Below are 57671 nucleotides of genomic sequence, written 5' to 3' on the forward strand. Positions count from 1 at the left end.
CTGAATCGGTTATTTTTTACTGATAAAGATCAGGGCAGAATCGGAATTCTCAGCCAGCTCCATAGCTATCTTGCCAAACGCCTTTTCTTTGGCGGTTGGTTTACCCAGCCCCATAATAACCAGATCGTGTTGGTTAGATTGAGATACCAGCTCGTTAATAACATCGTTATTGGGTATCACTTCAACCTCAACTTTACCCGGTATAATTCGACTTGCAAAACGTGTCAGGCGCTGATGATTTTTCTTTATGATCTCTTCAGCAGTATCGGACGGAAGGATTTGAATAAATTTCATCTCAGGCTGTGAACTTCGCCACAAGCTTGCGGCTATACGAGCTCTTAACGTATCGTGACTGCTAAAACCGGCAACGGGAATTAATACTTTTTTCGCTTCCGTGATTTTCCAGCCGCTGTAGGGCTGACGAAAAACTACAACATCAGATTTTACATGCTTAACCAGCTTTTCAAGGTTTTGACTGGTTTCATCATCATTCAAATCACTTAATCCCAAAAGCAAACTTCTGCAGTTGTGAACCTTAGCCACCCGCTCAATCTCCTCCCAGGGATGTTCAGCTATCGTGGTTAGTGTATCGGGTCGAAGTCCCGCCTCAAAAGAAGCCTTTAATGCATATTGAGTTACATCTCCGCTGCTGGACAGTCGCCTGTCGATATCATCTTTCTCAATGCTGGGTATTACAATAGACAGCAGCAAAACGCGGCCTACTACGGGAGGAGCCAGTGCATTGGCAACAAATACCATGGATTCGGCATTGGCAGGATTTGAGATCGGGAGCAGAACCAGCGGGCTTAATCCCCTGAGCCGAACCAGATCCGGGTCCAGAGCCTGCTCGGATGCTTCAATAGCTTCCGCTTTCTTCACAAAAAATGAAACGAACAGAACACCTCCGATTATCAGCCAGAATAGAGAAATCACTCCTGCGGCCGGTTCAACAATAGCCTGAAAGATGGCCAACGCAACGCAGGCAGTCATTCCAACGATCGGCAGAGCCGGGAAATAAGGTGCTTTAAAGGTCTCTGTCTCCTTGTAGCTGCGACTGCGCATCAGCATCATAATCACATGGCCGAGAGCAAACGTTATCAGAAAGATCAAACTGGAGGCAGCACCTGCGGCCGCTACATCGGGCAGTATCAAAACAAGCAGGCCTACAATTCCTGACGTAACCCATACAGAAGTAACGGGCGTGCCAAAGCGTTCATCAATATTTGCCATATGGTGAGACAACGTGCGATCGTTCGCCATTCTGAGTGAAATGCGTGAAGCCGCGAACAGATTAGCCTGAAGAGCCGAAAGCATCGAAAATATACCGGCTATCAGTACCAGCCAAAAGCCAAACGCGCCAAGATAGTTTTGAGCCGCAATAGCTAAAACCGTTTCAGGATTATCACGGCTCAATTCCACAATCGATTCGCCGGGCAAAACTCCAACGGTAGACATTACAAAAAGGAGAGGAAGGTAGATCGAAAGACCAATAACCAGCGTTCCGATCATCGCTTTTGGAATAGTTTTTTCGGGATTTTTAATTTCTCCAGCTGCCGATGCAATCAGGTCAAAACCCTGCATGGCTATAAACGTGTATCCCATTGCGGCCACCACCCCGCTGAATCCGCCTGAAAAAAACGGGTCCAGGCTCTGCTTGATATGCGAAAATGGAGTCTGAACAAATACCGCCAGACCTCCTGCTATCAGAATTGCAAAAACAACCAGCTTCCCGATATTGATAAATGCACCGCCGTCGCCCGAACTTCTGGTAAGTTTAAATGTGAAGTAGGCAATGGCTGCCAAAGCAAGCAGAACAGAGAAAAGTTTCAGGCCCACGATATCCTGAAAACCACTTATTGGAATCTGTTGGAGAGCGAACACAGCAAATGAACCAAAACCCAGGGCGTATAAAACCGCGGCAACAAGTGATGCAAACCAGACAATCCATCCAACACCAAAAGCAACCTGCAGTGAAAGAGCTTTTTTTGCATAGGTGTATGTTCCACCGGACTGAGGATTGGCGGATGCCATTTCTGCAAAACTGAGAGCCGTAATTATGGCTATTATTCCGTTAAGAATAAAAGCAACAATTGCAGACGGCCCACTAACTGCAAAAGCGACACCGGCAAGCGCAAGTATACCTCCCCCTACCATGGCCCCAACCCCAATGCCAAGGGCTCCAAAAAGTCCCATTGTACGATTTACCGATGCTGATTGTTGATCTGTTGCCAATCTCTTTCTATTTCAGATTTAGATTAAAGTCGAATGTAAGATGAAATTTTAAAGTACTTAACATCAATTCGATAAAAAATCGTTGAATTTGGAAACCGATAAGTATCCTCATTTTTCAGCTAATGATGGAATGAAACCGGATTCCAATATTACTTCATACTTTTTTTAAAATGAAAAAGAACCCACCGGCCTTGATTGGTGGAGAATTAGCATGGTTTGCATCAAAGCGCGGGAGAAATCGCAACATCTGCTCCCTTGGGAGCGATTGATGTTGTGTAACCGCGCGGGCAAACCAGGCCCGGAAGCAATCACAGTCGGGAGTTTTTGATTACTTTTGGCGGCCCAAAAGTAATACAGAGGGCATAATTGCCTAAGCATTCATTCTTTCAAAACATTTCCAAATAATAGAGACTCATATTTCAAATCCTTATCTCAAATACACATTATTTACAAGTCACCAAAATAATCTCTTAGCATAGAATTCCACTCTTCACTATTGATATAATCCAGCAAAACCTGATTTATTTCATTCCGGTACTCGCTGTTTAGCGGTAATACAATCCCATAGTACTGATCATTGAACGTGTTGGGCAGCAACCTTACCTGATTTCTGTAATCCTGCTGTATCATATATCCAATAATTGGTGCATCGTGTACAAAAGCATCAATATCTTCTTCGTTAACGGCTTCCAGTCCCTCATCTATTGAATCAAAAGTTTGCACCCTTATATTTTCCTGATTCATATACTCTTGAGTTGCAGAGTTCACCAAAACCCCAACCCGGGCATTTGGAAGATCTCCCGGTCCGGTTACCCTACTGTCTAACTGAGTTACCGTTAAACTGGAAGCGATGGAAGCAGTAAAAAATGAGATCACAATAATGGCGGTAAACATCCATATAAACCCTACTACTCGTCCGCCCAATGTTCGGGGTGACTTATCTCCGTAACCGACCGTAGTCATGGTTACGGCCGCCCACCAGAATCCATTACCGATTCCTTCTGCTGCACTGCCGCCAAACTCTTCCTGGTTTTCCTGCCTTTCAAAAATCCAGACCAAAACACCCCAAAATAGCAGCAAGCCAATCAATAGAAGCACAACCCACCAGAAGTCCACAGTGAAAAGAGATTGAATGGATCCTAATAAACCTGTCGATTTATACGGCACGGCAATTCCCAAACCGGTCACATAAAATGGATGGGTAAAATCTACGCTCTCTTCCCGTTCCGATGTGATTGTGAGTGCGGAAACGGCGGCAAAATAGTCTCCTCCGGAAATACCGTCCAGCATTCCCTGGATATCATCCTCCTTGTAAGTAAAGTCCAGTCCCAGCTCATTGCCAATATGTTCCCAAAGTTGGATGGATATTCCGCTGTATTCGCCATTCCCTTCAGCTATTACAAAAGGAGGAACAACCCTCGTGCCTATGACCAACTCCTCCTGATCATTTTCGAAATTCAGATTATTTGCTGCCAGGCTATTGAGTGGAAGAGCAGCAAAAATTATCAACAGAAAGCTCAACAAGTACTTAGAGAAAGTTGGTTTAGCAGCACCAATCATATCAAACAATTTTTCGAGATTTGGTTTATTAAAGTGTCAATATATAAAAAAACAATCTGAAGGCTCATGTAAGACAAGATATGTTGATTGATAAACGTGAATTCGATGTATGAAAACCAATGACGAATCTGCCTAGGCACACCTTAAAGAGACTGTGAATTTATGCTGCCCTTCAACATCGTTGATCCATCCACTGTGCTTTATTGCCACGGAATCACGGAAAAGAACCTGGTTTTCTTTGAAATTCCGTGTTTCGCTTCGCGTCAAAAGATGAACCGTGGCATTTTTTCACAGATTCTAAAGAAGGGAGTTCATAGGATTTTCACTATTTTTGCTGACTTTTCTCTTTATAAGGGGACTTTTGGAGTAATTACATGGCAATTTACTATCGAACTCAGTCTAAAATTTATATCTGAATCTCATGGCAACTGCACTCACAAGGAAAATTAGCCCGAAGTTATCTGAATGTGAATTAACCCATTTGGACAGACAACCTATTAACATCAGTAAAGCCGGGGAGCAACATCATCAGTACGAAAACGCGCTTAAAAAGATGGGCTACTCCATTCGCCGGCTTCCTGAAACACCCGAACTGCCCGATGGAGTTTTTGTTGAAGATGCCGCCGTTGTTTTTGATGAGCTTGCCATCATTACAAGGCCGGGGGCTGAATCGAGAAGGCCTGAGACAGAAACTATGGCAGAAGTACTGAAGGAGTACCGTGAGCTCCATCACATAGAAGCTCCGGGAACCGTGGATGGCGGTGATGTGCTTGTGCTGGGTAAAAATGTCTATATCGGAATTTCGCAACGCACCAATCGGGAGGCGATTCGCCAATTTGGTCAAATTCTGAAACCGTTCGGATATAATGTGCATGGAATTGAGGTCACAGATTGCCTGCATTTAAAAACAGCCCTGACTCCGCTCGAAGATGATCTTTTATTGATCAATCCCGACTGGGTTGATGGAGATATTTTTGAAGATTACCACACCATCTCAGTTCATCCGGATGAGCCTTATGGAGCCAATGTGATGAGGCGGGACAATTGGGCTCTCTGTCCGGAAGCATTTCCCCGAACAGCCGAACTTCTTGCTGAAAGAGGGTATGATGTAATTACCGTTGATCAATCCGAGATGGCGAAAGCTGAAGCCGGGCTCACCTGCTGCAGCGTAATTGTGGAGTAAATCTCTGTTCCTGTTTTCTACCCATTTCTTTGGGGCTGAATGAACCTCAAGTTCATGCAGAATGTCTGCGATAATTAGCGAAATTACCTGCGCAGCTCTGCGAGAAAAAGAGCACCAGTTTTAATTTTCGTGAACTATCGCCAAAGAGCAGAAATAAAGAATTTAACTCATCTCCTCAGACGTAAAATTTTCAGCTTTCATTCACAACTGAACCCAGTCGCCACCATTCCTTGATGATTCCATGATTGCTTCAACAACGCGGATATCTGATAAACCGTCTTCGCCCGGCACAATTGGAGATCTGTTCTCTTTAATTGCCCGCGCCTCATTATCCATTTGACGAGCCTGCTGATGCCCCGGATCTGCCTCAAGAACTTTTCCGCTGCTTGTCTCTCCCTGTACGCCGCTATAACTTTGAAACGGCCGAAGTCTGTACCATCCATTTTCGGCATCAATGTCAAGATAGTTCATCGACTTGCCAAAACTCGTTTCGCAATGCGATCTCAAATCTCCGGGAAATTTCATTTCAAACTCGGTAAACTCATCCACATCACTGTACATCTCTTCGCGTTCCGACCACTGCCTGCCTCGCACAGCTACAGGTTCAAGGCCGGAAGAGTAGCGTGATGCATTGATCGGATACACTCCCATATCATAGAGTGCACCTCCGCCCATTTCAGATCTGACTCGCCAGTTGGTTGGGTCCGGATAAGATCCTCTATAGCCCGCTCCGCTTTTGATTTCCGTTACCGCGCCGTAGGTTTTTTCTTTTCCATACCTGATGATTGTCTGGGTATTAGGTTCATGCTGCATTCGATGACCAATCGATAAATGAACCCCGTTCCGGTTAGCTGCATCAATGATAGCCTGACACTCCTCAACATTTTTCGCCATCGGTTTCTCGCACCATACATGCTTACCGGCCTCAGCACCAACAATTGCATCCCGGGCATGAATAGATGGCGGTGTGACGATATACACGATATCAATATCGTCGTTATTGGCAATTTCAGGCAATGTTTCATAGCTGTACACATTCCGATCGGGAATACCATATTTCTCTTGCCAAACCGGAATCTTTTCAGGTGAGCCGGTTACAATTCCCCTCAATTCACAATGTTCTGTCAGCTGTAAACCCGGCGCCAACCTTCCGGTGCTATACCTTCCCAAGCCGACAAGTGCCACACCCAATTTTCTGTCACGCCGCGGTAAAATAATGGATGGAAATCCGACAGAAACCAGTGCCGCTGCTGTGCCGGCTCTCTTGATAAACTGTTTTCGTGAAATGTAGTCCTTCATAGAAATACCTGTTCGTTCAAAAATGACTGTATTCTCAGCGTGATTTCGCTTACATGTTATAACTAACTATACAAAACTTATTAAGAATCGGGTAAATAATTACCCAAATGAGTAATGAATGTGTTTTTGCAGCGGAGCTGCTTGCTTGCCGCCCCGGAGCAGAGCACCGTGACGAGGGATGTAAATATTACTTAAATGAATGTGATGAATAAACCACAATTTGTACAATAACTCACTTCTTGTATATTTCTGACCAACAGGATGTAACGGTGGCCTGATAACAACTAAATTCTTCCTTCATATGACAACTCTCATAATTTTATCCGTCCTTATAATTATTCTCATAGCCTGGTCTGTGAGTATCTACAATAAACTCGTCGCTCTCCGAAATCGGTTCAAAAATGCCTTTGCCCAGATTGACGTGCAGTTAAAAAGGCGTTATGACTTGATCCCGAATCTTGTTGAAATTGCCAAGTCTTACATGAAACATGAGCGGGAAACCCTGGAGGCCGTTATTCAGGCCAGAAACCAGGCACAGCAGGCAGAAGAGCAAGTTGCCAGTCAGCCTGATGATCCAAATGCCATGAAAAATTTAATGGGTGCTGAACAAACGCTCACCGGCTCGCTTGGCAGACTTTTTGCTCTTTCAGAAAACTACCCGGATTTAAAAGCCAATCAGAATATGATGCAGCTGTCTGAAGAGCTCTCCTCAACAGAGAACAAGATCGCATTTGCACGGCAGGCTTTCAATGATTCTGTAATGAACTACAACACCTACCGTGAACAGTTTCCAAACACGATTTTTGCCGGCATGTTTGGTTTTAATCAGGCTCAGGAGTTTATCATTGACAATGAAGCTGAAAGAGAAGCTCCAAAAGTATCATTCAATTAACCATTTTGGTTTTACAGATCTTTTTCTGTTTTCATATTGTCTAAATATTTCAATTGAATGGTAACCTTTAACGTACGCTGATGGATTTTTTTGAAGCCCAGGATCAGGCCAAGCGTAAGACCGGCAGGCTAATTTTCTACTACTTGCTGGCCGTGGTTGGAATTATCCTATCGATATACTTTGTGAGTGTTTTTCTTTATCGATGGCAGCTTGCCGGATTTTCAGATACAAGCTGGATCAATCCTGTCTGGCTCGTCATCGTCTCTATTATAGTACTGATTACCATCTCTATCGGGACATTATTCAGGGTTGCGCAACTTAGAAAGGGCGGATCCGCGGTAGCAGAGCTCTTAGGCGGCCGGCAGGTGGAATCCTCAACAAAAGACATTGATGAACGTCGCCTGATGAACGTCGTAGAGGAGATGTCAATCGCGTCCGGTCTGCCGGTTCCTGAAGTGTACGTACTCGACAATGAAGAGAACATCAATGCTTTTGCCGCAGGCTTTGGGACCAATGACGCTGCGGTGGGTGTAACCCGTGGGGCTCTCGAACAGCTTACCAGGGACGAGCTCCAGGGTGTAATCGCGCATGAATTCAGTCATATTTTCAATGGTGATATGCGCCTGAATATCAGGCTGATCGGTATTTTAAACGGTATATTAGTGATCCATATCATGGGCATGGTTCTCATGCGAAGTATGATGTTCTCAAGAGGCACAAGATCAAGAAGCAGCAACGATGGCAAGGGAAGCGGAAACATTACGATCGTGATTATAGTCATGGGCCTCTCATTAATTATCATAGGATATATCGGAATGATTTTTGGCAGAATGATCCAGTCAGCAATTTCGCGACAGCGGGAATACCTGGCCGATGCTGCAGCCGTTCAATATACCCGCAATCCTGACGGGCTTGCCGGCGCACTCAACAAAATTGGATTGAAAGCTAAAGGCGCGGAAATCAACGACGGGCACGCCATGGAGATGAGCCATCTTTTTTTCGCGAGCAGTTTCCACTCAGCTCTTGATAAGCTTTATTCAACACATCCTCCTATCGAAAAACGAATAAAAGCGATTAAACCTTCTCTCAATCCTGAAGATTTCAGGCGCCGGGAAAAAATGAAACAGAAGTTTCAGGAACAGCGTGTCTCAGGTGACAAAGGGCAACCCGAAAAAGGTGGTTTTGCGGGACACCCGGCGCTTACCCCTGAAGTGATTCTCGGGGCCATAGGAACACTTGATGGTAATCATATACAAAAAGCGGGCGAATTGTTAAATGACCTGCCTGAAAATCTCAAAAAGGCAACTCATGAGCCTCTGGAGGCCGAAGCGTTAATGTTTGCTTTACTTTTCGCAACGTCACGTGAAAAGCTTCCCGACTGGTTTAAAGAACGCGTTGATGAAAGCATCTCAGAGGCTACACAAAAACTGTTCACACAGCTTTCAGAAGCTTCGCGCGAATGGTTCCTGCCACTTGCTGAAATGTCACTGCCCACGCTTCGTCAATTGAGCAAAGAACAGTACCAATCTTTCCGATCTGTTTTAGAGAGTATTATTAAAAAATCTGACCGGGAAAACCTGTTCGCCTTCGCGATTGAAAAATTACTCCTTCGTCAGCTCGACACCGCATTTTCAAGTCGGAAGGAACCGGAAATTCGTCATCATCATTTTAAGACACTGGGTCACGAAATGTCGGTTGTGCTCTCCGCTCTCTCCTATTTATCAGATGAAAATCCTGAGGCAGCCTGGGAAGCCGGAGTAAAAACGATTAGGAAACTTCTTCCGTCAGACGCTTCTCTTTTAAGCAAAGATGAGTGTACAATCGAAAAAGTTGATCAGGCTCTTGATGAACTTGCGGCCTCTTCAAATCCGGTTAAAAAATATGTTTTGAGAGCAATCATTCACTGCATCTCTTCGGATAAGGTTCTATCTATTGAGGAAAAAGAACTTACACGAGCGATTTCAGAGGCATTGGACTGCCCTATTCCAATGGGTGCTTTGGGGTAAGTTCAGTTCCTTTTGATTACCTGACGTGAGTTCGACAAAAAAGTCTATTGGATGTGCCCGCTCAGCCGGCTTGCGGAGGAACAAAGTGGATGAAACTTTGTGAATAGAAGTTAAATCATGAGTATTTAAGCCTTATCTTAGCTCAGCGAGTCATCCCCCTCGGCTCTTACGAACCTCATACCCTTCGAAGGGGATATTTTGTGTTTTATTCCTTTTCTCCATTTACCCGAAAAGATTGACGATATCACGTTAAATATGTAATACTTGCCCAATCAATTAGTCGTGTAAAATTGCAGTACCCCGATATTCATCTTTCAGATGCAGCGGCCTGGGGAATGTGATAATAAATGCGTCAGAAAGCCTGCTTGAGGCAATGTCATGGGCTCTTTGAGCATCTTCGAGCTGTGAGAAGTTTCCGACCAAAACCTCGTAGAATCTGCCGCGTTCAATCACAAACACGATATCTTCAGGGTTCTCAAACTCATCACTTAAAAGTTCATGAAAGATCTCTTTCACCTTGTTTGCGGACTCATAGCTTGTGGCTGCAAAAACCTGGACGTAGTGTCCGGCAGGAACTTCACTCTTGAGAACCTGATCTCCCTCCTGAATCCTCTCTTCAACTGAAATCTCCAGATTGTCGAGTCTGTATTCGAGCGTATCAATTCTGGATTCCAGAACTTTTGTAAATGCATCCAGTCTTTCAATTTTTTCCCGGTAATTCTTTTCAGACTCATCGAATTTCTCTTCCATCTCAGTCAACTTGGTGCGCTGAGCCTCTATCTCCCGGCTTGCCGCTTTGAACTCCTCGGTGCTTTCGATAAAGTTATCATACTCGGCATCTGTTAACTTTTTAACTGCCGGAGAAAGGTTAAGCGGTTTAGAATCGCCCCGCCCAAAGTTGATACGAATCCCGCCGGTAGCCATTCCCACCTGATCGAAGGGAAATCCGCGTCTCGAATTATCCAGCCCGTTGGATGCCATTTTTATTTCAAACTGTGAAAAAACATCAACAGAATTTGTAATACTGACTGCTACTCCCAAACCACCGAGTATAGCTGATTCAAATCCGCTGGCATCCTCATCACCAAGCTCATATTTAAAGTAGTCCTGTTCAAATCCTAAAATCAGATAGGGGTTTACCCATTCAGAGATTTGGTTACGTCGATAGAGACGGTTGAAATTGAACGTATTTTTTAAAGAAGCAGAATGGATAACTGTTTCAAATCCTCCATCACCTACACCTTTAATGGTGTTGTATCGGTAACCCAGTTCAGCCGACCAGAATGGGGAAATCGCATACTGAACTCCTCCGCCAAAGTTGTATGTAGTCTCTGTAAATGTATTGTAGTTACTGCCAAAGATTTGATTGTCATCATCCGGATAACCTAATGTAGCTCCTCCGTAAAGGGACAGGCTCACCCTTCTGTAATCGTTGCTATTCTGCGCAAAACCATCTGCAGCAAATAGCAGAAACATTATAATAACACCCAAGCAGCGTCTCATCTCTGTACTAGTCATTTTAATCAAATACCAATTTTCACTATTCTTGATGTAACTATCTGAATCTCAGTAGTGTAGAGATTTGTACTCCAAATACAACCATTCATTTTTTATTAATAGTAAACTACGCTGCATCTTCATTTTTTCACATTTAGTTTTCTTAACAACACCTTTTTAAGCTTAAATTGTTTTAACTCATGGATAACATTCAAAAAAACATCAAAGCCCCTCACGGTACAAAACTGAGCTGCAAAGGCTGGCATCAGGAAGCAGCCATGCGAATGTTAATGAACAATCTTGATCCGGACGTTGCTGAAAGGCCGGATGAATTAATTGTATACGGCGGTGGCGGGAAGGCTGCGAGGAACTGGGAAAGCTATCATCGGATCATAAAAACCCTGAAGCGGCTGGAAAATGACGAAACAATGTTGATTCAGAGTGGAAAACCGGTCGGTGTCTTTCGTACGCATGAAGAAGCACCGCGAGTCTTGATTGCCAATTCACACCTGGTTCCACGCTGGGCCACATGGGAGGAATTCCGGAAGCTCGATAAAATGGGTTTGACCATGTATGGGCAGATGACCGCCGGATCGTGGATCTACATCGGTTCGCAGGGAATTGTACAGGGCACCTATGAGACGTTTGCCGAATGCGCCCGTCAGCATTTCGACGGTTCACTCAAGGGAAAACTTGTGGTTACAGCCGGACTCGGCGGAATGGGCGGAGCTCAGCCGCTTGCAGCCACCATGAACGGCGCCGCTTTTCTGGGTATAGAGGTAGATGAAAGCCGGATTGATATGCGTATCAAAACCGGATATTGTGATGTGAAGTGTACTGACCTGGATGATGCTCTCGACAAGGTAATGAATGCAAAAGCGGAGGGAGAAGCACTGTCCGTTGGCCTGCTTGGAAATGTTGCGGAAGTGCTCCCTGAACTGATGCATAAAGGCGTAATTCCCGATGTGCTGACCGATCAAACCTCTGCCCACGACTTGCGGGTTGGATACATACCCGCCGGTTACACGCTCGATCAAGCTGCTGAAAAACGCGATAGCGATCCTGAAGGATATGAGAACGATGTTCTGGATTCGATGGTAGCCCACGTCCAAACTATGCTCGATATGCAAAAACGGGGCGCCATTACTTTTGATTACGGTAACAACCTTCGCGGTCAGGTTGCGGATCATCGCGGCATGAAAGAGGCGTTCGATTTTCCGGGATTCGTACCGGCCTACATTCGTCCATTATTCTGCAAGGGTTCCGGACCGTTTCGCTGGGCGGCTCTCTCCGGCGATCCCAATGATATTGCAGTCACAGATAAAGCCATTCTCGAAACCTTCCCGGAAAAAGACGCACTTCGGAGATGGATTCATGAGGCTCAGGAGAAAATTCACTTCCAGGGACTGCCTTCCCGAATCTGCTGGCTGGAGTATGGCGAACGTGCCGAGATGGGAGAGAAATTTAATTGGCTTGTCAAAAAAGGAAAAGTAAAAGCCCCGATTGTAATTGGACGGGACCACCTGGACACAGGATCGGTCGCATCGCCCAACCGGGAAACCGAAGCGATGAAGGACGGATCAGACGCTATCGCTGACTGGCCGCTCCTGAATGCCATGCTCAATACGGCCAGCGGAGCAAGCTGGGTGAGCCTCCATCACGGGGGTGGAGTTGGGATCGGATATTCCATTCATGCCGGAATGGTTTGTGTAGCCGATGGAACAGAAATGGCCGATCGAAGATTGCGCAGGGTTCTCACCAACGATCCCGGAAGCGGAGTGATGCGCCACGCCGATGCCGGTTACGAATTAGCACAAGATGTAGCCAAAGAAAGAGGAGTGGATCTGCCGGGAATCACGGATTGATTATCCCAAACCCCGAGTCATCTGACTCGGAAATTCTGCCTCATTTCAACGCTGCAACATACTGATTCGTTGGTCATATTTTTATGAAATTATATTTCAACGGATCAGCGCCCCGTTGTACTTGGGACGAATCTTTTCCGGTTCGCTTTCGTAAATTGAATTGGCCATTTAGCTCAGGCCTTCAATAATAGCTGAAAAGTAAATCCCATGGAAACAATCCTCATTATACTCGGAATTCTCTTGATGATCACCGGACTCATCGGCGCCTTTCTCCCTATTCTTCCCGGGCTTCCATTTTCATATGTGGGACTGCTAGTGCTTCAACTCACCGAAAACCCGCCATTCAGCCTTCGTTTTTTGATTGTCTGGGCAGTGATCGTAGTGATGATTCAGTTTCTGGAGCAGATCGCTTCCGTCGCCGGAGCAAAAAAGATGGGTGCATCATCCTATGGAATCTGGGGTAGTATCATTGGGGCCATTGCCGGCTTTTTTATATTCCCTCCTCTTGGAATTGTTTTTGGGCCGATCATCGGAGCTTATGTCGGAGAACTCATCAATAAAAAGACTACACAAGAAGCCTTGCGTTCGGCAATGGGAGCTGTTCTTGGATTTTTTGTCAGTACATTCATCAAAGTAGTTGCCGCTCTTGTAATGACTTATCATTTTATCGTAAATGCATTTTGATGTCGCCATTTACTATGAGCAAAAATCTCCCCTCGAGGGGAGTACTCCGTTTACGGAGGGAGGGGTGTAAAAGTCTTGAAATAGCAGAGATTATCCACCACTGCTCGGCTTTCATTCTGAAGAGATCTTAAGTAATTTACAACCGCTGTTTCTTCATGATACACAATCAATTTGCCCGAAATATTCTATTATGAAAAATATCCGTATCAGCAAACTGTATGGTGATCTGGAAAGACGAATCAATCAGCTTAAAACGGACAAGAAAGCCCTGATTGATTCCCGGAAAGTGGTTGATAACGCCCTGAAAGACGGCAGCGCCTACTACGGCATAAATACCGGGTTTGGTGCTCTGGCCGGTAAGCGGGTGAATGACAGCGACCTGAAACAGCTCCAGCGAAATCTGATTCTGTCGCATTCCGTAGGAGTCGGGAACCTGATTCCAAAGGAGATCTCCCGCCTGATGCTACAGCTAAAAATTCACGCATTAGCTATCGGTTACTCCGGCATCTCTGAAGAAACGTTTGACCGATTAATGCTTTTTATCGAAAAGGACTGGATTCCGGCCATTCCCGAAAAGGGAAGTGTTGGTGCTTCGGGCGATCTGGCACCGCTGGCCCACATGTCGCTTCCCCTGCTTGGTTTTGGTGAGTTCTGGAATGAAGATGGCTCAGCAACCCTTCCCGCCGATCAGGTTCTGAAGAATAACGGCCTTGAACCAATCGACCTTCAGCCCAAAGACGGACTATCGCTCATTAACGGCACCCAGCTGATGAGTGGATATGGCGCCTTTATCCTGGAAAAATCTCTGCACCTTCTTAAAATGGCCGATGTAGTTTCTGCCATGAGCCTGGAGGCTCTGCAGGGGAGCATCAAACCGTTTGATGAGCGAATTCACAACATTCGTCCGCATCAGGGGCAGAAGAATGTGGCTGAAAATATTCGGAATTTGCTGGTTGAAAGTGAAATTCTGGAATCGCACCGCCACTGCGGGAAAGTGCAGGATCCCTACTGCCTGCGCTGTGTTCCACAGGTTCACGGTGCCAGCCGGGATGCGATCAATCATGCCGTTTCGGTGGTTGAAACAGAGATCAACTCGGTGACCGACAATCCGCTCGTTTTTCCGGATGGGGACATCATCAGCGGAGGAAATTTTCACGGTCAGCCGCTGGCGCTTGTTCTCGATTTTGCAAAAATAGCCCTGGCGGAAATTGCCAGCATCTCTGAGAGAAGAACCTATCTTCTGCTGGAAGGTCACGATGGATTGCCCAAACTCCTGATGCAGGAGACAGGTATCAACTCCGGGTTTATGATTCCGCAGTACACTTCGGCGGCGCTGGTATCAGAAAACAAAGTGCTTTGTCATCCCTCATCGGTCGACTCCATCCCGACCAGTCTGGGTCAGGAGGATCATGTGAGTATGGGCAGCATCAGCGCTCTGCATCTCCTGAAAGTATATGAAAATGTGGAACAGGTGCTTGGAATTGAGCTATTCACCGCAGCTCAGGCGCTCGACTTCCGCAAGCCGCTTCGGCCGGGTAAGGGTGTGGAAAAAGCGCATGAAGTCATCAGAAAAACCATTCCGCACGCAACTGAAGATCAATATTTTAAGGATGACATCCATCAAGCTGTAGATTTATTGAGAGGAGCGGAGATGCTTGAGAAAGCTGAAGATGAAATATCAAAAAAATTGACTTAGATCCGTTATACTTCTGTTGAACATCAATAATATTGGGCAGCGACATGATTAAAGAGAAGATTCCCGAACTAAAAAAATTATCCGATGATGAAAAAATCATCCTGATTGGAGAGTTATGGGATGAAGTAATGACAGAAGAGTCATTTAGCCTTACGAAAGAGCAAAAAAAAGAATTGGACAAAAGAATTAACTATGCTGAAGAGAATCCAGATGAGTTGATTCCCTGGGACGAGGTAAAAGAAAAACTCTATGCCAAATACACTGTCTGACAATACATTTTAAATAGAGTGGCATAGATCATTTAATCCAAACTCATTCTGATCTTCATTACAAGCAGGATATTCAATCAATTATAGATAGCCGATATTTCATTTTTTATGCCAATTCTCCAAAACATCTCAATCCTCTACACCTGCCGGGACGAAGGCGGTCAGCCTGATATTCATCCTATAGAAAACGCGGCTATCGCCTGGGTTGATGATAAAATAGAGTGGGTCGGAAAAAAGTCCGAACTTCCGGAAAAGTATCAATCCGCAGAGACTTTTGATGCCGGTGGGAAAATCGTCATTCCGGGATTGGTGGACTGCCACACACATCTCTGCTTTGGCGGCTGGCGGGCTGATGAGTTTGAGATGCGCATTCAGGGCCGAAGCTATCTCGAGATCGCTAAAGCCGGCGGCGGAATTCTATCCACTGTAAAAGCCACTCGCAAAGCTTCAGAAGATGAACTGTTTGAAAAAGCGGCAGGATTATTAGATGAAATACACCGGCAGGGAGTCACGGCTATCGAGTGCAAGAGCGGATACGGTCTCTCACTTGACGATGAACTAAAACAGCTTCGGGTCTACAGACGGCTGAAAAAAGAATCTCCGGTTCACATCGCAACAACATTTCTGGGCGCGCACACTTTTCCACCCGAATACAAAGAAAATCGACAGGGCTACATCGACCTGATCATTAATGAAATGATCCCTGCCGTAGCTGAAGAGAACCTTGCCGAATTTTGTGACATCTTTGTGGAGGAGTCAGCATTTACCATTGATGAAGCCCGAACTATTTTCGAAGCCGGAAAAAAGCATGGTCTCACCCCTAAACTCCACGCTGATCAGCTCTCATCCGGTGGCGGTGCAGAACTTGCGGCTGAGGTTGGAGCAGTGAGCGCGGATCATCTGGAACAGATTTCCGATGAGGGAATCCGCCAAATGTCAGAGAAAGGCGTGATTGGCGTAACTTTGCCGCTCGCCTCACTCTACACTCAGCAGCCCTACCTCAACTGCAGAAAACTTGTGAACGGAGGAGTAGAAGTTGCCGTTGCAACAGACTTCAATCCCGGCTCAGCACCCACATTTGATCTTTCACTTGCCATGATGCTAACTTGCAATCACGGCAGACTCACTCCGGCCGAAGTACTGAAAGGGGCAACGATCTATGCCGCCAAAGCGATCAACCGGGACAAAACACTTGGTTCTATCGTGCCCGGTAAATCTGCTGATTTTCTGATTATTGATGCTGAGAATGTAAATGAATGGCTGTATCATTACAGGGGTTCTAGAATGACATTCGGATTTTTAAAGGGTAAACGGTTCAACTGATTTTATGCTATCAACCACACTTTGGTTCATTTTTGGTCTCATCGCACTTATTGGGGGCGCGGAGTTATTGGTTCGCTCATCATCCAGCCTGGCCGTAAGGTTTGGAATATCCAAATTGATCGTGGGTTTAACCGTCGTCTCTTTTGGAACAAGTGCACCTGAACTTGGCGTTAGTCTGCAGGCCGGATTTGCCGGTAAAGCCGATATTCTTCTCGGTAATATTGTAGGCAGTAACATCTCCAATACACTGCTGATTTTAGGAATAGCCGCGCTTATTCTTCCACTGAAAGTGAATGTTAAACTGATCCGTGTAGATGTACCGGTCATGATCGGGGTCACTATATTGCTTTATCTCTTTGCACTGAGCGGTTTTATCTATTTCTGGGAAAGTCTGATCCTCGTCATTCTGCTCGCGATTTATCTCACATTTCTGATCCGTGAAAACAAACACTCCGATATGGATGCAGAAATCGAAAAATTACCCACCTCCACCCCGGTCCTGATTATTACCGGAATTGTTGGTTTGCTTTTGCTCGTTTTCGGCGCCCGGTGGCTGGTTGATAGCGCGGTGATTTTTGCAGAAATGGCCGGAATCAGTGAATTGATCATTGGGCTTACGGTTGTCTCAATAGGCACCTCACTGCCCGAAATCGTAACCGCTGTCGTCGCAGCGCTGAAAGGAGAGAAAGACATAGCCGTTGGAAATGTTGTGGGAAGTAATATTCTCAACATACTTGTAGTTCTCGGTGTCACCGGATTGGTTATTCCGGCTTCCATCCCTGTTCAACCCTCACTTGTCCGGTTTGATCTGCTCATTCTCATTGCCGCTTCTTTTGCCTGTCTACCAATATTCTTTACCCGCCACAAAATAGATCGATTTGAGGGATCAGTATTCCTGATTATGTATGTTGCGTATGTACTCTACCTGTTTCTCTACTCTACCGATCACGATCTTCTGGGGACTTTCAGCAATACAATGTTATTTTTTGTATTGCCGCTGGTAGCTGTTACCATTCTCTCAATATTTTGGCAAGAATGGAAGCGGAGACGACGATTTTATCTGGCTGCAAAACACCGAAATGAACAGGCTGAAAATGAGTAAGGAAGATCCTCGCCTTAGAGATTTTATCGGGAAAAATAGTTCTATCCCGAAAGCTCGTCTCATCGGGTTTCCATCAGATGAAGGGGTGAAGATCAACGGCGGCAGGCCCGGAGCTTCCAAAGCACCCAAGTTGATTTTTGAAGAGCTGTTGAAACTAACGCCACACCCGATTCATTTTGACAAGCATATCAAATCGCTGGAAAGAACAGAGAGTTTGAACTTACTGGAATGCTCCGGTGATTTATCGGCCGATCATAAACGTTTGGGGAAATCTACCGCGAGTTCTCTTTCTGATCAGGTATTGCCTGTAATTTTGGGTGGCGGACACGAAACGGCTTTTGGCCACTTTCTTGGATACGCAAAATCAGAGCTTCCCGTGAATATCATTAACATCGACGCCCATGCAGATGTGCGTGAATTGAAAAAAGGTAAAGCTCACTCCGGATCTCCTTTTCGTCAGGCCGTAGAACATCAGTCCGGAATCTGTAAATCTTATAATGTGTACGGGCTGAATCCCGCTTCGGTATTGGTTGATCATCTTGCATATGTCCAAAACCGGGGAGAGGCTGTCTTTGAACAGTCTTTTTCTGTGGATGCCATTCTCAATCGTCTTAACCTTTTTGATGAGAACAGTATTATGGTAACGATGGATATGGATGCCGTCCGACAGGCCGATGCACCGGGTGTCAGTGCTCCAAATGCATCCGGAATCACTAAAGAAGATTGGCTTAAGCTCGCATACGGTTTTGGCAATCACCCGAAAGTCACATCATTTGATCTGTGTGAAGTTAATCCTGAATTTGACCGGGACAATCAAACCGTAAAACTAGCCGCATTAACGGTCTGGTATTTTCTATTGGGTGTTTCGCTTCGGTAGGGTACCTACAAAACAGTCGCGGCACGAGTAATTTCTATGTTAACTAACGTCAGTTCGAGATAAAGATGCCTCAAATAATGCATTACGTCTAATGCATTACGTCACATTGAGCGCAATTTCGAGGGGGCTTTTTCCTCGAAATGAAGTCGAAATGTGTTTTCGACTCCGTTCCGATCAAAAAACGGTTTAAACTGCGCTCAAACTGACGATCATCGATAAAATTATATCGAACTTACGATTTTTAGATAAGCTAAATCCCTCCAATGGTTTCAAACCCTTGGAGGAATTGGAAGAAGGTCTTCGCGTAGTTACTTTTCTATAACAACCCAGCCGCCTTCATTTACCATCTTCTTGGCGTATTTCCACTTCACATCTTTTATTTCCTGCGTATTGATGTTTTGAAGCTTCACATGGTCGTTACGTCCGGGTTCATCTTCAACCGTAACAGGCTGTCGTTTTTCTCCGGGTGCTGAGGCTTTCTGCTGACCGTCTCCATCAGCTTGCCGGTTACCGCGGAAACCCATATTAGTTGCGTCTGCCTGCTCAGCCTGAGCTTTACTCATATCGTATTTGCTCTTCTCTTTCTGAGCTGCCTGAACTTTACCCTGATCGGCCTGAACTTCAGGAACAGCTTTCCAGATCAGTGAAATGGTCTCTTTGTTGATCTCATCGATCAGCATTTTAAACATTTCAAAAGCCTCTTTTTTGTACTCCATCAGAGGATCTTTTTGAGCAAACGAGCGCAGTCCGATACCCTCCTTAACGGTATCCAGCTCGCGCAGGTGCTCCATCCACTTGTTATCGATGGTTGATAGGATCGCTGAACGTTCGAGGGATCTCGCTACTTCGCGTCCTTCGTTTTCATAGGCACGATCAACATCTACAACGATTCGCATTCGTCGCATTCCGTCTGTGAAAATCACCTGAATTTTAGATGGCTTTTTCTCAGAATCACCCTCCTTAATCTGCTTGATAATTCTGTAAAGCGGTTCAGAAACCATTCGCTCTTTTCTGCGATAGTTTTCGTAGGCCTTTTCAATAATATGGTCCACAAGTCCGTCTTCACCCAAAATGGCCCATTGATCGCGGTCAATTTCAACCTCCACAGCCAATTGACGAAGAATTTCATCGCGAAGTTCCTCGAATAATCCTTCAGGATAGTACTGATCAACAATGCCTTCCACCATATCTTCGAGCATATCGAAAATATCACTCTGCAGCTGATCACCCAGGAGTGCGTGCTTTCTACGAGAGTAGACAACATTTCGCTGATTGTTCAGTACATCATCAAACTCCAGCTGTCGTTTACGAATCGCAAAGTTGTTCTGCTCCACTTTTTTCTGAGCGCGCTCGAGTGATTTACTCACCCATGGATGCTGAATGACCTCGCCTTCTTCAAAGTTCAGCTTATCCATGATGTTGGCAATTCGGTCTGTACCGCCAAACAAGGTCATCAATTCATCTTCAAGCGATACATAAAACTGCGACATTCCCGGATCTCCCTGACGACCGGCACGACCGCGAAGCTGGAGGTCAATCCGGCGAGACTCGTGGCGCGCTGTACCCAAAATGGCAAGTCCACCCTTCTCTTTTACTTCATCAGAAAGTTTAATATCTGTACCACGACCCGCCATATTTGTAGCCACGGTTACGGCTCCAACTTGTCCGGCTTGGGCTACAATTTCACTCTCACGAGCGTGCTGTTTCGCGTTCAATACGTTGTGCGGAATTTTAGCATGTTTCAGCATCCGGCTCAATTGTTCGGAGACATCAACACTGGTTGTACCCACAAGTACAGGCTGACCTTTTTCGTGAAACTCCCGAATGGTATTGATTGATGCTTTATACTTCTCTCGTTTTGTTCTGAAAATCAGATCTTCCCGGTCATCCCGAATAATCGGGCGGTTGGTTGGAATTACGGTTACATCCAGATCATAAATTTCATTGAACTCACCCTCCTCCGTAGCAGCAGTTCCCGTCATACCGGATAACTTATGATACATCCGGAAGTAGTTCTGAAGCGTAATCGTTGCGTAGGTTTGTGTGGCAGCTTCAACTTTTACTTCCTCCTTCGCCTCAATCGCCTGGTGGAGTCCGTCTGAATATCGTCTCCCGGAAAGCACACGACCGGTGTGTTCGTCTACAATCTGAACTTTTCCATCCTGAACGATGTACTCCTCTTCTTTCTCAAAAAGTGTGTAGGACTTAAGCAATTGATTAACCGTATGGATACGATCGCCGCGCTCGGCAAATAATCTGTGCAGTTCATTGAAGCGTTTTTCACGTTCCTGCTTCAGCTCCGTTTTTGCCTCCTCAATTTTCTTCTCCTTGTACTCATCGCTGAAATCATCATTATTTCTGATCTCTTCAATTTTCTCTTTTTCGAGCTGATCCATCTCCTCTTCAATCTCAGAGGTTTCGGTACCCAAATCAGGAATTACAAAAAACTCATCACCTTCTTCTTCTTTGGTGATAAAATCACGGCCTTTCTCCGTCATCTCGATAGATTTCTGCTTCATATCTACCGCGTAGTAGAGATGCTCATCAACAATAGGCAGGTTTTTGGCATTATCAGCCAGATAGAAACTTTCAGTCTGCTGTACCAATCGCTGATACTCTGCTTCCTGCATCAGTTTTCTAAACTTCTTGTTTTTTGGAAAACCCCGTTCAGCCCGATAGAGCGCAAGACCGGCCTCGTCATTCTTTCCTTCTTTATGAAGGCGTTCAGCGTCATTTACAAGAGAGGCGACCAGCGCTTTTTGAGCTTTCACCAAGGATTCGACCCGTGGCTTCATCTCTTCATATTTCTGCTGGCTGTTCGATTGAGGAACCGGACCGGAAATAATCAGTGGCGTTCTGGCTTCATCAATCAGAATAGAATCGACCTCATCAATAATTGCAAAGTGATAATCTCTCTGTACAAGCTGTTCTTCTTCAATCACCATGTTATCACGAAGGTAGTCGAAGCCAAATTCGTTGTTGGTGCCGTACGTGATATCAGCGCGGTACGCTTTTCGACGAGGTTCTGTGTTTGGATTGTAGCGATCAACACAGTCTACATGCAGCCCGTGAAAGTTAAAAATAGGCTCATTCCATTCCGCATCCCGTTGTGCGAGGTAGGTATTTACCGTAATAATATGGACACCGCGTCCTGCAAGCGCGTTTAAGTAGGCTGGAAATATCGCGGCAAGAGTTTTACCCTCACCGGTCTTCATTTCCGCAATACTGCTTTGATGCATTGAAATCGCCCCAATCAGCTGTACATCGTAGGGTATCATATCCCATTCAATTTCTGTACCCGCTACTTTCCAGCTTTTTCCAACAAACCGCCGGCAAGTATCTTTTAAAACGGCGTACGCTTCCGGCATAATTTCATCCAGTGTATCTTCCAGAATATCGAGCCACTCCTGTTCCAGCTCGCTCAGGCGATCGGAAAATTCTCTTCTCTCTTCAAGGGAGATAGACTCATCATTGGAATCCATCTTCTTTTTAATTTCGGAAATCTGATCACTGACATCCTTGGTTCTCTCTTTTATCAGTTCTCTAAACGATTCTGTTTTCTGCTTGAGCTCATCATCCGTCAACGCTTTCATTTCGTCTTCAAAGCTGTTGATTTCATCAACAATGGGCCACAATTTTTTTAGATCCCTTTCGCTTTTCGTTCCAAATATTGTCGTAAGGGCTTTGGATATCTTGTCTAACATACAGTTAAATAGGAGTTAAAAATATTTTTGAATGAACTTCATAAGTTACAGCTTAACAGCAGGCAGTTCAACACTCCTTTTACAGAGGCTGAATTTCAGAATTGCACAAGAAATAAGTGCTAAACTTTGAATTCGACTTATGCAACGAATAAAGACCGGAAAGATTGGAATACGTTCCGAAGTTATAATACTCCTATTAAAGTAAATAAAGCATTCGATTTTAAATATTTTATTCTTATTTTTGGGGTCTACCTAAAAATAGGATTTCGAATTTTAGCTAATAATTCAGTTTAGTCATGAAACGTACGTATCAACCAAGCAAGCGTAAGAGATCAAATAAGCACGGCTTCAGGAAGCGAATGAAATCTTCCAATGGGCAAAATGTGATTAAAAGACGCCGTAAAAAAGGACGCCATAAGCTTACGGTAAGTAATGAAAAAGGACCGAAATAGTCCCCCATCAAGTAATACTGATTTTTCTCTACCGCGATCAAAAATTCTTCGGGGCAAAAAAAATTTCCAACGCCTCTTCGAAAAGTCGACTGTTTTGAACACAGACTCTATCCAATTCCGATACAGAATCTACCCGGATTCATCTGAAGGCTGTTTAATTGGATTTACAGCTCCGAAGAAAAAATTTCCCAAAGCGGTACAGCGCAATAAAGCTAAACGGTTATTGCGTGAAGTGTACCGCCACCAGAAAGCCCACCTCAGTGATCTCTTTGATCAACAAACTTTTGGATTTCACGGTCTTTTTTTAGCTAACAGGCCTGATCTTTCATACAAAAGTATTGAAGATGATATGATCCCCATCCTCATAAAAACAAGAGAACGGCTTTTGCGAACAAAATTTAAATCTGGTCTTAACGATCATTCAACAACCAAAGACACTAAATAGATAGGAAGCAATTTTGGATAAGAATACGGTTACAGGACTTCTACTCATTTTTGTTCTCACGATAGCCTGGGCATGGTTTACAATGCCAAGCCAGGAAGAAATGGAGCGCCAGCAACAGGAACAGTTAAGACAGGACAGTATAGCTGCAGCTCAAGTTGAGGAAGATACAGAACCTCAGGATCCTGCTGTACAACGTGAAACGGAAATAACCGAACCGGCTCAGGAAACGCTACAGGCTACAGATCAAAACCGGCCTTCTTTTGGGGTTTTTGATAATTCAGGTATTGCGGACACCAGCCTTGCTGTAGTTCACACTCCTCTTTATGAATTAGAACTGACAAATGTTGGTGCAGGTCCTTCTAAATATACTCTGCTCGGGCATAGAACATGGGATCAGAAGTTAGTTCAAATGATTGCCGATACAACAAAATCGGCTTACTCTATGGAGTTTCTCTCCTCTCAAAATTACAATATTGAGACCGACCAACTGCTTTTTGAACCGCTGTTTGATCAAAACAAGATTTCAATATCAGACGAAGACAGTGTATCCCTTTCGTATAGGCTCCCAGTTGAAAATAATGCTTCTATTGTTTTCACGTACACCTTTTATGCAGATCACTATGCATATAACCTGGATATTGAGCTGAATGAAATGCAGCAATATATTAGCGGCACAAATGTTGAATTCGGCTGGAAGTCTCCATTGAATCTTACAGAGAAAGATCGTGTGTTGGACGCTCAAAACAGCATGGCGTACACCTATGCAGGAGGAGTTTTAGAAAAATTCAAACTTGAGGAAGCAGGACGAAATGAACAGAGAATAAACGGCACGATTGACTGGGTATCCACACGTTCTCGCTTTTTTGGTCAGTATATTAAGCCTATTACAGGTGCTAACGCGTCCATAATGATTGGTGAAGTGGACGGTGACCCAAGCGAGCAGGGAACACAGCACCACTATCAGGTATTTTTACAATCAAGCATTGTAAACAATCCCGTTCTCTCTTATGAAATGTATGCAGGGCCGCTTCGATACAACGATCTGAAAAATTATGATGAGCATGCCTATGATGTTATTGAAATAGGGTATGCACTATTCCGATGGTTTGCGGACCCACTGGTTCGTTATGCCATTATCCCATTCTTTGCATTTGGCAGCATGTTTATCTCCAACTATGGAGTATTGATCATTCTGTTTGGAGTCATCATTAAGCTGATGCTTTTCCCTCTCACCCAGAAGAGTTTCAAGAGCATGGCAGCCATGCGTGAGTTACAGCCTCAGCTTAAAGAAATACAGGAAAAGTACAAGGATGATCCTCAGAAGCAGCAGAAGGAGACTATTGCTCTTTACAAAAAAGCGAAAGTAAATCCGCTTGGAGGTTGTCTGCCTATGCTGATGCAGTTCCCAATCCTGATTACGCTCTTTTACTTCTTCCAGAATTCGATGATTATTCGACAGGAATCATTCCTATGGGCGTCTGACTTATCGGCACCGGATTATATTTTAGATTTGCCGTTCACTATACCCTTGATGGGAGATCAACTGGCCGGATTTGTACTGTTGATGTCTGCAGCTATGTTTCTTCAAACCAAAGTTACCGGCGGTATGAGTTCCGGCGCACCATCCAGCGGCGGACCAAACATGAAAGTGTTCATGTATATCATGCCGGTGATGCTGCTCTTCATCTTCAATAATTTTGCAGCCGGACTAAGTCTCTACTATCTGGTATATAATGTGCTTTCTGTTGCTCAGCAGTATATCATTAACAAGCAAACATCTTCCGATAAACCGGAAGAAGTACAAGAGGCTAAAAAGAAAGCCAGGAAAAAATTAAACAAAGGGAAGAAATAAGCCGGTCATTATATCTGATTTGTGAATTTTTTAAAAGAGGTGCTTTTCAGGCACCTCTTTTTTTTGTCAAAAAAACCTCTCCGGTATCAACTAAGGATTGTGCCTGAAAAATGTTAATATTCAGTGTCATAAATCATCAATTTATTATTCGGGCCACTTTTTACAGAAAAGCGGAACCTTTTGATTCTATTTAAACTTTGTCTGTATAATGAATAAACATTTTTTGATATCAGCTCTCCTGTTTATAGTTGGAACTGCATTTGTTATGCAGGATACCGAAACGGCCGTTACCGATACTGTTGTAACGCAACAGCAGGCCAACGGATCATCGTCGGTCAGCTTGATCAATGTAACCGGTACAATCGGGCCAACCACTACGCAGTACATTACACGTAGCCTCAAAAAATCACGTGAGGCGGGGGATGAGTTACTGATTATACAACTCGACACACCCGGAGGATTGCTCAATTCTACCCAGGATATTGTCCAGGAAATGCTTGGCAGCACTCATCCGATTGCAGTATTTGTATCGCCACAGGGAGCAAATGCGGGAAGCGCCGGAACGTTCATCACGCTAGCTGCACACATTGCCGCAATGGCCCCTGCTACAAATATTGGGGCTGCATCACCCATATCGATGGGGGGAGGAGAGATGGATACCGTTGCACAGAAAAAAATATTTAACTACTCCGAAAGCTATATTGAATCCATTGCGGAGCAAAGAGGAAGAAATACGGAGTGGGCGAAATCAGCTGTTCGCGATGGAGCATCCATTACAGCTAATGAAGCACTTGATATCAATGTAATTGACTACATTGCAGATGATGTTGATGACTTGCTTTCCAAAATTGACGGTTTAGAAGTTGAAGGAAAAATTTTAAATACGAATGGAGCAGAGAAAAACGAAATACCACAATCATTAGGTGAAATTTTCTTCAGCTTTCTGCTGCGTCCGGAAGTAATGCTCATTCTTACGCTGGTTGCGATTTACGGAATCATCGGAGAAGTAACCAATCCTGGTGGAATTATTCCCGGAGTTGCAGGAGTTATCGCTTTGATTTTATTATTATACGGTGTGGCAGCAATGCCAATTAACCTTGCAGGGTTTCTGCTCATTGGTCTGGCCATCATATTGTTTGTAGCAGAAGCTTTTACACCCGCATTTGGACTATTAATTACAGGAGGTGCTGTGGCGTTCTTTTTAGGAGCATTAATGTTATTTCAGGATCTGCCGGAAGAGATGCAGATCTCATTGTACTGGCTGATACCCGCAACCATTGTTACAGCCGCATTTTTTGGCTGGATTGTAACATATGGGATAAAATCTCTCTTTAAGCCGCCAATATCCGGGCTTGAATCTACAATAGGAAAAACTGCTGAAGTAACAGATCCTATTCTGCCAGATCAGCCGGGACGCGTTTTCTTCGACGGTGAGTATTGGAATGCTGAGAGTGAAAAGCCACTGAATGAAGGTGATATTTGCGAAATTGTTAAATTCGAAGGGTTAAAAGTAATCGTTAAACCATTAAACCAACCACAAACCAAGGAGTCTTCAAATGGATGATCCAGGATCAATTACAAACATGTTAGTGTGGATTATTACAATCGTAATATTTCTCTCCGTTTTTCTGCCGCAAATGTTCAAAATTATGAGAGAGTACGAACGGGGAGTCGTATTTCGTCTTGGTAAATTTCAAGCCACAAAAGGACCGGGCCTTATTGTCCTGATTCCTTTCATCGATAAAGTTGAGCGTGTTGACCTGCGTGTTCTTACAATTAATGTGGACAAACAAGAGGTTATTACCAAAGACAACGTAACCGTAAATGTCGATGCTATCACATTCTTCCGGGTTGTTGATGCAGAACGTGCCGTTATTCAGGTTGAGCGCTATATCGCCGCCACATCAATGATTGCACAGACTACTCTGCGAAGTGTGCTTGGTCAATTCGAATTGGATGAACTGCTGGCCGAACGTGATAAAATTAATAAGCAAATACAGGAAATCATTGATAAACAAACCGACCCATGGGGAATTAAGGTAGTATCTGTGGAAGTTCGGGATGTCATTCTTCCTGAAACCATGAAGCGAGCAATGGCTCGTCAGGCTGAAAGTGAGCGTGACAGACGTGCGAAAATTATTAATGCTCAAGGTGAATTTGAAGCGGCTGCCAAGCTGGTAGAAGCCGGTGAAATGATTGAAAAAACACCGACAGCACTTCAGCTCAGATATCTGCAAACCATGGTTGAACTCAGTGACGAGAACTCCACATTTACATTTTTACCACTACCCCTGGACTTTCTAGAGTCATTTCGAGCTAAGAAAGATCAGTAGAAGCTCTAAAAAGCGATGAAAGTTTTTCAATCTGATCTCGAAAATTTGGTATAAAAACTTACATTTTTGCTCAGAGTGACAATCCAGATTTTCATGGCTTTCTTGTAATAATTTTACCTTAAAACCCGGTACTTATAATACCGGGTTTTTTATTTTACAGTCGCTTCATCTATTTTGAACCAACTTTCAATCTTTCTAACAAATTTGATATGAACAATCGTTTTACTTTAATCTCTTCTCTGATAATCTCCCTTTTTTTATTTGCAAGCTGTACAGATCAGCCGGAAACTGAATCTGTTCAATGGGCATTGGCACTGCATGGCGGCGCCGGAACCATTTCCCAAGACCTGCCTGATTCCATAAAACAGCAGTATTACGATGGACTGGAACAGGCACTGCGAGCAGGTGAGGTTATCCTTCGCGATGGCGGTTCAGCACTGGATGCTGTAGAATACGTGGTCCGTAATTTGGAAGACAATCCTCTGTTTAATGCCGGACGCGGTGCCGTTTTCACTAAAGAAGGCCGCCACGAACTGGATGCCGCAATTATGGACGGAAGTACTCTTGGCGCCGGAGCATTGACAGGCCTGACTACCGTTAAAAATCCTATCAGCCTGGCTCGAAAAGTAATGACCGATTCACCGCATATTTTATTCTCCGGCGAAGGAGCTGAAACCTATGCTGATCAAACCGATGTAGAACGGGTTGATAACGATCATTTCCATACAGAGCGACGCTACCAGCAGTGGGAACGCGCGCAGGAAGAGGCTCGTGCCATCACTCCTGAAGAATCCATTCACGACTGGATTAAAGATACCAAGTTTGGAACCGTTGGAGCTGTTGCCTACGATGCGGATGGAAATCTTGCGGCTGCAACCTCAACAGGCGGGATGACCAACAAGCAGTTTGGCCGGGTGGGTGATGTGCCCATTATCGGTTCAGGTACATTTGCCAATCATATTGCGGCTATTTCTGCAACCGGCTGGGGCGAGCAGATCATGAGAAATGTTTCAGCAAACACCATTGCAAACTATATGGAGTTTAAGGGCGTGTCTCTTGATGAAGCAATGGATTTTGTTCTGAATGAGCGTCTTGATCCCGGTGATGCCGGATTTATCGCCGTTGATAATCAGGGTAATATCTCCATGAAGATGAACACCACAGGAATGTTCAGAGCTTCTCTCAACTCCAATGGCGACAGAACCGTAATGATCTGGGAGAACGAGTAATCGTCTAATCAATAAGTCGCCCCCGAGATCGGGGGCTTGATTAAATCTTCCGATTGAATTACCCTACCGTGGCCGGTGGGGCTACTATCGAGCGTCCCGCTATTCGCGGGACTTTTTTATTATACCTTCCCTCGTCAAGGCATGAATTGTTCTGATGTAATGTGGTAGGCATTTCTGTTTCTGATAAAAGCGTATGAGTATAGTTCAGCGTCAGCTGAACGATCGAGAGTAGGCATCCCGATTAAATGCATCGGGATGAGCGCGGGTATTTGAGCGCAAACGAAGATCAGAGTCAACGGCAACCCGGGTGACTCTCTACTCCCAATACTGACATGAACCGTCCTGCGGAGCTTGGCTGATGACAGTGAAATAGGTACCATGTTCCACTGAAGCGCGCGCAGGGTTTAGCACACCATTCAACGTAGAGGCGACGCCACTGTTGGTATTTTGGTATGCGTCATCGCTCTATTCTTAAAATAGGTTTCACTCCGTGCTATGGATTGAATAATTTAAAAAGTGAGTAAGGGTTATTTTTCTTCACCAGATTTGTCCTCTTAAACCGGATTGAAATTCTAAACCAATCCTGAGTTAAACCGCCTCATATCTGCCCTTTATTTTAAACAACGCCCTCTGTTCGGCGGTGATATTTGCGCTGTCTGATACCCCGGGTTTCGCTTCGCTTCACCCGGGGCTAGGATCGGCCGCTCTTTCAGAGCTTAACCGACTATAACAAATCGTATATCTTATAGTGCTGTAAAAGAACACCTCCCCTCTTGAGAGGGGATTGAGGGGTGTGTTAAGCAAGGTTTCTCTATAAATCACATTTTCTTCTCCTCTGTGAGCCATGGATGTTGAGTGACCGCGAGGGTAAGCCATTATTGTAGTCAATCACTCTTTTGCTTGAATCCAATAACATTCGTGTTTCTGTAGCCAAAAACTGAATCAATATTTTCTAGCTCTACAAGAGCGAACAGATAGTAGCCCAAAGCGTCAGCTTGGATTGTAAGAATGGGATACTATTACGCCGAAGAGAGTGCAAATTTATATCTCAAATCTGAGTAGAGGCGTTGATGCTGCAAATATTATTTTTCACTCTATTTTTTGATAACCGGTTTCAAACTGTACCGGCATTTCTTTGGGCTTTTTGTTTAATCTACAACGGAATAGGCGATCCGTTGTTTATGGTGTTCTGGGATTGGGATCAACACCAAATGAGATCAATTCAGATTCGTGGCCTGCAGTCCCATTTCAGATTCGGCACTTCTTAACATTTGAGCAAGGCCGCGGATATCAAGGTAGCCACGGCGACGATCGATTACATTGCCCTCAGAATCCATAATCACCGTAAATGGAAAGGCTGTGACTCCCATCAGTCCGGCAAAATCCTTTTCGGTCATCTCTTCTCCTTTATAGACAATGGTATTGCTGGCAGAGTTACCGTTTACTTTTACGGGATGGTAGCTCCGGTCAAGAACGGCCCGTATGGTGTTGGATGGATAGACTTCCCGGCTCATTTTACGGCAGAACTGGCAGCCTACTTCGTAGATATCAACCAGGATTAACCGGTCATCCTGAGGAGCTTCAGCAAGTGCTTCCGTCAGGGTCATCCAATCAGGTGCATTCTTAATATCCTGAGGCTGAATTTCCTGAATGGAGTAGTAGGCAAAAATTCCGATAAAAACGGTAATTAAGGCTCCGATGATAACCTTTCGGTTCATAATCAGTTGATGAGTTGTTTTGGAATTAGTTGACTGTAAATATACAAAGAATTAGTGAGGGCCACCCCATAATCGGTTCCAATAACGACTCAGATTTGATGTTCGTGTACTGAAATTGGGAATAGCTTGCTCAAATGTGTAAGCGTATTCGTTTTCATCAAATCGAACATAGTTTTTCCAGACGTAGGCCGCATCATCGGTAAGCCAGAAATCTCCCCTCCCAAATCGTAAATCGTAAAAAACCAGTTGATCCCCCTCCATTTCAGCTCTGTAATATCCTCTCGAAAACCATAGCAGTGTTTCGATTGCCCGGTCATTTAGGTACGGCTCAATCAGGTGGCTGTTTTTAGGGATTGCTGTAAACTCCAATAGTTTCTCTTCATCAAAAACAGAGTAGACTGAATTATAAATAGTGTCATTTTTTTCAACATAACCTGTCCAAAGAAATATAGAAGGGCCATTGGGCGTCGTTTTTATCTGTTCATACATCCCATATTGATTCTGGAATGATTCGGCAAAAACTGAATGCACATGACTTTTTATACCAAATCCCAGAATCAGATAAAGCGTGCTAATGAACAATCCGCTTCGGTTTGCAAACATCCTGGCTCGGGAACTTCGTTTGAGGGTGAGTGCGATAATCAGTCCTAAGAATAGTGGTACTGTGTAGAGCGGATCGATAATGAAGATTGAATCGAGGGTATGGGGTGTATCAGAAAACGGACGCAGTATTTGTGTACCGTATGTGGTGGGAAGGTCGATGAAGATGTGGGTTAAGAAGATAAAAAATGACATTATGCTCCATCTCACCCATCCTACTTCCAGCGATTTGTGAACGTTGTCGATAATCCAGCCAAAAATCGGGGCTGCTAAAAAACAGAACAGAAATGAGTGAGTAAATCCGCGATGAGTGCGAAGTTCAATCACGTTATCTACAAAGGGGTTGATAATAATATCCAGGTCGGGAAGCGTACCCAGTAAAACACCCCATGCGGCTGCGCGGTATCCTACCTTTTTTCCTAAAAATGCTTCTCCTACGGCAGCACCAAGAGTTGCCTGTGTAATGGAATCCATTTAATCAATTAATTATAAAGTTGAGTCAGCTGAACAATGAGGCCTGAAAAGAGGTTCAAATTTTAACAATCCCGTAATCGATTTTATAACCTTTAACAATCCGCCGGGAATGAAAGCGTGTAAATATCGTTAATTTAATATTGAAATAAACTCACTGAACAAATTTTCTGATGAAACAAACAAAGTATTTAATATTAGCACTACTGGCGGGGCTTATCTTAACAAACTGCGGTGGTGAAGAAGGGCAGGAATTTACGGCTCAAAATCGCACAGTACCTGCCGTTGAAGCCGTGCAGGCTCAATTTGGGTCTCTGCCGCTGGAAGAGAGATTAAGCGGAACTGTGCGGGCGGGCAATCAGGTTGAAATTTTTCCCCGAATAACCGCTCCCGTTCAGGAAGTTTATGTTGAGTCGGGCGATCAGGTGCAGCAAGGGGATCAATTGGTTAAGCTGAGAGATACCGAATATCGTGAACAGCTTCGCCAGACTGAGGCCAACTTTAGAATAGCTGTAGCTCAGCGGCGACAGGCTCAGGCGGCATTGAGTGAAATTGAGTCGGAACTGCGAAGACAGCAAATCTTAGCTGAAAGGGGTTTGGTAACAGAATTGGAGATGGAACAGCTTGAGGCGGAAGTGGAATCTGCAGAAGCAAGTCTTCAATTGGCTGAAGCGCAGGTTGAGCAGGCTCAGTCTACTGTTGATGAACAGGAAGCAGCTCTCGATCAAACTATAATTCGCGCACCCATTACCGGCACGGTGGGAAATCGTGCAGCTGAAATCGGTATGCAGGCGTCGCCAAACAGCAGATTATTTATTATTGGCGATTTATCTCGATCAAAAATAAACATAAATATTACTGAGCGAATGCTTCAGTATATAGAAACAGGGCAGTCGGTTCGTATTTACTCGGAAAACTTTCCTGATACGACTCTCCGTGGAGAAATTTCCAGGATATCTCCTTTTCTGGGCGAAGGCAGTTTTAGTACGGAGGCTGAAATTGATGTGAATAATGAAAGCGGATTACTATTGCCGGGTATGTTTGTAACGGTTGATGTGCTCTATGGAGAGAGCGAGCAGGCTACACTTATTCCGCTGAGCGCAATTTACCGGCACCCTCAAACCGGAGAAACGGGTGTTTATGTAGCTCCCGGTTTTGGAATTGAAACTGAAATTCTAAAGGAGATTGAAAGCAGCGGCAGTGTAGGGCAACTAAGTAACCCGACTCAAGTTGAGTTCAAATCAATTGATGTAATAGCCAGGGGACGAGAAGCTGCCGGTGTTGCCGGAATTCAGAGTGGCGATTGGGTGGTAACGGTCGGCCAAAATCTGCTTGTGCGTGCTCAGGGTGATGAGGCCCGGATACGAGGTACAAGTTGGGATAAAATTCTGAGTATGCAGAGAAAACAGCCGCAGGATCTGCTTCAGGAGATATTGAATCAAGGCATGGCTGATCAGTCTACAGCTAACTAATTTAAAATTCAGGTAGAATATGGGTATTACAGATACATCAATTAAACGGCCGATTGCCACAACCATGGTCTATCTGATCGTGCTTGTGTTGGGTGTGGTAGGCTTTCGCTACCTGCCTGTCGATTTACTGCCACCGATTGAATATCCAAGGTTGTCGGTTCAGGTAGAATATCCGAATGTTGGTCCCGAAGAGATAGAAACGATCATCACCGACCAGCTCGAAAATGCCCTTTCCGGAGTGGCGAATGTAGAAGAGATGACGTCCCAATCTCAAGAGGGATCCAGCTCTGTGACACTGAATTTTGCACAAAATACAAATCTAGACGAAGCCGCAAACGATGTGCGGGCAGCGCTCGACCGGGTGCGACGGTCACTGCCTGATGAGGCAGATAACCCCAGGGTTCGAAAGTTTGATCCCAACGACTCTCCTATTGTAATACTGGGGGCTCAAACCACCCGGTCACTTGATGAACTGACACTGATTCTGGAAGAGGAAATTGCAAGTCGCCTGGAGCAGATTCCCGGCGTTGGAGCTATTGATGTATGGGGAGGAATTGACCGTGAAATTCGGGTTGATCTGAAACGGGATAGACTGGCGGCCAGCGGTCTTACTGCAATTGATGTTCAAAATGCCATTGTTGCAGAAAATAATACGCTTCCGGGTGGGAATGTTAAAGACGGGCTCACCCAGCTCTATGTGAGAACACTGGGCGAATTTACCGATATCAATCAAATTTCTGAGACGATCATCACGCGTGTTGAAGGACGGCCGATTCGCGTTCGGGACATTGCTACCGTTGAAGATGCCTATGAAGATGTTGGACGTGTGGTTCGGATTAATGATGAACCGATGATCCGGATGGGAATCCGAAAGCAGACCGGCGCAAACACTGTTGCTGTATCTGAGGGTATACAACGAGAAGTTGATAGAATTAACTCTGAGCGCGATGATATTAACCTGTTGGTTGTGATTGATCAGAGTGATTTTATCCAGGACTCGATCGATAATGTTCAGGAATCGGCAATCTGGGGCGCACTGCTTGCAATCGTTGTCCTGTACCTCTTTTTGCGAAATGGTTCAACAACTTTCATTATTGCCACGGCCATACCGGTTTCTATTGTGGCCACGTTTGGGCTGCTTTACTTTGGCGGGTTAACTTTAAACCAAATGAGTTTTGGAGGGCTCGCGCTGGGTGTCGGCCTGATTGTCGATAATGCCATTGTGGTTCTCGAGAACATTGTTCGGCTGAGGGGCAGGGGTAAATCCCTTGCCGAGAGTTCCCTGGTAGGGACTCGCGAGGTGGGCGGAGCAATTATCGCTTCAACCATTACAACATCCGTCATTTTTCTGCCGGTGGTATTTATGCAGACCATTACCGGGACACTGTTTCAGGAGCTGGCTATCGTTGTGGTTTTTGCGCTGGCCTGTTCACTGCTTGTCGCCCTAACGCTTGTTCCCATGCTGGCAAGTAAGTTTATGACGATTAAGCCCGATTCTGAACTGACTGATAAAGATAAAGGCTGGTTTCAGAAAAAGTTTGAAAGATTTGAGGACCGATATTCTGAGTTTCTTAAAACTGCCATTCAGAGGCGATATCTTGTTTTTACAATTTCAGCGCTGTTGGTTGGCGGTTCTTTCTATGCCTTGAAGTTTGTGGATACAGAACTTGCTCCGGAAACGGAAGCCGATGAGATCAGCATTGATTTTTACATGGCTGACGGGATGAATATCGCGGTGGCTGATGATTACCTCGACGAGCTTGTGGAAAAAGTGAAGGAGATAGCCCCGATGGATCAGGTTGAATATGTATCAACCGAAGTTCGAAATGGTCGTGCAGAAGTTGAGCTGAAACTTTTGGATGCATCTGAACGAACGATAAGTTCCTACGATATGGCTGACGATATCCGGGATCAAATTGAGGGAAGTATACCGGGCGGAAGTTTCAGGGTGCAGGCTCAGACAGGGCTATGGATTTTGAGAAGAATATTCGGATCGGGCGGTGACGAAGCTATTCAGCTACAATTGCGCGGGCACGATGTGGAAATCGCAAATGAATTGGCAGAGCAGATCCGATACAGAATGGAAGAGATACCGGAAGTGCGTGATGTGCGATCGGATCGAGAGGACCGGCGACCGGAGCAGAACATTGTTTTTGACCGGGAACGCATTTCAGCTCTGGGGCTTACCGGACGTGAAGTTGCCCAGGCAATTCAGGCCAATGTGGGCGGTGTAAGAGCCGGGGTTTACCGGGAAGGCGGTGATGAATTTGATATCACAGTACGTCTTCAGGAATCTGACCGGATGAGCACCCTGGATTTGAGTAACATTTCGGTTCGAACCGCATCGGGTGAAATAATACCGGTCTCAACGGTAATTGACCAGGAAGCCGGGGAAGGTCCGGAGTCGATAAACAGGATTAATGGCCAGCGAGTGACGTATATCACTGCAAACCTGGAGGCCGGAATACCGTTAGGCAATGCTGTTGAAAAAATTCAGGCTTCACTGTCAGATCTTCAGCTGCCCATGGGATTTTCTATTGTCTATGGCGGTGAATATGAAGAGCAGCAAAAGGCTCAAACCGATTTTATAATTTCAATCCTGATGGCATTGGTGTTGATATATATGGTGATGGCGGCTCAGTTCGAGCGTTTTCTTGATCCTTTAATTGTGATGTTTTCTGTACCTGTTGCCGTTGTTGGCGTTGTCCCCACTCTGCTCCTGACCGGTACTACGCTAAACATGCAGAGTATTATGGGGGTCATTATGCTGATCGGTATTGTGGTGAACAATGCCATCGTATTGGTGGATTATATCAACCTGATGAGGCGCGACCGGAAAATGAATGTTTTTGAAGCTGTGGTGGAATCGGGCAAACTGAGATTACGGCCAATTTTAATGACCACGCTGACAACAGTACTGGGACTGCTTCCGCTTTCATTCGGACTGGGTGCCGGCGGTGAAATTCAGGCTGCACTGGCAAGAGTTGTAATCGGGGGATTAACAGCTTCCACCTTAATTACATTGGTTCTGATTCCTGTAGTCTATATTACAGCTAACGATATAAAAGTTTACATCGCTGAGAAAAGAGAAGCGCTCAGCGGATCCGGCGATTCCGTACCTGCTGCTCAAGTGGGTTGAGTTGCCAGGATCATAGTATAAAACACATTTGAAAAGTCCGTGGCGGAGAGAAACTGTTACGGATTTTTTATATAGTTATCCCGCGAAGATGGTTTTTTGTGGGGGTTACCTGATGAGATGGGCTTTTGTTTCAAGTAACTCCTGATAATATACAGGGCATGACCCCTCAGAACCAAATCATTTTCATGTTGGTTGGGTAATATATAAGTAATGATAGTCTATATATGATTTTGTATATTCTAAACAATGATTAAGTAGAATAAAATTTATTGAAATGCCTAAGAAAATTGGCTCACTGACGCTCTATTCTGTGGATGATCTGCATGAGATGCTCGGTGTTAGCAAAATGACGATTCGAGCGTACCTTCGCGAAGGTAGACTGAAAGGCCGTAAACTTGGAGTGCAGTGGTATGTAACTGAAGAGGCGATAAAAAGTTATTTTGATGTGGGTTCTGAGGAGGACGATTCAAAACCGGAAAAAAAGAAAAAACGGTCATATACTTATGTGGTTCAGGGTGTGAACGATTTGGTTAGTGAAACAGAAGAGTGCGCAACAGTTTCCGAAACACTGGAATGCCTGAACAGTCAGGCAATCATAAGTCTGTTTCAGGTTGAGATTCGGGATGAATCGACCGGCGAGATTATCGAAATTGTGAAAGGAAGAGATTTTATTGAACGACATTCAAACAATTCATGAAAAAAGAACAAACTACACTTCAGGTATTTGAATTCGGGGATTCACCGGAAGATACATTTTACTGCCTGGTAGATCTGCGAGTGAGTCCAAACGGAATGGATATAGAAAAAATGCGACTCTCCGATCCGCGAAATATTGATCTGCAGTTTCGCGAAAAAGGCTGTCTTTTGATGCTCGATGGCCAAGAGATTGAAGAGATTATACGGCGCGGCGATGCAGACCGGGACAATCTCCACGAATCGATTTATCAGCTGGCCTCTGAGGAGGGAATCGTCTAAAAATCAATAGGAAACGGTTTGTGCTTTTTCCACCAAAAATAGGTTTGCGTTAAGGCACAGATTGTTTTCCCATCTTTGATTTCGCCCGACTCAATCATTTTTAGAGCATCGGAAAAGTGCAGTTTATGATTGATCAGAAACTCATCATCATCGGTCTGTTTATTTGATTCATCAAGGTCCCACCCTACATACACGAAGATCTCCTCATCGGCGTATCCGATAGCCGGAAAAAGTGAACCCACCTGTTCCAGGTTCTTGCATGATAACCCACTCTCCTCTTCCAGCTCGCGCAGTGCGGTGGTTTTCGGCGTTTCACCCGCATCAATTTTACCTGCCGGTACTTCAAGAAACAGCTTGCGTGGAGGGTATCGAAATTGTTTTAGAAGCATGATGGATCCGTCCCGAAAAACCGGAACAACCGCACTTGCACCGGGATGTTTAATCCAGTCTCTGGTCGAATGAGACCCGTCAGGCAGTTTTACGTCATCTACATAGACTTGTAAAAGGGTTCCGTCAAAAACATGTTTTGATGAAATTGTGGTCTCTTGCAGTTCAATTTTGTCCTCTTTCATGGAAGTTAAATCTTTCTTTTTCATTTCAATATTTATTACTGTGTTAAAAAACGTATTTTCTACCATAATTATGCTAACTCCAAAAAGATGGTATGAGAGAAGCCGTGAACGTGGATGGTAAAAAGGTATTGGTTAGAGACGACATTTACACGTGGTCTAACCTTATCTCTTTGTCTCGGGTATTGGTGGTTTTTCCAATTATCTATCTCCACATGCAGAACAATCATCAAGTCACCGCAGCGATATGGGTTTTAATCCTGTATGGGGGAATTTCCGATTACCTGGACGGGTTTGTTGCACGCTGGCGAAATGAAATATCCGAACTTGGAAAATCGCTGGATCCAATTGCTGATAAATTGATGGCGTTTTTTCTGTTCATCTACACCGTATGGCTCGGATGGATTCCTCTCTGGTATTTTGCTCTGGGAGTTACGCGCGATTCATTAATTATGGCGGGCTCGGCACATATCAAAAAAGAGCGCGGAAAGGTTGCGATGTCCATAATGTCCGGGAAGATTACTGTTAATCTGATGGCCATCTACTGGATAAGTATTTTCTTTTTTCCTGAGTTTAAAAACGTTCAAATCTTTTTTATGGTTGCATCAGCAGTTATGATGATTGTCTCTTTTGTAGAGTATAAACAGAGATATCACAAGATTATGAACGGAGCGGATTTTAACTGATTTACAAACAAAGTTTTAAAGATATTTAGTGAACGACTATGAGCTGGTTAGATAAAATTGGACTAAAAAAGAAAGAGAAGCTTGATAAAGGCGTTGAAAAAAGTCGTGACGGACTGCTTTCAAAAATTGGAAAAAGTATTGCCGGGAAAGACGAGGTTGATGCGGCTACACTCGATGAGCTTGAAGACGCTTTAATCACATCCGATGTGGGTGTTAAAACCACTGTTGAGATCATCGACCGGATTGAGGCGCGTGTTGCCAAAGACAAATTCATCACGCAAAATGAACTCCAGGAATTGATGCGTGACGAAATTGTAGCTCTGCTCAAGGATAACAACCCGGATCAGCCTGCAGAATTTGACGCAGATTTTCCACATAAACCTCACATCGTTTTGGTTGTTGGAGTGAATGGCGTAGGAAAAACAACCTCGATCGGAAAGCTGGCTCACTTATACAAAATTGCGGGAAAAAGCGTGGTTCTTGGAGCGGCGGATACATTTCGTGCTGCAGCCGTGGATCAATTAAAAATTTGGAGCGAGAGAGCCGGTGTTCCCATCATTCAGCAGGGACAAAACGCGGATCCGGCCGCTGTTGCATATGATACAGTTGCATCTGCAAAAGCAAAAGGCTCTGATATAGCGCTGGTTGATACCGCCGGCCGCCTGCATAACAAAAAATCACTAATGGAAGAGCTCGGTAAAATCAAACGGGTGATGGGTAAAGTTGTTGACGGTGCTCCCCATGAGATTTTGTTGGTTCTGGATGCCTCTACCGGGCAAAACGCAATGCAGCAGGCAAAAGCTTTCACGGAGGTTGTAGATGTTACCGGGCTTATACTTACAAAGCTGGACGGTACTGCCAAAGGCGGGATCGTTATTGGCGTATCAAACGAGCTGAACGTACCCGTAAAATATATCGGGGTTGGTGAACAAATTGAAGATTTACAGGTGTTTGACCGTGTAGCCTTTGTTAATGCACTATTTGGATTAAGCTAATCCCCTTTACTAATTGAGTTTGGTTCATTAATATATCAGATCAATAATGATCGGGTACGATGAAAAAAGCTCAAAACACCATTTTTTGCTCAACATCAAAAAGCAGACATCTCACCCTGATGTTCTGTTTCTTACTTCTGCTTTTCTTTCATGTTGATTTCGTCAAAGCTCAAACCGCAGATGCCCTAAAAGACCAATTTGATGAAGCGGTCAGGTTATATCAGTTTGGAGAGATGGAGCCTTCACGTCAACTCTTTAATGAGTTTACGGGCGCAATTTGTGATAACCCGCCGCTTATTGACGAATGCGTTGAATCTCAGCTCTACCTTTCAACTTTCCACAGGTTAGATCGAAAGTTTGAAGAAGCGGAGTCATACATTGATAAGGCTTCTGATATTGTTCTTAACGAATTGGGTTCAAACCATCGAAAACTAGTTGACGTGTATGTACAATACGCCTATCTATATGAAGACCGGTCTGAACTTGACAAGGCTCTTGAGTGGAGCCGGCGTGCTGCTGAGTTGGCAACTGAATATAGGGAATTTAGAATATCAGCTTCCCAGGCATTTACCAGCAGAGGTTATATAGAGGATTCGAGAGGGAATTACCAGAATGCGATAAACTATTACCTGACTGCACTGGAGATACTCTCAGAAGAGGAAGAGAGTTTTGAACTGCACCGAGCACTTTCGATTACTCATAATAATACCGGAATTACTTACCGTAAACTCGGTATGTATGATGATGCAATGCATCACTATCAAATGGCCTTGGATTCTGCAATTAAAGCCTATGGTGAATCACATTCAGAAATAGCTATCATTTATAACGGAATTGGAACCTTCTATTATTCAATTGGGGATTTGGGCACAGCCAGTGAATATTTCAGACAGTCGGCGGCAACATTCAGAAAAGCTGAGGGAGAAAATTCGAACAGGCTAGCCATTCTTTACAATAATCTTGGGCTGATTCATATTCAAATGGATGACTATGAAAATGCGCTTCAGTTCTTGGAGAGAGCTCAAAAAATAAAACTGAATATTTATGGTGAAGAACATATAGAAACTGCTGTTGGATATCATAACCTTGCGTCAAGCTATCTGAATAACGAGGAGTATGAAAAAGCTGAGAAAAACTATTTTCTGTCCCTGAAAATCCGTCAAAATATTTACGGTGAGAGTCATCCAAACCTAATTCTTCCCTATGTAAATATTGCTAATTTGTATATACAAATTGAAAGATATTCAGATGCCCGTGAGGTATTGAATAAAGCATTGGAAATTGGGATGGAGAGATTGGGTGAATCGCATCCTGATGTTCTTGGCATCTATTCTCAGCTGGGTGAAATCCATGAAAAAGAGGGAGGGTTGACTGAAGCCGGTGATTTTTATCGTAAGACAATATCAATTTTGATAGGAGAAACGTACAAACCCATGTTAACCAAGGTTGATTTGGAAAACGTGAATTATCCTGTTCGATTGATAGAGACTACGAAACAGCTTGGCGAACTAAATATAGAATTATATAGTGAGACGGAAGACACAGAGAATCTCTATGAATCTCTTCGATTATTTGATGTAGCTGTTTCCGCTATAGATTTTTTGCAGACACAGTATCAGAGTGAAGCATCGAAATTACGCTTGATTGAAAATCACTATTCAATTTTCTCTGCGGCCATCGATGTGTACTACATACTTTTTCAGCAAACCGGCGAGCTTGTATGGCTTGAAGAGATGATCGAATTTGCGGAGAAAGGCCGATCCAGAGTCGCATTGGATCTGTTGCAGGATGTTAAAGCTAAAAGCTTTGGCGGTGTACCTGAAAATGTAATCGCTGAAGAGAGAAGACTGAATAAAACAGTAACGGATAATTTTCAAAATCTGCATTTAGAACAGGAAAAGGGATTGGATGCGGACAGCGGTAAAATTCAAGCATACCGGGACACTCTCTTTCATGCCCGACGAAAACTGGTTGAGTTTACAGAAACACTCGAGGAGAATTATCCGGAATATTTTGCTCTGAAATACAACCGCGAGACGGCCTCACTCGACGAAATCCAACAAATATTAAAACGCGATGAGACGGCATTGTACTACATTTTTGGAAGAGATCACGTTTATGGTTTGGCAATTGAAAATGATAAAATCGCTGTGGAAAAAACAGCGGCCATTGAGTATGTGAACAGTGAAGTGGTTAAGCTAAAAGAAGCGGTAATAACCAGAGATGATAACACCTACAAACAGATCGCTTACGAGCTTTACGAAGCATTGGTTGACCCGCTCCGCCCGAATATCAACGGTTCGTCTTTACTCATTTTCCCTGACCAATCTTTACACTATCTGCCATTTGAAATGTTGATTGACCGCGAGGCGGCTGACAAGCCCTATCATAAGCTATCGTATTTAGTCAATCAGTTTGAAATTCAATACGCATCATCGGGTACTGTTTTTAAGGAGATGCAGCAGCGTAAACCCGAAAGTCCGAGTAATCTTCTCGCATTTGCCCCTTTTAATGATTCAATGAACGTAACGGTTGACGAGACAGAGACCAACACCAAACGATTTTTAGATGGTTTAACCCCGCTTCCGCTAACTGCTTATGAGACAAATCAAATTTCAAAAATTTTCAAAAACAACAGGTCGCTGCTGAATTTTTTAAATCCCGAAAAAGTGACGGTTCTTCAGAACAGTGATGCCACTAAAACTCAGTTTCAAAAACAAAACTTAAGCAGCTATGGATTCATCCATTTTGCAACACACGCGTTTGTTAACGAAACCAATCCGGACTTTTCAGGAATCGTTCTGCAGGGAGAAGGAAATGACAACGGTATTTTGTACGTGAGCGATATCTATAATCTGCAGCTTAATGCAGATTTGGTTGTATTGGGTGCTTGTGAGACTGGCTTGGGAAGCGTTCACAAGGGAGAAGGGATGATTGGATTTACAAGAGCCTTTAAGTACGCCGGAGCTTCAAATCTGGTCGTTTCGATGTGGAGGGTAAGCGATCAGCCGACGGCTAAATTAATGATCAGCTTTTATGAGAAAATCCAAGAGGATTTATCGTATGGGAAAGCTTTACAATACGCCAAGCAGCAACTGATTGAAAATCCTGAAACTGCGCACCCAATTCATTGGGCAGCATTTATATTGAACGGCAGTTAAAAAAGGCCCTTCAAAAACCCGGAGTTTCTAAAAGGCCATATTCTTTTCAATTATTGATCTAACGGGATTGAAGACGGGTAATTTCTATAAACTGCTGATTATCCACGACAGGCCTTCCATCATAATTGGCAACCTTAATGGTTGAAGTGTAGATCAATTGACTGACCCGCGATAGTTTTTCAAAATTGATTTTATCAATCGTATCAGACGGGCGGTGATAGTCCTCGTGAACTCCTGTAAAGAAGAAAACAAATGGAACTCCAAATCGGCCAAAATTCCAGTGGTCGCTTCTTCGATAAAACTGATTTGAATCCTGTAAGTCGTTGTATTTGCGATCGAGCCGCATATTGACTGTAAGATTGTTTGCGGACTGAACCAGGCTGTCCAGTTCGGAAGAGATGATTTCACCGCCAATCAGATACACATAATCTGTATCACCTTTTTGGATGTTTTCCGGATCGCTTCGCCCAATCATATCTGCGTTAAAGTTGGTTACGGTATTTTCAATGGGTATAACGGGATGATCAGAGTAATATCTTGAACCCAGTAATCCATTTTCCTCACCGCTCACATGAAGGAAAAGAATGCTTCGCTTGGGTTGATATCCCTGGCTTTTGGCCTCATTCAGTGCATTGGCGATGGCCATCAGCGCGGTGGTACCGCTACCGTTGTCATCAGCACCGTTATAGAGCCCGTCTCCGGATTCATCAGGTGCACCTATGCCTACGTGATCGTAGTGAGCCATCAGTACAACAGCCTCGTCTTTCAGGTCAGGATCAGCTCCTTCGAAATAGGCAATAACATTCTCCGCATCCATGTGACCGGGACCGTCATAAGGTGTATACTCCAGATAAAAATCAGTTTTATATGGGGTAAACTCTGTGATTTCTTGTACTAAGTTTTGCTTTTTTTCATCCAACTCATCGGTGGAAGAAAGACCCAGATAAGTAACAGCCATTTCAGGACTGATTTGAAGAAATCCTTTTGGAAAACCGGACTGTCCGTTCTGCTCAAGATAGGCCAGGCTGATATTCGATGGCTCACCCATTGACTCTGAGCTCATTTCAGCAACCTTTTGAAATTCACTTTGAGAGTAATCAGATATCAAGAGAATTCCGGCAGCGTCCATCTCAACAAGAATGTTGCGTAACCGGCTGTTGCTGGTAATATCGGGATTAATCAGTGTATCCCCTTCAACTACATACGGGATTTCTTCAAAAATCATGACCCAGTTACCCTGAATCTCTTCACCTGCTAAGTGCTGAACTCCCCTTTCGTTGTCGTTAACTCCAAATCCGGCAAAAACAACATCGCCCTCCTGAGGAACACTTCCTCCAAACATTCGAATAAAATCTCCAGTTGATTCAGATGATTCAACACTGTGGCTATGCTTTAAAGTATCTGCTCCGTTTATCTGAAAAGTTTCATATACAAGACTGTCCGTATATTCAGCATTTAACCGATAGCTTTGGAAATAAGTATCGCTATCGCCCATTGGCGTGAATCCGAGATCAGAATAGAAGTCTGCGATATAATTGGCAGCGACTTCTATTTTATCTGAACCGGTGGCCCGTCCTTCAAGGGAGTCATGAGCAATAACTTCTAAATGTTGCTGTAAAAACTGAGGCGTAATTTGAGTTCGAAACTCTACCAGATTCTCAGTGGAAGTAACTTCTTGAAGTGAATTTTGAGTGGCGCAGCCTGTAGCAAAAAGTAAAAGTGGTAGCAGTATTTTTTTCATGAGAATTCAGACTTAAATGTTGTTTTCGGATCTCCAATTATTTCATCAACCGGTTTGAGATCGATATGAAAGTTGGTGGGATCATCCTCTTCTATGAACAGGTTGATCTGTTGCTCTTTTAGCATTTCAAGTACAGCAAGGAACGTTACTACAATAGCTGTTTTAGTTTTTAATTCCATGCAGAAATCGTAAAATGATGTTCTCCCTTTTTCCTGCAACCGGGTTAAAACATATTCGGCCTGCTGCTCAACCGTCATTTTAACCTTTTCTACTTTGTGGTAGACATTCTGCCTCTTGATATCGGCTAAAACTTTTCTGAACGCCGCCATGAGGTCAAAAAGAGTGACATCTTTCAGAGCCTCACCCGTAGCCTGTTTTTCAACTTCATCTTCCTCCAGGTAGCCGCGATAATATTTCTTTTGAGTCTCCTCATCAATAATGGTTAGTTTTTCCGCCATCTCTTTGTAGCGCTTATACTCAAGCAGCTTTTGAACCAGTTCGTAGCGAGGATCGTCTTCATCGAGTTCTTCATCGTCTTCCGGATCGCGCGGCAGCATCATCTTAGCTTTGATAGACATCAGCATGCTGGCCATATAGATGAACTCGCTGGCTACATCGAGGTCGAGTTCCTCCATCAAGCGGATGTAGTCGAGAAACTCATGCGTAATGTGATAGATAGGTATATCGTAGATATTGAGCTCATCTCTTCTGATAAAGAAGAGCAGCAAATCCAGGGGGCCTTCGAAATTTTTTAGCTGAACTCTGTACATAGGCAAATGGGTTGTCACAATTTCGCAATTTCTGCTTACAAATAGAAATTCTTAAAGTTAGATTCGTTGTTAGAAATTGTGAAAAGAAGAAAGCCATTTATGCATAGCACGCCGGAGATTTTGCCTAAGTTTGATTTATCAGTCTTTTTAGTTAAAATAAGTCTTATTGCATATACAAATAAAACGCCATGCATTCCCAAGCCAATACATTCAGCAGATCTGTCTCCAAACATTTTGACTCCTATTTCAAGGAGTCAGGTCTAGCCACATCCTATGTTGAAGTTTTGATTTTTATCAAAAATGAAGGATCCTGTCTTCAGAAAGAGATCGCAGATCATCTGAATTTGGATCCATCTACAATAACACGGTTTTTAAAAAAGCTGCAGAAGGAAGATTGGGTTGTAAAAGAGAAAGTTGAGGGACGAACTAAAATTCTGTTGAACTCAAATAGAGAAGGTGAAGTGAAAGCACTTCAGGAATTATATAGAGAAGCAGAAGAAGCGTTATCTGAGATGTTGGGAGATAAATATGTGGAAACAACACAGAAACTGCTCAGTCATGGTAACTCTCTGTTTGATGAATCGGATGAGGATTAGAAACGCAATCTTTTAGATCTCTTTTCTTAACTCACTCAAAAACATTTTCATAAAACTAATCCGATCGTCAGCCAGCTTTTTTGCACTTTTTGTGTTTAACAGTTCGGGCAGTTTGAAGAGCTTTTTATAAAAGTGATCTACTGTATAGAGAGAATCATCCGGATCTCGATGTTCACAGAAGGGATCTTCCATACGATAAAACGGTTGATCTAACTTCCCACCTACAGCAAAACAACGCGCGATTCCAATTGCACCCAATGCATCCAGTCGATCGGCATCCTGTACGATTTTAGCTTCTATCGTTTCCGATTCAACTCCTCCTGAGTAGCTGTGAGCCTCAATTGCATGTACAACATGTGGAATTTTAGACTCCGGGAAATCAATACTATTTAAAAATTGTGCGGCTTTCTCTCCGGCCAAAATGGAGGATTTGGACCGCTCTGGATGATCTTTAGGCAGTGTGACACAGTCATGCAGCCAGGCAGCTGCATCTACAACCTCCGCATCACCACCCTCTTCTGCTAATAACTCGCGGGCAGTTTTTACAACACGCTGTATGTGAGCCAAATCGTGCGCGGCATCGAAGGAGCAGTTATCAATTAGAAAGTTTCTGTAAACACTCTCTTCAGGCATAGGTATGGCTTTCGAGTATTCGATCAGGTATCGGGATCTCTAAACTAATTTTTGTGCCTAGATCAATTTTTGATTCAATCCAAAAACGCCCTCCAAACTTTTGAGTAGTGTGGAAAGCTTTGGTAAGCCCGAAACCACCCCCCATAGTTCGAACTTTATCTTTTATGTTGGATGCCCGGTAACCGTACTCAATTATTTTTGAAATCTCTTCTTCCGGAATCCCATAACCGCTGTCTTTCACAACAAACTTGAATAAACCGTCCTTTTGCGCAATTCCGATTTCGATGGTTCCACCCGGAGGTGTGTACTTTCGCGCATTTGCTACAAGATCCCGAATTACATCTTTGAGAAGTAGCGGCAAATAAATGGTATCGTTAAAGTCGCTGTTTACTTCAAACTGAACCAGATAATCTTTCTCTTCCTGTTCCGCGATATTATAGATAATTCTGTATCTGCCTCGACTGTTTTTCTCCAGGGTATAGAAAAAATTTTGAAACTCCTTTTTGAAATTCTTTATGGAAAAGGATTCCCATCGATCGGGATGATTCCATCTGTGAAAGATCTCTTCAGTTCTGTCATCCAAAACTTTAAATATATCTTTAAAAATAGACTGAAATTCAGAAACAGAAGCACCGTCATTTAACTCAGGTTGTAACTCATTTTGTTTTTCAAGTACTCTATTGAGCTCTTCTTGAAAAGCATTTATCTTTTTTTCATTAAATACACTCTGATCTTTTTCTCTTGCGGCATCAGCCAGCTTAAGAGTTTGATCGATTAACGGTGTAATTAAGTCAGAATGATCTGTCTCAAACTGAATGAGATGAAGCTGACTGCTAAGTACCGATAAAATATTGATTACAGAATGCATTTCCAGCTCATTAAGCTGCTCATCTGTAACATTGATTTCATTTTTGATTTCCAAAATGATCCATTTTTAATTTGAATAAATTTTAATTTACTGAACAACTACAAATTTTTTCAGATGAAACTCCTCGCCCGAATAGATTCGTGCAAAATAGACTCCGGCAGCATAGCCGCCTGTTTCAACCTGAAATTCGGTTGAGTTTACTTCAAACATTTCTACACGCCTGCCCAGCACATCAAGTATTTCAACTTTGTCAATAATTGCACCGGATCGAATATTCATCGTCGAACGAACCGGGTTTGGGTATAGCTCAACAAAACCTCTGCCAACCGGTGTCCCCGATACTTGAAGGGAGGTGCTAACCGGATCAGACCAGTTAAAACCGGCTTTCACGCGATAAACAAATTCATCGCTTCCGGTAAATCCTGATTCTGATAAATATGAAAAACTACCGTCAGATTCTAATTGTAAAAGTCCACGTTTGGGAGGTTCCACCAATACAGCCTCCATTGGCATACCGTCAAGTGAGAGATCATTTTCCAAAAGACCATCACCGCCACTGATGTGGTTTACATCTCCGGTTCCGAGTTCATAATGATCACTTACCGCAATTGGATTACCGGGCAGGGTGGGCAGATACTCCTTCATATATGTATAGCTGGCTTTCACGTACTCTTCTGCATCAACCGGTAGATTCCAGCTATCCCAAACAAACCGATTTGAAGTCTCAGCTTCAAAATTGTCGTAATAGATACCAATGTTGATCCCATCTGAAAACCGGGTTTCAGTTTCAATCGTGGATCGATCATCATGCATAACTTCCAGTCTGCTTGGGTCGGTGAAGTTGATGAGCGACCACGGAAGACGGATTTCGATTCGATCATCAAAAAGCCGAACAGCGTCTGTACTGTAAGCCGGGGTGTTTAATCTGTTAACGCCCATCTGGCCAATATCCTGAACCTCTTCGTTTTCAAAATCATTTTTCCACCGAACCAGTTTCCAGGGTGCACCATCACTAACTGTAGAGCGATACTCCTGTTCAGGACCTGATGTGTTGAACCAAATACCAAACAGATCGTACGCTTCAGTCACATATAGTTCTGCCTCGTAGTTTGTTATCATCAAAGCAAATTCCGCCCTGTTTGAAACAGTCTTTCCATTGGGCAGGATAGACTCACCTAATGTCTCATCATATGTATCCAATGAGATCCAAACTGTATCGCTTTCCTGAATGTGCTGATCCATATCCAACTGCAATTGAAAATAGGAGTAGTCTGCCTGGGCATGTACACGCTTAACTTTTTCAGCATCGCCAAACTCTTCCCACAGACTTAAATCTCTGGGTTTGCGAAATCCAAGCAGTCCAAAGTTTTGTTCGGCAGCCGTTACGTTATGCCACAGTATTCGTCTTCCCGGAATAAAATCAAAGGGGTTGGTAATCCATGTCTGTTTAAACCATTCATCAATCCAGGAAAACTGTATCCCACCTCCGGCATTTGCCTGTTGGATATTTTCCAGCATTCTGATGTTGTTTTTCCCCTGCTCCAGTTCAGAGTAGCCTCCGTGGTGAATACCGCTATGGGCATATTTTGCCACTCCCCAGCTTGAAGATCCGCCAAATTCAGCGATAATTAAAGGGAAGCGGTCGTAATGATCTTTTAAATAAGTTAGATAGCCGAGATAGCTGTTTTGACCAATATGATCCTGAAATACGACATAACGGGGATCACGCGAAATGTAGTTTGGGTAATAAGGATATGCATGGTATGAGGCAAAAAATCCGGCTTCAGCATTATCAAAATCTATGTTTTTTAAATCCAGAGAAGCGCTCTCCTCATAAGGATTATCTGCATTAGGATGATCAATAGGATCGAGTGTCGGCCAGCTGGAGACGGAGACGGGCCGCTGAGTTCCGTAGTTCTGCATCTCGAAGGTTAAGAGATGATCGAGTCGTTCAACCACCCAAATTTCTGATGCCTTTACATCTGATATGGACAGGTAATTGCCGTTAAAAGTGTGAGTTCCGGGATTAGATTGATTTGTTTCAATAACTTCCGGCGGATGAATTTCGCGCCCAATGATGTAAGCGATAACCCATTGTGAAATGTCATCGATGTACATGCCGTGTGCTTTTCCAAATCGCGGGGGTATCATGATATCACCATGAACGGCACGCACATTATCTTCCATCTCTTGCTCAAAAACATCTGTGAGCGTATTCAAATTTTCATCATAGCCCGTAAGTTCTTCCTCCAGCCAAACTCCCTGAAATATGTAGAGTGGTGAATTGGGATTGTCTTCGTTGAATCGTTTTAGCTCCTCATAAAACCTTGGATAGTGGAGCGTGTAAAGCCGGATAGTGTTAAATCCTGCGTCTCTAATCATTTGAAACCAGCGTGCGTAGTCGTCACCTGTAGCCGCAAGCTGACCCGGAAATGTACCGGGAACAGAAACTCCAAGATTCACGCCTTTAATAAACAGAGGGCTATAATATTCGCCATTCCAGACGGTAATGTGTGTTTCATCTACAGAAAAAGGGAAAGGCTGATCCGGAGCAGAATCCTGACTGAATGAAGTTTGGGCCGTAAAAAGCAAGATGATTGCAGTGACAAAAAACGGATTAAGAATCTGCTTAAAGTAATCTAAAGACATGATATACTGCTTATTAGAATCGGTATCGCCCACCCATTTCAAAGGTTGTAATTTTTGTAAAGTTCTGAGTAAACGGAAATTCCTGCCAGGTTAATTTAAGGGTTCCAAACAGCTCAAATTGATTTTTAACCAGGTAGTTTGTTTGAATTCCTATATATCTGGATTTTTGAAAACGGTTATCTGCCTGGCCATCCAGAAATCGACGTTCATCCGGTGAGAATCCAATCCCTGCAATTAACGATGCAAATGTATCAGGATTGCCTAAATATCGTCGGGCCAACAGGGTAAATGAAGTTGAGATTCCGGAATCTTGCGGTGTAAAGTACGGGCGCCCGATTAAAAGCCAGTTTCCAATATATTTACCTAATGAGCCTGTAAAGATGATAACCTCATCTTCGCTGAATTTTAAGTATCGAAAACCAAGTGAGGCTTCAAATCCTTCAGGCAGAGCCCGGTACAGTTCGGCTCCTGTACGAAACTCAGGAAACAGATCTCCACCTGACAGGCCTACATTAAAGTAACCGTACCAGTTTTTATTGAATTCAGGCCAGTAATCAACTTCTCCCTGATAGTCTGTTATTTCAAAACGATGTCCAACATTCAGGCGCCCGATAATTGGGCCCGCTGACGTAATCCTTCTGTATTCGACATACAATTTTTGCCAGTCTTCCAGGTCGTCTCCATAATGATCATACGTAAGCCCAAAAGCCGCCATATTCTTTTTGCTTTGATAATCTTCATAGGTCGAAGATTGACGGGCAAATGAGTCAGTTGCCATAAAAATGATAAGTATTCCTAAGAGTGTGATTTTCATTACTTCAACACGGATCGAGTTTGGGGTTTGCGTGAACGTAAGGTCTGTAATTTTAAGTTTGCCAAATGTTTTATTCACTGCTTTATGATAAGAGTTTCAAATTTGTATTCGTCAAACAATTAGAGAACTCTGTATAGAAAGTGCCATTTGTTAACCAATACTAAATTCAAACTCGAATTTGTTTAAGTAACTTGATTTGGAAAGCGCTTAAGGTGTGTAAAGATTTAAAAGAAATAACCGATGACTCAAGCTGGACAGACTGTTTTATTGATAGAGGACGATCCCGTTATATCAAAACTCATTGAATTTAAGTTAAAGAGAAACAACTACAAATTTGAGTTGAGAGAAAACGGATTTTCCGGCTTTGAAGCTATTAAAGAGCTTAAGCCCGACTTGGTAATTTTGGATATCATGTTGCCAAGTATCAATGGTTTAGAGGTGCTTAGAAAGATTCGAGAAGATAAGGATTTAGATAGTATTCGTGTAATTATGCTATCTGCTTCAATGAAAATGAAAGATAAAAAGCTGGCGTTCGAACAAGGTGTGAAAGATTATATCGTAAAACCTTTTGAGACAGATGAGCTTATCATTAGAGTAAAAAAATCATTGGAAAATTAGTTTAATAAGCCGGAGTAAAAGTTGGTGTTTTTGATTATGGGTTTAGAAATAGAGGGTGCAATGCAGTTGCTGATATTGGTAACCATACTGTTAACAGTTGCTACATTTATCTTGTTTACGTTGACGGTTGTCATGAGGTTGAAGCAAAACAGGGATGAAAAAAGAATGAACGGGTATAGGGAGAAATTTTTGCCTCTGATATTTGAGTACATGGAAGAGAATATTGAGGTATCATCATTTGAGAATCTTCTTGGCTCGAGCGCTTTAAAATACAGGGTTTTTGAGGAGACCATAATCAAGCTATTGAAAAATGTGGAAGGGGAAGAGTCAGAAAAATTAAAGAGGCTTTTAATGATCGATCCTCTCTATAAATTTCACATGAAGCAGCTTAAGGAAGGTAATAATGTCGTAAAAATAGAGGCGTGTAACTATTTCAGGTATACTAAAATTGTCAGAGGTGATGTCCTCTATATTTTAGGAAAGTTTGTTCAGTCAGATAATATCTACCTGGCGTTCTCTGCCGTTTCTGCACTGCTTGCCAGTGATAATTTAAGTGACAGAATAAAAGCTTTGGAAACGTTTATCAAAAGAGAGGGCATTTCTAAAATGGCGTTACTGGAGCTTTTTTACAGATTTAAGCATGACAATAAAAATCAGACTAAAGAAGAGGCTGCTTTTTTAGAGGCGCTTATTTCTGATAAAAGTTTATCAACAAAGAAAAGAGCACTTCTTATAAGATGTGTGTCTGAGTCGAATTACTACTTAATGATTAAGCCGCTCCAGAACTGGCTGGAAAGTAGAGATGAGCTTTGGAAAGAGCCGGAGGTTTTATCGGCACTCATCGATTCTCAGCGCATATTTTTGAACTCAATGGCGATCGAAATTATAAAGGCATATCGTAATTACCCCGATGAAGATGTGAGAAAGTCTGTGCAAGAGGCTGTGCATGTTCTAGATCAGGAGTTCACTTTCGAAAAAGCAATTGCATAATAAGAATTTAAAAGGACCCATCCAGATTTGTTAGAACAGGCGATACCTCACATCCAGCAATTCATTAACCTTGTAGATTCACTGGGTTGGGTGTTTATTCTCTATTTTTTAATCGTGAACGGGACGTACCTCTCCATGGTGGTGGTATCTTTATTCTACATCAGAAAACACCAAAAATATTACTCTGTATTTGAACCGGAGGGAGTTTTCCAATCCGAATTATATAAGTCGATATCCATCATCTCACCGGCTCATAATGAAGAAGTAAATATTATTGATTCGGTAGAAGCACTACTGCAGCTTCAGTATAGAGATTTTGAGGTTGTTGTGGTTAATGATGGGAGTACAGATTCTACATTGCATAAACTCAAAGATCACTTCAGATTATATGAGTCTGAAATTGAGCTGCATTCAAACCTGCCTCACAAAAATATTGTAAAATCGTACAGATCGAACCGATACGATAACTTGATTGTGATAGATAAAGTGAATGGAGGGAAGGGTGATGCGTTAAACTGTGGAATAAATGTGTGTGCAAACGATCTTTTTTGTTCTATAGATGCAGACTCATTATTAGAGCAAGACGTATTAAAACAGATGCTTCAGGCCTTTGTTCTGGATGAAAAACTTGTTGCCGCAGGAGGCATTGTGCGAGTGGCAAATGGTTGTAAAGTTTCAAACTATGAAATAAAGGAAATTGGGATTGCCAAAAGCTTTTTGGCAAGGGTTCAGACTGTTGAGTATTTACGCTCCTTCTTATTTGGCAGAATTGGGTGGGACTATTTTAAAAGTTTAATCATAATTTCCGGTGCATTTGGAATTTTTGACAGAAAATCAGTAATCAGGGCCGGAGGATATGCCAGAGACTCCGTTGGAGAAGACATGGAGTTGGTTGTAAGACTGCACAGATTTTTTAGAGAGCAAGAAGAAGAATACAGGGTACGCTTTTTACCAAAACCTGTTTGCTGGACTGAAGTGCCGGAGAACTGGAATGATTTGGCGACACAAAGAAATCGCTGGCAAAGAGGATTGGTTGATTCGATTTGGCGCCACAGGACTATGTTTTTTAATAAGAAGTATGGCAGGATGGGGCTGACAACCATTCCATACTTCACATTGGTTGAATTGTTAGGTCCCGTAATTGAAATGACGGGGTATATCTATTTTATTTTTGTCATCATATTTATGGGTATTTATGAACCGTTTGTTCTTCTTTTTATAACAGTTTCTGTATTACTGGGTTTTTTACTGTCAGTCTCGGCCCTTATTTGTGAAGAAGCCACATTTGGAAGATATGGCAGCATAAAAAATACATTAATCCTCACCCTTTATGCCTCAATAGAAAATCTGGGATACAGGCAGATTCACGCTTGGTGGAGATTTGTAGGTTTAGTCGACTATATAAGAGGGAAAAAAAGCTGGGGTAAAATGAAGCGATTGGGCTTAGACAGAGAAAATGTGCCGGCAGAGTCAATTCAAAAATCTCTGAATGAATACGCGCCTAAAATTAAGAGCTCCATTTATTGGGCTATTGTATTTATAATGCCACCCGCGGTACTTTATATTTTATTCAACTTTCTCTATTTCAGCTAAAGATTCATTTCTCAACTACAGCATTCGGGCTATTTCCATACTCCGACCACGAACCTTCGTAAGCTCTCACAGAATCGTAACCCATCAACCGAAGTGTGAAGTAAGCGTGCGATCCTCGAACGTTGGTATGGCAGTGCGGAATTATCTCTTTGTCGCGAGTGATTCCCAGTGAGTCATATATTTCCTGTATCTCCTGAGCCGATTTGAAATACGGTACTCCCTCATCCTCCAGAACATTACTCCACTCCAGGTGAACGGCATTTGGGATATGGCCACTCTTCTCTGCGCGCTCATCGGCACCGGTGTACTCTTCTTCAGAACGTACATCAAAAATGATTTTGTCGGGATCGTTGGAAGCTTCCATCACATAATTGATGTCGCAAAACTTAGATTCCTGTACGTCAACACTGAAATTTCCGGGGTCTCTTTCCGATGCATAGTCTACAACCGGATATGCAGCTGCCCAACCCTGCATCCCGCCGTTAAGCAGTGAGGCATTTGAAAAACCGTAGTAATCCAAAGCATAAAAAAGTCTTGCAGCCGCCAAGGCATTTCCTTCATCATAGATTATAACACGATCGTCACTGTTCAGACCAATTTCTTGCATGGCACTTTCAAATTTTTCAGGGCCAATCAGATAACTTTTCACAGGGTGATCGGGATCTGTCAAATTTTGTACCGAGGCAAAATGCACGGCACCGGGTATCAGGGAGTCGCCGGGTTCTTCTCTGGTATCGATCAGAAGAATATTCTCATCTTCAAGAAGTGAATTTAATTCAGTTGCATCTACCAATAGCTCTGTATTCGGATAATTTGTGAGAGTTTCAGGCTGATCGGTTTCCGCAGAGCAAGCCGAAAAAAATGCAACAATAAAAAGAATTGAAAGGTATCGTAAAGTCATAGCGGTTTGTGTGTTTAAAGGTTACCTGTTACTACAAAAAATAGATTGAAAACATTCTGATGGTATATAACAGAATTCAATAACGGCAGATTTATTGTATAGCCTCAACTACCTCTACCGGCGGCCGAATGGGTCTACCGGTATTCATAAACACTGCGGTGACAACACCTTTTAAAATCAGTTCATGATCGGGCAGCCTGTAGATGTTCTGATAGAAAATAAAGCGGACATTTCCCGACGGTTTTGCGTGAGTTTTAACAACAAATTGATCATCACCCATTAACGGTTTTTTGTAGACCAGCTCAACTTTATGAACAACGGCATCGGTTCCGTTTTCGTGAAGTTTATTAAAATTGAGTCCGACTGATTTCAGGAATTCATGACGGGCATGTTCCAGATAATTTTGATAGACGGAGTTGTTAACCACACCCTGGGTGTCGAGCTCATAATCCCGTACTGTAAGATTGAGTTCAAATTCTTTACGGTTCATGGAAATGGTTTGAGTTCATTAATATGATTATAATATAAATATACGTCACAGGGACTGTAACAACAGACCAAATTTTAGAGAGTTTAGTGACATTTTGAATTTCACAATTCATTGCAAAAGATATATGCAATAGGATTTAGTATTCATAAATCTAAAATATAAAAGGTGATTGAGATGAGAGTAAAAATTCTGTTTTTGATAATATTTATGGGAGTAATAACTGTTTCTGCCACAGCACAAACAACGGTAGAAGTTATGTTAGCCGGGTATAACCATGTGCCATCGGTTAGTACACCCGGTACCGGTATGATTGAAATAACCGTAGAAGGTGATTCGCTCTTTGTTAGCGGTTCGTTTAAAGATTTAAGGGAATACTATTTAGGTGCGGGAATTCATTATGGAAAAGCCAATGAGTCGGGGAATGAACTCTACCGGCTGAGTGCAGAATTGAATGAGGAAAAAACCGGAGGAGTGTTTAAAGCTGAAGAGAACCGGTTTGAACTGAGAGAAGCACAAAAAGAGGCTCTTCGAAATGGCAGAATGTATATCAATGTTCGATCAAACAAAAATAGAAGCGGTGAGATTCGGGGACAGATTCCTCCGTTAAATATCTAAATTTAGTTCGTCTGTTTTATTAAGTCATCCACTATGAAAAACACTATCCTGATTGTTCTTTTCACTGGTTTTCTGGTTCAATGTGCTTCATCTGATAAAAACAGAGAGGGTGTTGAATACGTAGAAAAAGTGCAGTCTGCGCATATTAGCGGACATCTGGATCGATACCTGTTTAAACCAGACGATCTGACTGAACGCTTTGTGGACGTCTGGATTCCTGAATCGTATCAACCGGACACTGAATACAGCGTTATCTACATGCACGACGGGCAGATGCTTTTTGATAAAAGCTCGACATGGAACAGTCAGGAGTGGCGAGTGGATGAAACATTAACCCGGATGATGAAAGACGGCGGGATTCCCCCGACCCTAGTTGTGGGTATCTGGAATGCCGATGATCAAAGAACTGCGGAATATTTCCCTGAAGATGCATTAAGCTATATTGATGGTGAAATCAGGAATGATCTGCTTTCAAACATCCCGGAAGAGCCGCGCGCCAATCGCTATGTTGACTTTATTGCCGAATCGGTGATTCCGTTTGTGGAAGAGAATTATCCTGTAAAGAAAAATCGCGCCGGGCGGTTTATGGCCGGTTCAAGCTATGGAGGTTTGATAACGATCTATACGCTGACAAAATATCCCGAGCTTTTTTCAGGAGTTGCTGCTTTGTCCACACACTGGCCGGGTGCGTATGAATCCAACGATGAAATTCCGGATGCAATCAGAGAATATTTGTCGCGAAACTTACCGGAGCCGGGCTCACATAAAATCTACTTCGATCACGGGACGGAAACGCTCGATTCGCTCTATGCACCCTACCAGCAGAAAGTGGATGCCATGATGGTTGAGCTTGGCTTCAGGCCGGATCAGGATTTTAAATCAGAAGTCTTTGAGGGAACAAACCATTCCGAAAATGCCTGGGCCGGCCGGTTTGAGATTCCGGTTCGGTTTCTGCTGAATCAAAAGGAGTAGTCCTGATTTGATTGCTATTGTTGAACTACAACTACAGTTGTCTTGTTTTATAAGTGAATTATTAAAAGAGAAAAATTTCAAGTTATGAAAGTAGTAATAGCAGGCGGACACGGTAAAATTGCCATGCTCCTCCACCCAATTTTGGAAGAAAAAGGCCATACAGTTAAAGGATTAATCAGAAAAGAAGAGCAAGCTGATGATCTGAGAAAAGCCGGCGCAGAACCGGTTGTTGTGGATCTTGAAAAAGAGGACGATATCAGTGAATATGTCGGCGAAGCTGACGCGGTTGTTTTTGCTGCCGGGGCAGGACCCGGAAGCGGGAAGGAGAGAAAATGGTCGGTGGATCGTGACGGAGCGACCAAGCTGATGGAGGCTGCGAAAAAGAACGATATTGAGAGATATGTGATGATCAGCGCGATGGGCTTGGAGACACCGCGCGGCGATGACGTTTTTCAGGTCTATCAGCAGGCGAAATTGCAGGCGGATAAAGCCCTGCGAAACAGTGGGTTGAATTATGTGATTATAAAACCGGGAAGGTTAACAAACGATGAGGGCACCGGAAAAGTAAAGATTGCTGAAAAACTGGATCGCGGAGAAATTCCAAGAGAGGATGTGGCACGCGTAATAGCTGAAATACTGGAAGACGACACCATTGAAGATGTAGAGTTTGATCTGCTCTCCGGCGACGATGAGATCAAGGTGGCGCTTCAGGAGTTTGTTTAAGGTCTGTGGAGTAAATTGCCAAATGGAGTGGGTTTCTCGCAGATTTGCGCAGATGAGTCGCGAATTTTCGCTGAGGAATCTTCGTGCTACTTCGAGTCTTGGTGTCTTCGTGGCAGAAAAAGGACGCCTAAAATATGATCTAAGGACGGAATATCTTTACGCACAAATCACGCCGGTATATTAAACAGCTCTTATGTTGCGTACCTAACGGCACGCCGGTAGTTGATGGGATTAATCTTTTCTACCCATATTATGTCCTTAGCGGGACATTTAAATGGTTTGTATGTTTATAGATTAAATAATTTACTGCAGTGCCAAAGAAAGGATTAAGGCCTGTATGCATGTATTCGCTTCAGCAAAGTCTGGATCGAATTTATTAGTGTAAAAAATGAGTTGTAAATTTCTCGCGGAG

General features: G+C 43.5%; 46 protein-coding genes. 30 read left to right on the forward strand and 16 right to left on the reverse strand.

What is annotated here, in order from left to right:
* Positions 1-9: 9 nt before the first annotated feature.
* Positions 10-2232: an amino acid permease gene (locus tag U5K35_RS17310; protein ID WP_322572776.1), complete on the reverse strand. Its 2223-nt coding sequence runs from the start codon at positions 2230-2232 to the stop codon at positions 10-12.
* A gap of 447 nt (positions 2233-2679) precedes the next feature.
* Positions 2680-3792, reverse strand: coding sequence for a transporter substrate-binding domain-containing protein (locus U5K35_RS17315; protein WP_322572777.1), 1113 nt, complete (start codon positions 3790-3792; stop codon positions 2680-2682).
* Between the two features lie 481 nt (positions 3793-4273).
* On the opposite strand from U5K35_RS17315, the gene U5K35_RS17320 reads away from it, so the two are divergent.
* Complete coding sequence (locus U5K35_RS17320) at positions 4274-4975, forward strand: dimethylarginine dimethylaminohydrolase family protein (RefSeq protein ID WP_322572778.1); 702 nt, start codon at positions 4274-4276, stop codon at positions 4973-4975.
* A gap of 201 nt (positions 4976-5176) precedes the next feature.
* Here U5K35_RS17320 and U5K35_RS17325 read toward each other — a convergent pair whose 3' ends face one another.
* Positions 5177-6274 (reverse strand): Gfo/Idh/MocA family oxidoreductase, encoded by a 1098-nt coding sequence (locus tag U5K35_RS17325; protein ID WP_322572779.1) that lies wholly within the window; start codon positions 6272-6274, stop codon positions 5177-5179.
* Between the two features lie 301 nt (positions 6275-6575).
* On the opposite strand from U5K35_RS17325, the gene U5K35_RS17330 reads away from it, so the two are divergent.
* Both U5K35_RS17330 and U5K35_RS17335 read left to right on the forward strand, forming a co-directional pair.
* A complete protein-coding gene (locus U5K35_RS17330) occupies positions 6576-7166 on the forward strand; it encodes a LemA family protein (RefSeq protein WP_322572780.1) in 591 nt (196 codons plus the stop codon).
* Positions 7167-7246: 80 nt separating this feature from the next.
* Positions 7247-9172 (forward strand): M48 family metallopeptidase, encoded by a 1926-nt coding sequence (locus U5K35_RS17335; RefSeq protein ID WP_322572781.1) that lies wholly within the window; start codon positions 7247-7249, stop codon positions 9170-9172.
* A 276-nt stretch (positions 9173-9448) separates the two neighbouring features.
* Here U5K35_RS17335 and U5K35_RS17340 read toward each other — a convergent pair whose 3' ends face one another.
* Positions 9449-10690, reverse strand: a complete 1242-nt coding sequence (locus tag U5K35_RS17340) for a hypothetical protein (RefSeq protein ID WP_322572782.1) — start codon at positions 10688-10690, stop codon at positions 9449-9451.
* 179 nt (positions 10691-10869) lie between these two features.
* On the opposite strand from U5K35_RS17340, the gene hutU reads away from it, so the two are divergent.
* The 7 genes from hutU to U5K35_RS17375 all read left to right on the forward strand — a co-directional run bounded on the left by hutU (position 10870) and on the right by U5K35_RS17375 (position 18485).
* Positions 10870-12534 (forward strand): urocanate hydratase, encoded by a 1665-nt coding sequence (gene hutU / locus U5K35_RS17345; RefSeq protein ID WP_322572783.1) that lies wholly within the window; start codon positions 10870-10872, stop codon positions 12532-12534.
* Between the two features lie 207 nt (positions 12535-12741).
* A complete protein-coding gene (locus tag U5K35_RS17350) occupies positions 12742-13218 on the forward strand; it encodes a DUF456 domain-containing protein (protein WP_322572784.1) in 477 nt (158 codons plus the stop codon).
* 190 nt (positions 13219-13408) lie between these two features.
* Positions 13409-14914 (forward strand): histidine ammonia-lyase, encoded by a 1506-nt coding sequence (gene hutH, locus U5K35_RS17355; protein ID WP_322572785.1) that lies wholly within the window; start codon positions 13409-13411, stop codon positions 14912-14914.
* A gap of 44 nt (positions 14915-14958) precedes the next feature.
* Complete coding sequence (locus U5K35_RS17360) at positions 14959-15183, forward strand: addiction module protein (RefSeq protein WP_322572786.1); 225 nt, start codon at positions 14959-14961, stop codon at positions 15181-15183.
* A gap of 108 nt (positions 15184-15291) precedes the next feature.
* Positions 15292-16506 (forward strand): imidazolonepropionase, encoded by a 1215-nt coding sequence (gene hutI, locus U5K35_RS17365; RefSeq protein WP_322572787.1) that lies wholly within the window; start codon positions 15292-15294, stop codon positions 16504-16506.
* Positions 16507-16510: 4 nt separating this feature from the next.
* Complete coding sequence (locus U5K35_RS17370; RefSeq protein WP_322572788.1) at positions 16511-17608, forward strand: calcium/sodium antiporter; 1098 nt, start codon at positions 16511-16513, stop codon at positions 17606-17608.
* Entirely contained in the window at positions 17601-18485 is an 885-nt protein-coding gene (locus U5K35_RS17375) for a formimidoylglutamase (RefSeq protein ID WP_322572789.1), read from the forward strand. Before U5K35_RS17370 ends, U5K35_RS17375 begins: the two co-directional genes overlap by 8 nt.
* A gap of 308 nt (positions 18486-18793) precedes the next feature.
* Here U5K35_RS17375 and secA read toward each other — a convergent pair whose 3' ends face one another.
* The gene (gene secA, locus U5K35_RS17380; protein ID WP_416221666.1) at positions 18794-22177 is read right to left on the reverse strand and encodes a preprotein translocase subunit SecA; all 3384 of its coding nucleotides are present in this window, start codon (positions 22175-22177) and stop codon (positions 18794-18796) included.
* A 308-nt stretch (positions 22178-22485) separates the two neighbouring features.
* Here secA and rpmH point away from each other — a divergent pair, with 308 nt between their 5' ends.
* The 6 genes from rpmH to U5K35_RS17405 all read left to right on the forward strand — a co-directional run bounded on the left by rpmH (position 22486) and on the right by U5K35_RS17405 (position 28500).
* On the forward strand, positions 22486-22641 hold the full coding sequence (rpmH, locus tag U5K35_RS17385) for a 50S ribosomal protein L34 (protein WP_322572791.1): 156 nt from the start codon (positions 22486-22488) through the stop codon (positions 22639-22641).
* A complete protein-coding gene (locus tag U5K35_RS19835) occupies positions 22622-23086 on the forward strand; it encodes a ribonuclease P protein component (protein WP_416221662.1) in 465 nt (154 codons plus the stop codon). Before rpmH ends, U5K35_RS19835 begins: the two co-directional genes overlap by 20 nt.
* Before the next feature lie 13 nt (positions 23087-23099).
* Positions 23100-24938, forward strand: a complete 1839-nt coding sequence (gene yidC, locus U5K35_RS17390) for a membrane protein insertase YidC (protein ID WP_322572792.1) — start codon at positions 23100-23102, stop codon at positions 24936-24938.
* Positions 24939-25146: 208 nt separating this feature from the next.
* A complete protein-coding gene (locus tag U5K35_RS17395; RefSeq protein ID WP_322572793.1) occupies positions 25147-26502 on the forward strand; it encodes a nodulation protein NfeD in 1356 nt (451 codons plus the stop codon).
* Positions 26495-27271, forward strand: a complete 777-nt coding sequence (locus U5K35_RS17400) for a slipin family protein (protein ID WP_322572794.1) — start codon at positions 26495-26497, stop codon at positions 27269-27271. Before U5K35_RS17395 ends, U5K35_RS17400 begins: the two co-directional genes overlap by 8 nt.
* A gap of 209 nt (positions 27272-27480) precedes the next feature.
* Positions 27481-28500: an isoaspartyl peptidase/L-asparaginase gene (locus U5K35_RS17405; protein WP_322572795.1), complete on the forward strand. Its 1020-nt coding sequence runs from the start codon at positions 27481-27483 to the stop codon at positions 28498-28500.
* A gap of 1217 nt (positions 28501-29717) precedes the next feature.
* Here the strand turns inward: U5K35_RS17405 and U5K35_RS17410 are convergent.
* Together U5K35_RS17410 and U5K35_RS17415 are read right to left on the reverse strand one after the other, a co-directional pair.
* Entirely contained in the window at positions 29718-30218 is a 501-nt protein-coding gene (locus U5K35_RS17410; RefSeq protein ID WP_322572796.1) for a thioredoxin family protein, read from the reverse strand.
* 51 nt (positions 30219-30269) lie between these two features.
* The gene (locus U5K35_RS17415; protein ID WP_322572797.1) at positions 30270-31292 is read right to left on the reverse strand and encodes a metal-dependent hydrolase; all 1023 of its coding nucleotides are present in this window, start codon (positions 31290-31292) and stop codon (positions 30270-30272) included.
* Between the two features lie 170 nt (positions 31293-31462).
* Here U5K35_RS17415 and U5K35_RS17420 point away from each other — a divergent pair, with 170 nt between their 5' ends.
* The 4 genes from U5K35_RS17420 (at position 31463) to U5K35_RS17435 (ending at position 36875) form a co-directional block, all read left to right on the forward strand.
* On the forward strand, positions 31463-32761 hold the full coding sequence (locus U5K35_RS17420; RefSeq protein ID WP_322572798.1) for an efflux RND transporter periplasmic adaptor subunit: 1299 nt from the start codon (positions 31463-31465) through the stop codon (positions 32759-32761).
* Between the two features lie 19 nt (positions 32762-32780).
* Positions 32781-35900 (forward strand): efflux RND transporter permease subunit, encoded by a 3120-nt coding sequence (locus tag U5K35_RS17425; protein ID WP_322572799.1) that lies wholly within the window; start codon positions 32781-32783, stop codon positions 35898-35900.
* Between the two features lie 274 nt (positions 35901-36174).
* On the forward strand, positions 36175-36597 hold the full coding sequence (locus U5K35_RS17430; protein ID WP_322572800.1) for a helix-turn-helix domain-containing protein: 423 nt from the start codon (positions 36175-36177) through the stop codon (positions 36595-36597).
* Complete coding sequence (locus U5K35_RS17435) at positions 36594-36875, forward strand: hypothetical protein (RefSeq protein ID WP_322572801.1); 282 nt, start codon at positions 36594-36596, stop codon at positions 36873-36875. Before U5K35_RS17430 ends, U5K35_RS17435 begins: the two co-directional genes overlap by 4 nt.
* Here the strand turns inward: U5K35_RS17435 and U5K35_RS17440 are convergent.
* Positions 36872-37471 carry an NUDIX hydrolase gene (locus tag U5K35_RS17440; RefSeq protein ID WP_322572802.1) on the reverse strand — a complete coding sequence of 200 codons (600 nt, stop codon included), beginning with the start codon at positions 37469-37471 and terminating at the stop codon, positions 36872-36874. The two genes, U5K35_RS17435 and U5K35_RS17440, sit on opposite strands and share 4 nt — an antisense overlap.
* Before the next feature lie 68 nt (positions 37472-37539).
* Here U5K35_RS17440 and U5K35_RS17445 point away from each other — a divergent pair, with 68 nt between their 5' ends.
* The 3 genes from U5K35_RS17445 to U5K35_RS17455 are packed head-to-tail and all read left to right on the forward strand — an operon-like array spanning position 37540 to position 42286.
* Entirely contained in the window at positions 37540-38130 is a 591-nt protein-coding gene (locus U5K35_RS17445) for a CDP-alcohol phosphatidyltransferase family protein (protein WP_322572803.1), read from the forward strand.
* A gap of 38 nt (positions 38131-38168) precedes the next feature.
* Positions 38169-39125, forward strand: coding sequence for a signal recognition particle-docking protein FtsY (gene ftsY, locus U5K35_RS17450; RefSeq protein WP_322572804.1), 957 nt, complete (start codon positions 38169-38171; stop codon positions 39123-39125).
* 59 nt (positions 39126-39184) lie between these two features.
* Positions 39185-42286 (forward strand): CHAT domain-containing tetratricopeptide repeat protein, encoded by a 3102-nt coding sequence (locus tag U5K35_RS17455; RefSeq protein WP_322572805.1) that lies wholly within the window; start codon positions 39185-39187, stop codon positions 42284-42286.
* Positions 42287-42344: 58 nt separating this feature from the next.
* Here U5K35_RS17455 and U5K35_RS17460 read toward each other — a convergent pair whose 3' ends face one another.
* Together U5K35_RS17460 and U5K35_RS17465 are read right to left on the reverse strand one after the other, a co-directional pair.
* Positions 42345-44027, reverse strand: a complete 1683-nt coding sequence (locus tag U5K35_RS17460; protein ID WP_322572806.1) for a M28 family peptidase — start codon at positions 44025-44027, stop codon at positions 42345-42347.
* A complete protein-coding gene (locus tag U5K35_RS17465; protein WP_322572807.1) occupies positions 44024-44797 on the reverse strand; it encodes a segregation and condensation protein A in 774 nt (257 codons plus the stop codon). Before U5K35_RS17465 ends, U5K35_RS17460 begins: the two co-directional genes overlap by 4 nt.
* A 188-nt stretch (positions 44798-44985) precedes the next feature.
* Here U5K35_RS17465 and U5K35_RS17470 point away from each other — a divergent pair, with 188 nt between their 5' ends.
* Complete coding sequence (locus tag U5K35_RS17470; protein ID WP_322572808.1) at positions 44986-45393, forward strand: MarR family winged helix-turn-helix transcriptional regulator; 408 nt, start codon at positions 44986-44988, stop codon at positions 45391-45393.
* Between the two features lie 12 nt (positions 45394-45405).
* Here U5K35_RS17470 and U5K35_RS17475 read toward each other — a convergent pair whose 3' ends face one another.
* From U5K35_RS17475 to U5K35_RS17490, 4 genes are read right to left on the reverse strand one after another with little or no spacing between them, the layout of a single operon-like run.
* Complete coding sequence (locus U5K35_RS17475; RefSeq protein WP_322572809.1) at positions 45406-46026, reverse strand: HD domain-containing protein; 621 nt, start codon at positions 46024-46026, stop codon at positions 45406-45408.
* Positions 46019-46948, reverse strand: a complete 930-nt coding sequence (locus U5K35_RS17480) for an ATP-binding protein (RefSeq protein WP_322572810.1) — start codon at positions 46946-46948, stop codon at positions 46019-46021. The genes U5K35_RS17475 and U5K35_RS17480 overlap by 8 nt, the downstream gene beginning before the upstream one ends.
* 33 nt (positions 46949-46981) lie before the next feature.
* A complete protein-coding gene (locus tag U5K35_RS17485) occupies positions 46982-49543 on the reverse strand; it encodes a T9SS type A sorting domain-containing protein (RefSeq protein ID WP_322572811.1) in 2562 nt (853 codons plus the stop codon).
* A 13-nt stretch (positions 49544-49556) separates the two neighbouring features.
* Positions 49557-50435, reverse strand: a complete 879-nt coding sequence (locus U5K35_RS17490; RefSeq protein ID WP_322572812.1) for a YaiO family outer membrane beta-barrel protein — start codon at positions 50433-50435, stop codon at positions 49557-49559.
* Between the two features lie 162 nt (positions 50436-50597).
* On the opposite strand from U5K35_RS17490, the gene U5K35_RS17495 reads away from it, so the two are divergent.
* The 3 genes from U5K35_RS17495 to U5K35_RS17505 are packed head-to-tail and all read left to right on the forward strand — an operon-like array spanning position 50598 to position 53558.
* Entirely contained in the window at positions 50598-50975 is a 378-nt protein-coding gene (locus U5K35_RS17495; protein ID WP_322572813.1) for a response regulator, read from the forward strand.
* Positions 50976-51011: 36 nt separating this feature from the next.
* Complete coding sequence (locus U5K35_RS17500) at positions 51012-51965, forward strand: hypothetical protein (protein WP_322572814.1); 954 nt, start codon at positions 51012-51014, stop codon at positions 51963-51965.
* Between the two features lie 27 nt (positions 51966-51992).
* Positions 51993-53558: a glycosyltransferase gene (locus U5K35_RS17505; protein ID WP_322572815.1), complete on the forward strand. Its 1566-nt coding sequence runs from the start codon at positions 51993-51995 to the stop codon at positions 53556-53558.
* A gap of 4 nt (positions 53559-53562) precedes the next feature.
* Here U5K35_RS17505 and U5K35_RS17510 read toward each other — a convergent pair whose 3' ends face one another.
* Both U5K35_RS17510 and U5K35_RS17515 read right to left on the reverse strand, forming a co-directional pair.
* The gene (locus U5K35_RS17510) at positions 53563-54459 is read right to left on the reverse strand and encodes a sulfurtransferase (RefSeq protein ID WP_322572816.1); all 897 of its coding nucleotides are present in this window, start codon (positions 54457-54459) and stop codon (positions 53563-53565) included.
* A gap of 91 nt (positions 54460-54550) precedes the next feature.
* Positions 54551-54949 carry an acyl-CoA thioesterase gene (locus tag U5K35_RS17515; RefSeq protein ID WP_322572817.1) on the reverse strand — a complete coding sequence of 133 codons (399 nt, stop codon included), beginning with the start codon at positions 54947-54949 and terminating at the stop codon, positions 54551-54553.
* Positions 54950-55123: 174 nt separating this feature from the next.
* Between U5K35_RS17515 and U5K35_RS17520 the strand changes: the two genes are divergently transcribed.
* The 3 genes from U5K35_RS17520 (at position 55124) to U5K35_RS17530 (ending at position 57259) form a co-directional block, all read left to right on the forward strand.
* On the forward strand, positions 55124-55564 hold the full coding sequence (locus tag U5K35_RS17520) for a CHRD domain-containing protein (protein WP_322572818.1): 441 nt from the start codon (positions 55124-55126) through the stop codon (positions 55562-55564).
* Between the two features lie 33 nt (positions 55565-55597).
* The gene (locus U5K35_RS17525; protein ID WP_322572819.1) at positions 55598-56536 is read left to right on the forward strand and encodes an alpha/beta hydrolase; all 939 of its coding nucleotides are present in this window, start codon (positions 55598-55600) and stop codon (positions 56534-56536) included.
* A gap of 84 nt (positions 56537-56620) precedes the next feature.
* Positions 56621-57259 carry an SDR family oxidoreductase gene (locus tag U5K35_RS17530; RefSeq protein ID WP_322572820.1) on the forward strand — a complete coding sequence of 213 codons (639 nt, stop codon included), beginning with the start codon at positions 56621-56623 and terminating at the stop codon, positions 57257-57259.
* Positions 57260-57671 lie beyond the last annotated feature (412 nt).

It is taken from the genome of Rhodohalobacter sp., assembly GCF_034521535.1.
GTDB lineage: Bacteria > Bacteroidota > Rhodothermia > Balneolales > Balneolaceae > Rhodohalobacter.

What these genes read in the sequence shown, in the direction of transcription:
- U5K35_RS17315 (WP_322572777.1), bottom strand. Translation starts at nt 3,792, where the DNA reads ATGATTGGTGCTGCTAAACCAACTTTCTCTAAGTACTTGTTGAGCTTT.
- U5K35_RS17325 (WP_322572779.1), bottom strand. Translation starts at nt 6,274, where the DNA reads ATGAAGGACTACATTTCACGAAAACAGTTTATCAAGAGAGCCGGCACA.
- U5K35_RS17330 (WP_322572780.1), top strand. Translation starts at nt 6,576, where the DNA reads ATGACAACTCTCATAATTTTATCCGTCCTTATAATTATTCTCATAGCC.
- U5K35_RS17335 (WP_322572781.1), top strand. Translation starts at nt 7,247, where the DNA reads ATGGATTTTTTTGAAGCCCAGGATCAGGCCAAGCGTAAGACCGGCAGG.
- U5K35_RS17340 (WP_322572782.1), bottom strand. Translation starts at nt 10,690, where the DNA reads ATGACTAGTACAGAGATGAGACGCTGCTTGGGTGTTATTATAATGTTT.
- hutU (WP_322572783.1), top strand. Translation starts at nt 10,870, where the DNA reads ATGGATAACATTCAAAAAAACATCAAAGCCCCTCACGGTACAAAACTG.
- U5K35_RS17350 (WP_322572784.1), top strand. Translation starts at nt 12,742, where the DNA reads ATGGAAACAATCCTCATTATACTCGGAATTCTCTTGATGATCACCGGA.
- hutH (WP_322572785.1), top strand. Translation starts at nt 13,409, where the DNA reads ATGAAAAATATCCGTATCAGCAAACTGTATGGTGATCTGGAAAGACGA.
- U5K35_RS17360 (WP_322572786.1), top strand. Translation starts at nt 14,959, where the DNA reads ATGATTAAAGAGAAGATTCCCGAACTAAAAAAATTATCCGATGATGAA.
- hutI (WP_322572787.1), top strand. Translation starts at nt 15,292, where the DNA reads ATGCCAATTCTCCAAAACATCTCAATCCTCTACACCTGCCGGGACGAA.
- U5K35_RS17370 (WP_322572788.1), top strand. Translation starts at nt 16,511, where the DNA reads ATGCTATCAACCACACTTTGGTTCATTTTTGGTCTCATCGCACTTATT.
- U5K35_RS17375 (WP_322572789.1), top strand. Translation starts at nt 17,601, where the DNA reads ATGAGTAAGGAAGATCCTCGCCTTAGAGATTTTATCGGGAAAAATAGT.
- rpmH (WP_322572791.1), top strand. Translation starts at nt 22,486, where the DNA reads ATGAAACGTACGTATCAACCAAGCAAGCGTAAGAGATCAAATAAGCAC.
- U5K35_RS19835 (WP_416221662.1), top strand. Translation starts at nt 22,622, where the DNA reads ATGAAAAAGGACCGAAATAGTCCCCCATCAAGTAATACTGATTTTTCT.
- U5K35_RS17395 (WP_322572793.1), top strand. Translation starts at nt 25,147, where the DNA reads ATGAATAAACATTTTTTGATATCAGCTCTCCTGTTTATAGTTGGAACT.
- U5K35_RS17400 (WP_322572794.1), top strand. Translation starts at nt 26,495, where the DNA reads ATGGATGATCCAGGATCAATTACAAACATGTTAGTGTGGATTATTACA.
- U5K35_RS17405 (WP_322572795.1), top strand. Translation starts at nt 27,481, where the DNA reads ATGAACAATCGTTTTACTTTAATCTCTTCTCTGATAATCTCCCTTTTT.
- U5K35_RS17410 (WP_322572796.1), bottom strand. Translation starts at nt 30,218, where the DNA reads ATGAACCGAAAGGTTATCATCGGAGCCTTAATTACCGTTTTTATCGGA.
- U5K35_RS17415 (WP_322572797.1), bottom strand. Translation starts at nt 31,292, where the DNA reads ATGGATTCCATTACACAGGCAACTCTTGGTGCTGCCGTAGGAGAAGCA.
- U5K35_RS17420 (WP_322572798.1), top strand. Translation starts at nt 31,463, where the DNA reads ATGAAACAAACAAAGTATTTAATATTAGCACTACTGGCGGGGCTTATC.
- U5K35_RS17425 (WP_322572799.1), top strand. Translation starts at nt 32,781, where the DNA reads ATGGGTATTACAGATACATCAATTAAACGGCCGATTGCCACAACCATG.
- U5K35_RS17430 (WP_322572800.1), top strand. Translation starts at nt 36,175, where the DNA reads ATGCCTAAGAAAATTGGCTCACTGACGCTCTATTCTGTGGATGATCTG.
- U5K35_RS17435 (WP_322572801.1), top strand. Translation starts at nt 36,594, where the DNA reads ATGAAAAAAGAACAAACTACACTTCAGGTATTTGAATTCGGGGATTCA.
- U5K35_RS17440 (WP_322572802.1), bottom strand. Translation starts at nt 37,471, where the DNA reads ATGAAAAAGAAAGATTTAACTTCCATGAAAGAGGACAAAATTGAACTG.
- U5K35_RS17445 (WP_322572803.1), top strand. Translation starts at nt 37,540, where the DNA reads ATGAGAGAAGCCGTGAACGTGGATGGTAAAAAGGTATTGGTTAGAGAC.
- ftsY (WP_322572804.1), top strand. Translation starts at nt 38,169, where the DNA reads ATGAGCTGGTTAGATAAAATTGGACTAAAAAAGAAAGAGAAGCTTGAT.
- U5K35_RS17455 (WP_322572805.1), top strand. Translation starts at nt 39,185, where the DNA reads ATGAAAAAAGCTCAAAACACCATTTTTTGCTCAACATCAAAAAGCAGA.
- U5K35_RS17460 (WP_322572806.1), bottom strand. Translation starts at nt 44,027, where the DNA reads ATGAAAAAAATACTGCTACCACTTTTACTTTTTGCTACAGGCTGCGCC.
- U5K35_RS17465 (WP_322572807.1), bottom strand. Translation starts at nt 44,797, where the DNA reads ATGTACAGAGTTCAGCTAAAAAATTTCGAAGGCCCCCTGGATTTGCTG.
- U5K35_RS17470 (WP_322572808.1), top strand. Translation starts at nt 44,986, where the DNA reads ATGCATTCCCAAGCCAATACATTCAGCAGATCTGTCTCCAAACATTTT.
- U5K35_RS17475 (WP_322572809.1), bottom strand. Translation starts at nt 46,026, where the DNA reads ATGCCTGAAGAGAGTGTTTACAGAAACTTTCTAATTGATAACTGCTCC.
- U5K35_RS17485 (WP_322572811.1), bottom strand. Translation starts at nt 49,543, where the DNA reads ATGTCTTTAGATTACTTTAAGCAGATTCTTAATCCGTTTTTTGTCACT.
- U5K35_RS17495 (WP_322572813.1), top strand. Translation starts at nt 50,598, where the DNA reads ATGACTCAAGCTGGACAGACTGTTTTATTGATAGAGGACGATCCCGTT.
- U5K35_RS17500 (WP_322572814.1), top strand. Translation starts at nt 51,012, where the DNA reads ATGGGTTTAGAAATAGAGGGTGCAATGCAGTTGCTGATATTGGTAACC.
- U5K35_RS17510 (WP_322572816.1), bottom strand. Translation starts at nt 54,459, where the DNA reads ATGACTTTACGATACCTTTCAATTCTTTTTATTGTTGCATTTTTTTCG.
- U5K35_RS17515 (WP_322572817.1), bottom strand. Translation starts at nt 54,949, where the DNA reads ATGAACCGTAAAGAATTTGAACTCAATCTTACAGTACGGGATTATGAG.
- U5K35_RS17520 (WP_322572818.1), top strand. Translation starts at nt 55,124, where the DNA reads ATGAGAGTAAAAATTCTGTTTTTGATAATATTTATGGGAGTAATAACT.
- U5K35_RS17525 (WP_322572819.1), top strand. Translation starts at nt 55,598, where the DNA reads ATGAAAAACACTATCCTGATTGTTCTTTTCACTGGTTTTCTGGTTCAA.
- U5K35_RS17530 (WP_322572820.1), top strand. Translation starts at nt 56,621, where the DNA reads ATGAAAGTAGTAATAGCAGGCGGACACGGTAAAATTGCCATGCTCCTC.